The following is a 54,069-nucleotide window of genomic DNA, read 5'->3' as shown; positions in this document are numbered from 1 at the left end:
AAGTACACCCCCGGCGCCTCGGGCGACATCCAGCTCGACACCTCCGCCCTCACCGGCGGCCCGTACACCGCGTACCTGCTCGCCAAGGACGGCTACGGCATCCTCGCCCAGACCGCGCCGTTCTCCTTCCGCCCCAAGCCCGCTCCCGTCCGCCCGCACCTGGCCGTGGACGCGCTCACCGCGACCGCCGTGGCGCCCGGCGGTGCCGTCTCCGTCAAGCTCGGCGGCCTCTGGTGCCGCCCGGCCGGCACCCCGACGTTCCGCAAGATCAGCGGGCCCTCCTGGCTCGCGGTGGCCGCCGACGGCACGGTGACCGGCACCGCTCCCTCGACCACCGGTGAGGTGCAGGCCGTCATCGGCGTCAAGGACACCGCCGGTGTCACCGACACCCTCACCCTCACCGTCCCGGTCGCCGACCCGGCAGCCGCGCCGCGCCTGAAGGCGGCCAGCTGGAACCTCGCCAACGCCGGCGCCGCCTTCACCGACGCGCCGGAGAAGCAGCTGCGCGCCGTCCTCACCCAGGGCCTGGACGTGCTCGCCCTCCAGGAGACCGCCGGGACGGCCGCCCAGAGCCTGGCCACCGCCCTCGGCTGGTTCGCCTACCAGAGCGCCGGCAGCGTCGGCATCCTCAGCCGGTACCCGCTCGCCTCCGTCACGGCCGTGACCGCCTCGCTGCCCGCCGCCGGGGCCACCCTCCAACTGCCCGGGGGCCGCAGCGTCCGCTTCTGGGCCGCGCACCTGGACGAGACGAACTACGGCCCGTACGCCGTCCAGGACGGCCAGAGCGCCGCACAGGTGGAGGCCGCCGAGACCGCCTCCACCCGCGGCCAGCAGGCCCGGGCGCTGGCCGCGGCCGTGCAGGCCGACATCACCGCCGGCCGCGCCGTCGTCCTCGGCGCCGACCTCGCCTCACCCTCCCACCTGGACTGGACGGCGGCCGCCGCGCCCGCGCACAGCGGCGTCGGCCCGCTCAACTGGCCCGTCACGGTGGCCCTCCAGGGCGCCGGCCTGGCCGACTCCTACCGTCGCGCCCACTCCGACCCGGTGGCTGCACCGGGCGCCACCTGGTCGCCGACCCGCAAGCAGCGCGCCGCCGGAAAGGCCGAGCCGCAGGACCGCATCGCCGCCGTCCACTTCGCCGGCCCGCTCACCCCGGTCGAGGCCCACACCCTCACCACCGGCTGGCCGCAGCCGGACCCGAACGCCGCCGGCAACGGCTGGCCCTCGGACTGCGCCGCCGCCGTCGCCACCTTCCAGCTCTGAGAGGCCTGTTCGCGATGTCCGAACTTTCCCGTCGTACCTTCGTCGGCGCCACCGCAGCCGCCGGCGCCGTCGCGCTCACCGGCCTCCCCGCCACCGCCGCCCGAGCCGCCACCCCGAACGGCAGCATCGCCGACGTCAGGCACGTCGTCGTGCTGATGCAGGAGAACCGCAGCTTCGACCACTACTTCGGCACCCTCAACGGCGTCCGTGGCTTCGGTGACAAGCAGGCACTCCAATTCCCGGACGGCACCGACGTGTTCCGCCAGCCCGACGCCGGGCGCAGCGACGGTGGCGCCATGCTGCCGTACCGGATGGACACCTCCAAGTACAACGCGCAGAACGCGGGCGGCCTCGCCCACGACTGGGCCACCGGCCACCAGGCGATCAACAACGGCGCGATGAACAAGTGGATCGCCGCCAAGGGCGAGCGCGCGATGGGGTACTTCACCCGTGCCGACATCCCCTACCAGTACGCGCTGGCCGACGCGTTCACGATCTGCGACGCGTATTTCACCTCCCTGGCGGGCCCGACCGACCCCAACCGCCTCTACCTGTGGACGGGAACGGCGGGCCCGGGCCGGGACGGCACCACCGGCCCGTGGATCGACAACACGCCCGTCACCGACAACCCCGTTGCCGACTGGACGACGTACGCCGAGCGCCTCCAGGCGGCCGGCGTCTCCTGGCGCGTCTACCACAACCCCAGCAAGGACGACCGGACGGGCGACTACGACGACAACGCCCTCTCCTACTTCAAGCAGTTCCACAACTTCCCCACCACGGACCCGCGTTACATCAACGCGATGACCAAGTTCGACCCGGCCGCCTTCGACGCCCACTGCAAGGACGGCACCCTGCCGACCATCTCCTGGCTCGTCGCGCCCTACCTGTTCAGCGAACACCCCAGCGCCAGCCCGGACTACGGCGCGCACTGGGTCAACACGGCGCTGCAGTCACTGATGTCCAACCCGGCGGTCTGGCAGCACACCGTCTTCCTCGTCATGTACGACGAGAACGACGGCTACTTCGACCACATGGTCCCGCCCACCCCCGAGCCCGGTACGCCCGAGGAGTTCACCCAGGGCCGGGCGATCGGCCTCGGCAATCGGGTGCCTCTCTGGGTCGCCTCTCCCTGGTCACGTGGCGGGTACGTCAACTCCCAGGTGTTTGACCACACTTCGGTGCTGCGGTTCATGGAGCAGGTCACCGGTGTCGCCGAACCCAACATCTCCGCGTGGCGGCGGGCCGTCTGCGGCGACCTCACCAGCTGCTTCGACTTCACCGCGCCCGACTACTCGATACCGCAACTCCCGGACACCGTCGCCCTGATGGCCAAGGCCGACGCGGGGGCGAAGCTGCCGGGCGTCGCGCTGCCCGCCGTCGGCGCCCAGTCCATGCCCGTCCAGGAGTCCGGTTCGCGCCCGCACCGGCGACTGCCCTACCGGCCGTGGGCGGACATCACCATCGACCGGGCGACCGGCCTGATCACCTGCACCCTGGCCAACTCCGGTTCCGTCTCCTTCCCCTACACCGTCTACCCCAACATCGTGTACGCCTTCGCCGGCACCCCGTTCACCGTCGCCCCCGGCGCCTCGCGGACGTACACCTGGGACGCCTCGACCACGGACGGCCGCTACGACTTCACCGTCCACGGCCCGGACGGCTTCGTCCGCCGCTTCGCCGGCACCGTCGTCCGCGCCGACCAGGACGACATCGCCGTCCCCGTCGTCACCGCCACCCCCGGCACCTCGGCCCTCACCTTCACCCTGACCAACGCCGGCCAGACCGCCCTGACCTTCACCCTCACCCCCAACGACTACGCCGGCACCCCCCAGACCGTCCGCGTCGGCCCCTCGTCCACCACCACCGTCACCTACCCCCTCGACCAGTCCCGCTACGACGTCACCGTCACCGCCCCCACCGGCACCCGCTTCACCCAGCGCTACGCGGGCTCCCTGCACTGAGCCCGTGAGCCCCGGGGGGGGGGGGGGGGGGGGCGGACCCCCCCCCCCCCCCCCCCCCTCTCGCAGCCTGCAGCACCCTCCGTCTGCTTCTCTTTTCGTGTAGGGGTGGACGCCACCACCCCCCCACCCACCGGCCCCCTCTCAACCCAGCACGACGTGGTCTCCCTCCACGGACCCCGTGAGCCCGGGGGGGGGAAGTCGCCCCCCCCGCCTCCCCACTCCGGATCACTGCGCGCGAGTAGCGACGAGTGCATCGTCTGCGCGTCTGTGACTGGGAGGTCGACTCCACCGACTTCCCATTCACGCCACCAGCGAGCGCTTCGGATCCAGCACGCAGAACTCGTTCCCCTCCGGGTCCGCCAGGACAGTCCACGGCGCGTCGGCCGGCTGGCCGACGTCCACCCGCACGGCGCCCAGCGCGAGGAGTCGGGACACCTCGGCCGCGCGATCGTCCGGGGCGAGGTCGAGGTGGAGCCGGTTCTTCCCGGCCTTCTCCTCGGGGACGGGGACGAACACCAACCCGGGGTAGGCGGACTCGTCCGCGCCGACCACCACCTCGTCCGGTTCCTCCAGCAGCACCCGCCAGCCGAGCGCCTCGGCCCAGAAGCGGGCGAGCGCGGCAGGTTCGTGGGCATCGACGACGATCTGGTACAGACGGACGGTCATGGCGCGAACCCTAAAGGCTCCTGTAACGCGCGGCAGGTGCCATCGCGTGCATACGGGTGACATCCGTTCGAGAAGGGACCATTCGGTGGGGGACACACCCGCGGACTTCCTGGAGTTCGCCCATGCCCGCAGCGACCAGCTCTTCCGCACGGCGTGCCTGCTCACCGGGGACCGGCACCTGGCCGAGGACCTCGTCCAGGAGACGCTCGCCAAGATGTACCGGTCCTGGTGGCGGATCGACCGCACACAGGCGCCGGTCGCGTACGCCCACACCGTGCTGGTGCGGACCTTCACCTCGTACCGGCGCCGGCTAAGCTCCCAGGAGCGGCCGGTCGACCGGTTTCCGGAGGGCGCAGCGGCCGGCGGTGGCGACCCGGACCTGCGGCTGACGCTGCTGGACGGGCTCGCGCGGCTCGCGCCCAAGGAGCGGGCTGTGCTGGTGCTGCGGTACTGGGAGGACCGCCCGGTCGAGGAAACCGCGCGGATGATGCAGCTGACCCCGGGCACCGTCCGCACCCGCAGCCTGCGGGCCCTGCAGAAGCTCCGGGCCGTACTCGGTGACGACCTGCTCGCCGACCTCGAACACATCTGATCGGGCTGTCGCCCCGGCATCCCCGCCCCTCGAAAGGAGAGCACTGTGAGCCCCGATCAGCAGTCCGGCCGTCGCCTGCACGACGCGATGCAGCACACCTCCGACCGGTTCGGCCCGCACCGCACCGATCTCGTCCTCCGCGCGGCCGCCCGTGGCCGCCGGCTCCGCCTCGTCCGCCGGGTGCAGATCGGCACGGTGGCCGCCGCGGTCGCCGGGGCCGCCGTGCTGGGGGTCACGCAGCTCCCGCTCCGGGCCGCGCCCGCCCCGCCCACGGCCGTCACCCCGACGCCGACCCCGACGGCCGCGCCGACGGCCACGGCCACGCCCACCCGGATCCCGACACGCTCCCCGTCCACCGCCCCGCCCGCTGGGGGGCCACGCTCGGGCCCGGTCTCGGAGCAGCTGGCGGCGTTCATGCCCCCGGGCACGACCACCCGGGTCTCCAGCAGCGGGGCTTTCGAGGACGGACGGACCACGCTCAGTCAGGCCGGGACAACCTCGGGATACCTCTACTACGACGACGGGCGCGGCCGGGCCTCCGTCGGCGTGCGTCTCGATGACATCGTCCCGCGCGCCCCCGCTTGCGACGGAGGTCCCTGGCTCTTCTGCGACGCCCTCCCGGACGGCACGGTTGTCAAAGCTTCGAAAACCAGGCTGACGAGCGGCTACCTGCTCTGGTTCGTGGTCGTCCTCCACCCGGACGGTCGGCACGTCGAGGTGAGCGAGTTCAACACCGACAAGATCCCGGAAAACGCGACGACCGCCAATCCCACCCGGACCGAACCCCCGCTCACCATCGACCAGTTGCAGGACATCGCGCTCAGCCCGCACTGGAACCGCTGAGCGCGGGGCGGCCGGCGCAGAGTGGGAAGTCGGCCCGTCCGACTTCCCACTCCGGACGGGCTACCGCCCCAACACCCGGTCGGTGTCCGCGAGGAGGAACTCGACGTACTCCCGGGCCGTCCGCGGCCGAGTGAGGGCGGCCGCCTGGCCGGCCCAGAGGTTGACCAGGTCACCGTCGCCCCGCTCGGCCGCCGCGCGCCGGATCGGGAGCATCAGGGCGTTCTGCAGCGGGTACGGCGGCACTTCGTCCTCGTACGCGGCCAGCTCGCGCACCAGCCGGTTGGGGATGCCGCGGGCCGGGCGGCCGGAGAAGAGCCTGGTCAGGACGGTGACGGCGGCGTCCGGTCCGTCCAGCGCGGCCTTGTGGACGTCGCTTGCGCCGGACTCCTCGGTGGCGAGGAAGCCGGTGCCGATCTGCACGCCGTCCGCGCCCAGGGTCAGCGCCGCCGCGACACCGCGCCCGTCCGCGATGCCGCCGGCCGCGATCACCGGAACCGACACCGCGTCCGCCACCTGCGGGACCAGCGCGAAGGTGCCGACCAGCGATTCCCGGACCGGCCGCAGCCAGGAGCCGCGGTGTCCGCCCGCGTCGGCGCCGGAGGCGACCACCGCGTCCAGCCCGGCCTCCTCCAGGGCGACCGCCTCGGCGGCCGTGGTGGCGGTGCCGATGGTCACGATGCCCGCCCGGCGGGCCTGTTCGAGCACCCAGCGCGGCGGGACGCCCATCACGAAGCTGACGACGGGCGGACGCGCCTCCAGCAGAGTTTCGGCCTGCTGCCCGAAGTCCGGTGCGGGCGAGGGCTCTTCGTCCACCGTCACGCCGAGTTCGGCCAGCAGCGGGCGCATCCGCTCGGCGTGCCGGGTGAGTTGGCCGGCGTCCGCCTGGAGATCGGACTCGCCCGGCTGCGGCACCCAGAGGTTCACCGCGAAGGGCCGGCCGGTGGCTGCCTTCAACTCGGCGACCAGGGCGGCTATTTCGTCCGGCCGCAGGATGTGCGCACCGTACGAGCCCAGCCCGCCGGCCCGCACCACCTCGGCGGCCAGCCGGGCGGTGGACAGACCGCCGCCGAACGGGCCCTGAACGATGGGGTGTTCGATCCCCAGCAGATCCTTCAACCGCCCGTTGACCCAAGGCCGTGTCACGTTGCTCATCACAGGAACAGAGCTCCCTTTCGCCGTCAGGCCGCGACGGCGGCGCCCGTTCGCCGGCCTGCGGCGAACTGAACGGCCGTCGCGGCGACCCTACGCCCGAGGTGTTCGGCCGTACGGAGGTCGGCAGTGCCGGGGTGCTCCTCCGGGCCGAGGTCGGAGGGGGCCTGGGCCATGGCGCCGAGGAAGCCGCCGAGCCGGTTGAGGTCGTCCGGGCTGCCGGTCGAGGTGAACAGCCAGGCCGGCGGCAGGCCGAGGCTGACCCAGTTCATGCCGTGCTGGGCGGCGAACACGGCCATCGAGGTGAGCGTGTTGAGCTTGTCGCCGTTGACGCCGGCGGAGGTGGTGAAGCCCGCGGCGAGCTTGCCCGTCCAGCCCTGCTCGGCCCAGATCTTGCTGCTGGCCTCGGCGAAGGCCTGGAAGACCGCGGACGGGCCGCCCATGTAGGTGGGCGAGCCGAAGACGATCGCGTCGGCGGCGGCCAGCGCGTCCCACAGCGGATCGCCGAGCTCCGCGACGTCGAGCAGCCGGGCCCGCGCACCCGGCACGGCCTCGGCCCCTGCCGCGACGGCCCGCGCCTGGCGGGCGGTGTGCCCGTAACCGCTGTGGAAGGCGATGGCGACGGTGATGGTTTCGGACATGGCTGGTGGTCCCCTCCCGACTGGCTTCGGCCACCGGGGCCCGGTGCCGACATCCAGGACACTAGACGACCGGTCAACTATCTGGCAATCGGTAGTTGACCGCCCGTATACTCACCGTCATGGGACGCACGAGCACCGCCCGGGACCGCCTGCTGGACGCCGCCTGCGACCTGCTGCGCACCCGCGGCTACGCCGGCGTGGGCGTTGCCGAGATCTGCGCGCGCGCCGACGTCAAGAAGGGCAGCTTCTACCACTTCTTCGAGTCGAAGCAGGCCCTCACCCTGGAGGTCGTCGACACCCACTGGCGCGGCCAGCGCACCGACTGGCTCGCCACCCTGCGCGCACCCGACCGACCCGCCCTGGCCCGGCTCGGAACGCTCTTCAGCAGCCTGACCGGCATCCAGCGCGCGACCCAGGAGGCGTACGGCGCGGTCAGCGGCTGCCTGCTGGCCAACCTCGCCCTGGAGCTCTCCACCCAGGAGCAGCCCGTCCGCGACCGCCTCGCCGCGATCTTCGAGGAGGAGGTGGACCTCGTCCACGGCGCACTGAAGGAGGCCGCCGCCGAGGGCTCGATCCCCGCCGGGGCCGCCGACCGCGGCACCGCCCGCGCCGCCGTCGCCCAGATGGAGGGCATGATCCTCTTCGCCAAGGTCACCGACGACCCGGCCGTGCTCGACGACCTCTGGCCACAGGTCGCCCGCCTGCTCGGCGTGCGCGAGGCCTGAGCGGCGGCTACGGCTGCTTGGTCCAGACGATCAGCCGCCCGCTGATCGCCGGCTTCTCTCCCGTTCCCGGTTCATCGATCAACGCCATCGCGACGGCGCCCTTGTCGGTGCGGGCACAGATCGCGGCGCCCTTGACGACACCCCGGGACTGCCGGTTCAGGTTGTCCCGCATCGACAGCGGCCCGAGCCCGGTGTTCGCGGCCGCGGTGCAGTTCTCGTACGTCTGAGCCTGGCCCGCGCGCAGCACCCCCACCTGGCTGCCGGTGGGCGACTGCAACTGCATGATGTACGGACCGGTGCTGTCGCAGGGCTCCCCAAGGGCGGGCAGGTACTCCAGCTCGGCGCTGAGTGCCTTCGCCTCGGACGCGGTCTGCGCCCCTTCCTTGATCGTCACCGTCGTGGACGTTCCAAGGGCGAGGTCCACGAGCCGGCTCTCGTCGCTGCGCGTGGGCGACACCCCCCCCACATCCCCTGGAACACTACGAGAGCTCCTTGCGCATCAGGACGCACATCGTCTCGTACCGGCGCAGCGAGCCGTCCGGCGCCCGCTCGTCCCACGCGTCGGGCTGCCTGTCGTAGGCGACGTATCCCAGCCGCTCGTACAGGGCGCGGGCCCGCGGATTGTCCTCCTCCACGCCGAGTTCGGCGTGGCGCAGGCCCCGGCTCGTGATCCGTTGCTCCGCGGCCCCGACCAGCAGCGTCCCGATCCCGCAGGACTGAAGGGCGGGGTGGACGGCCAGCTGCCAGATGGTGCCGGCCCCCTCCTTGGCCCGGTAGTCGACCCCGGCCTTCGCCACCGGCACGCCTGTCGGCGTGCAGACGGCGAGATAGTCGACCTCGCCGCGTCGGGCGCGCACCAACTGCTCGGCCACGTTGGCGAGATGGAGGTCGGACCCCGACCACCCGCACGACTCCAGGTCGGCGTGCACCAGATCGCGCACCGACAACCGCAACACCACATCGACCATCTTCACCACCTCCGGCCGGCCAGCTTCCTCCGCGGTCCGCCCCGGGCGCAACGACATTTCGCGCGACACCGCGACACCGCGACACCGCACCCCCGGGCACCCGGGGCACCCGGGGCACCCCGCGCCCCCGGCACCGCTGCGGCCGAGCCACCGGCCGAGCCACCGGCCGCGGCGCCCCCACCCTCACCGGCAGCGGGGCCGGGGCCGGGGCCGGGGCCGGCCGACGTTCAGCCCCGGGCCAGCAGCCCCGGCAGCTCGGCGACGGACTTGAGCACGTGCGTCGCCCCGTCCGCCCGCAGCCGGGCCTCGTCGTGGGCGCCGGTGAGGACGCCGGCCACCACCGAGGCGCCGGCCCGGGAGCCGGTCAGCATGTCGTAGCCGGTGTCCCCGGCGACGGCGATCTGCCGGACGGAGTCGGTCCCGGTGCGCAGCAGCGCGGTGAGGGCCAGGTCGGGGTAGGGGCGGCCGCGGCCGGCCTCGGCGGGGCAGAGGGTGAGGTCGGCGATGGACTCCCAGCCGAGCGCGCGCAGGATCCGGTCCTGGGTGGCCCGGGAGAAGCCGGTGGTGAGGACCACCTTCCTGCTCTGGCCGCGGAGTTCGGCGATCGCCTCGGCGGCGCCGGGCAGGGCGGCGCAGTGACCGGCGTCGACCAGGTCGTGGTAGGCGGCCTCGAAGGCGGCGTTGGCGGCCTGGGCCTTCTCCTCCGCCCCGAACAGGTGCCGGAAGACGGAGATCTTGGACTCGCCCATGGTGGCCCGGACGTGGTCCAGCATGCGGGCGTGCTCGGGGCTGCCGGCCTCGACGCCGAGGGAGCCGGCGGCGGCCTGGAAGGCCTGCTCGACCAGGCCGTCGTCGGCGACGGTGGTGCCGGCCATGTCGAGGACGACCAGACGGATGTCGGAAGACATGTTCAACTTTCCTTACAGGTTGGCGAGTTCGGCGGTCTTCTCGGCGATGGCCGGCGAGCAGGTCATGCCGCGGCCGCCGGGGCCGGTGACCAGCCAGACGGCGTCGCGGACCTTCTCGCGGTGGACGACACGGGTGGTGTCGACGCACTGCGCGTACACGCCGGCCCAGCGGCGGCGGATCCTGGGCAGCGGGCGGCCGAGCAACTCCTCGGCCACGCCGACCAGGTGGTCGTACGGGTCCTCGACGACATCGAAGCCGAACGGCTGGTCGTACTCGTGGGTGTCGCCGATGGTGAGGCCGCCGTCGCGGCGCTGGACCATCAGCAGCTGCATCTTGTGCTCGGCGGCGACGGGCGGCTGCGGCTGCGCGGCCTTGAGCCGCTCCAGTGCGCTGCCGGCGAAGGCGGGGTAGTAGCGGAAGCTGTCGCCGTCGGCGACGGAGGTGGTCAGCGTCTCGCCCAGCGGGTCGGTCTGCATCATCTGCAACCGGACGCGGCGGACGGGGAGTCGGGGTGCCAGCTCGCGCACCAGACCGCCCAGCCAGGCGCCGGTGCAGAGGACGACGAGGTCGCCGGCGTGGACGTCGCCGTGGTCGTCGCGGACGGCGTTCTCGCCGATCACCTCGCGGACCTCGCGCCCGGGCAGGAAGGTGTACCGGCCGCTGGCCAGCAGGGCGGCGCGCAGGGCGGGCTGGGCGGTTCGGGGCTCGACGGCGGCGTCCCGCTCGCACCACAGGGCGCCGAGCAGCTTGCCGCGCAGGGCGGGGTTGGCGGCCCGGGTCTCGTCCTCGCCGAGCATCCGGTAGCCGCGCGCGGCGGCGTCGGACAGGGTCAACGCCTGCTCGGCGACGGCGAGTTCGGCCTCGGTGCGGATCGCGGTGAGCGAGCCGTTGGCCCGGAAGCCGAGGTCGGGCACCTGTGCGCCGATCCGCTCCCACAGTTCGCGGGCGCGCAGCGCGGTGTCCAGTTCCTCGCCGCCCGCCCGGCCGCTGACCCAGACCAGCCCGAAGTTGCGCACGGAGGCGCCGCGCGCCTCGGCCTCGCGCTCCAGGTGGACGACCTCGTGGCCGCGTTCGACGGCCTGCCAGGCGTGCATGGTGCCGAGCACGCCTGCTCCTACGACGATGACTCTCATGCGGCCAGGCTGGTGCCGCGAGGTGGCCGGGAGGAGTCCGGATCCGGTCCCACAGGTGAACCGACCGAAAAGTTGTACAGACAACCGGGCCGCGCCAGACAGGACGGCACCCCGCGACCCCGCCTGGCGCGACCGAAGCGGTCACGCGGTCACCCCGGTCGCGCGGCACCCGGCCACCCGGTCACTCGGTCACCCCGGTCACGCGGCCCGGACTGGATCGGTGCCGAGCCACCAAGCCGGGGCGGCGGTGCCGTCCGTCGTCCGGCCGTCGGCGTGCACGTAGTGCCGCACATCGCGCCCGGGCTCGCGCAGCTCGCCGTCGAGGGCCCGCTCCAGCCACTCGGCGCCGAAGCGGAAGACCTCGGCCGCGGTGCCGCCCAGCGGGTGGAACTCGTTCTCGTAGACCCGCAGGTCCTTCGGGGCGCGGATCCGCTCGTACGTCGCCATCGCCTGCTCCAGCTGCGTGAGTTCGTCGAACTCGCCGATCCCCACGAGGACCGGGCAGGCGATGTCCGCCACGAGGTCGCCGAGCGGCATGCGGGCGGCGAGCTCGCGGTCGAAGGCCTCCTCGTCGGTGTAGCCGGCCATGAACATGTAGTTGTTCTTGAAGCTGGGCTGCGCCCGGTCGAAGATCGTGTGGAAGTCGCCGCTGACCCCCTCGAAACTGGCGAGCGCCGCGAGCCGCGGGTCGGTGGCCGCGGCCCGCATCCCCCAGTAGCCGCTCATGCTGATGCCGAACATGCCGATCCGGCCGGGGTCGACCTCGGGCAGGCCGACCAGGTGGTCGAGGTAGCGGCTGATCGCGCGCTCGTAGTTGGCGAGGTCGACGGTGAGCCCGCCGGCCCGGGACTCGCCCTGGCCGGGCCCCTCGATCGAGAGGGCGACCACGCCGCGCGAGGTGTAGTAGCGCTCGGCGGCGTAGATGTAGTCCTCCTTGATCATGTCCATCCCCGGGCCGAGGATGACCGCCGGCGCCCCCTCGACCACCCCGGCCGGCAGATGCAGCAGGGCGTGGATGTGCCGGCCCTCGAAGTCCAGGACGACCCGGCGCACCCGGCGGCCGCGCAGCTCTCCGAGCCTGGCGACGCAGTGGTTGGCCCGTTCCCGGAAGGCGTGCTTGCGCGGGTCCGCCGCGTCGAAGAGGGAGTACTGCGCCCGGCCCCACATGACGGCGGCCCGCAGGTAGAGGTCGGCGGCGGTGCGGGGGTACCCACCCCGCTCGTGGTGGGCAGCCCGCTCCTCGGCCTGGCCGGCGACGGTCGCCCACGCCTTGGGCAGCATGGCGCCACTGCGGACCAGGGCGAAGACCTTGTCGAAGTCGGTGTGGTCGTGGCCGAGCTGCTCCATCGTGCCCTTGGCCTGGGGGTGCAGCGCGTCGAAGCCGCCCTGGGCGAGGGCGAGGTCGAGGGCCCAGCTCTGCCCGGTCGATCGCATGGTCATGACGGGTACGCTCCGTTCGGCGGAATGAGTAAGTACTTAATCATTAAGTCCTTATGCTTATCCTGTTTGTCAACCGCCACCGGAGACCCCACCACCGAAGAACCCCGACCACCGGAGAAGGAGAAGCCACCATGCCGGAGCAGACCGCCGACGACGCCACCCGCGCCCGCGCCCTGGACGGGCTGGCCCGCGCCGCCTACAGCCTCAGCGCGGCCGACGCCCGCCTGCGCGGGCGGGCCACCCGCACCCGCGGCGCCCTCTCACTCACCCACGCCCGGGCCCTGCGGGTGCTCGCCGACGAGGGCCCGCTGCCGGTCGGCCGGCTGGCGGCGGGCACCGAAACGACCCCCGCCGCCACCACCCAACTGGTCAACGGGCTGGAGGAGGCCGGCTACGTCACCCGCGAGCGGCCGGAGCACGACCGCCGTTCCACCCTGGTCGCCCTCACCCCGGCCGGACGCGAGCGGCACCGACTGCGCACCGAGTCACTGGTGGAGTCGCTGGAACGGCTGACCACGGACCTCGACACCGCCGAGGTGGAGACCGTCACGACCGTCCTCCGCGGCCTGGCCGAGGTCTACGACGAACTCTGAGCGGGACCACCGCTCCACCTGCGCCCGCACCCGATCCGTCCACCCGCCACCGACGCCCCGACCCGCCCACCGCGCCACCACCGGCGCCCCGGTCACCCCATCCGCCCCCGCTACCGCACCACTGCCGCCCGCAGGTAGTTGCGCCGGCCGAAGTGCGGCTCGTCCACCGCCGTCAGCTCCTCCACCTGGAACCGGTACAGCGCCGCGGCCCCGCCGCCGGTCAGGAACTGCCGCCGCACCTCGTCGTCCTGCCCGAAGGACGGGAACCGGCCCTGGTACGCCGCGAACGCGGCCTCCGCCTGGCGCCCCCACGCCTCCCCCGCACTGCCGGTCAGCTGGATGCCGCGCAGCTGCTCGCCGAAGACCGGCGGCGGCAGGAAGACGGTGGCCGCGGCCCGGGCCTCCTCGGCGAGGTGGTGGCTGTGCCGGGTGGCGCGCTCGCTGACGAAGTACAGGACGAGGTCGTCGTCGTACGCGAAGAAGGCCAGGTTGGCGTGCGGGCCGTGCTCGTGGCCGGCGGTGGCGAGGGTGAGCACCATGGCCTCGCCGAGCAGCCCCTCCACGCCCTTGCGGAGCTCCTCCGCGGGCCAGTCCCCCTGGGTGACGTCGAGTCGGTACGGCATGGGCAGCACTTCCCTCCACGGGCACGGCCGGGCACCGCGGCGCCCCGGCACGACTGAGCCGGGCGGGCGCCCCTGTCACAGGGGCCCCTCGCCCGGCTCACATGCTCCTCCCGCCGCCCCGGCCGGACAAGGGCCGCGGCGGCGGTACCGGTCTCAGCGCCGCTGCGCCTCCAGCGGTGTCGGGCCGCCCGCCGCGGCGACGACGCCGGCGCCGAGCAGCGGACGCAGCCCGCCGGCGCGGGCCCGGTCGACCAGCGGCGCGGCGCGGCCGGCGGCCAGCGCCAGCGGGATCGCCACCAGGATTCCGACCGCCGCGCCGACCAGCACGTCGTGCGGGTAATGGACGCCGACCCAGACCCGGGAGGCGCCCATCAGCACGGCGGCGATCCCGGCGATCCAGCCGAGCCGCCGGTCGGCGAACCAGAGCGCGGTCGCGGCGGCGAAGGCGATCACCGTGTGGTTGCTCGGGAAGGACCAGTCACCGGCGCCCGGGCAGGTCTCCAGGGTGCCGCGCACGCCCAGCTGCGCGCAGGGCCGGAGCTCCTCCACCACCCCCTTGAAGGCGGAGTTCACCATGTAGGCGACGATCACGATCAGCGGCGAGGCCAGCACCCGGGCCATCACGCCCGGGCCGGCGCCGCGCGCCCGCCACCACGCGAGGATCATCAGGACGGCGAACAGGCCGAGACCGATCGCGGACCAGACCTTGATCAGTTGGTCGAGCCAGTACGGCGCGGCGTCGGCCCATCCGACCACCCGGCTGTAGAGGCCGCCGTCGATACCGCTGCCGTCGTACACGGCGAGCGCGCGGGGAGACGTCGAGGGCATCATCGGCCGTCACCGCCGTCACGCCGGGCCTTCCGGGCGCGGAACAATTCGAGAACAATCGGGATCACGGAGACAACTACTACCAGACCGATGATGGGAAGCAGGTACTGGTCGATACTGGGCACCGACGAGCCGAGCACGTAGCCAGCCATCACGACGCCGACCGTCCAGAGCACACCGCCCGCGACCTGCCAGAAGGTGAACGTGCGGACCGGCACCTCCAGGGCGCCACAGAGCGGGTTGAGCACCGTCCGGACGACCGGGATGAAGCGCGCCAGCACGATCGCCTTGCCGTGCCCGTACTTGGCGAGCAGTTCGTCGGCGCGGCCGATGCCCTGCTGGAGGCTCTTGCGTTCCGTGCGGGCCAGCAGCGCCCGCCCGCCGCGCCTGCCGATCAGGTAGCCGACCTGGGCGCCGGCCAGCGCGCCGACCAGCGCGGCGGGCAGCACCTGGTACAGCTCCAGCTGCGGGCCCTTGGTGGCGCCGGGGACGCAGAGCAGGCCGGCGGTGAACAGCAGCGAGTCGCCGGGCAGGAAGAACCCGACGAGCAGGCCGGTCTCGGCGAAGAGCACGGCGGCGATGCCGAGCGCGCCGAAGGACGCGAGCAGCGACGAGGCGTCCAGCACGTTCACCGCGAGTGCGTGAACGGCCGGATCGGCGGGCGACTGGAGCAAGGCTGGCGGACCTCCCGTACGTTGGAGGGCGGCAGCAGCGGAGCACACCCTCGACCGTCTACAGTAACGTAGACGGTCTACATGACTGTAGACGAATCCTGGAGGAACCGCCGCCATGTCCGACGTACCGTCCGCCCGCCGGCCCGCCGGGGAGCTGGAGGCCGAGGTGCTGGCCACCCTCTGGTCCGCGCACCGGCCGCTGACGCCGCAGGACGTCCAGGCGGCCCTCGGCGCCGGCCTCGCCCGGACCACCGTCGCCACGATCCTCGCCCGGCTCCACGAGAAGGGCACGGTGGAGCGCGCCCGGGCGGGGCGCGCGTACGCGTACACCCCGACCGTGCAGGACCCGGCCGGCCTCGCCGCCCGCCGGATGCACACCGAGCTCGGGCGCGAGGCGGACCGCTCCACCGTCCTGGCCCGGTTCGTCTCCGACCTCTCCGCCGAGGACGAGCGGCTGCTGCGCGAACTCCTCGGCGACGGCGCGTCCGACGGCCCCGCGGACACCACCGGGCCGGCGGCCCCGTGATCGTCGCCGTCTGGGCACCCCTGCTGCTGCCCTTCCTCGCCGCCCCGCTGGCCCGCCGCCTCGCCGAGGGACTCACCCCCCGGGCCGCCGCCTGGACGCTGGCCGGCACCGCGGCCGTCCTGGCCGGCGGCACGCTCTGCTCGCTCGGCCTGCTCGCCGCCGCCGGCCTGCTCCAGCTCCCGCCGGTCGCCGCGCTCGGCCACCTCTCGCTGCCCTGGCTGAGCGCCGCCGCTCCGCGGGCCGCGCTGCCGGCCGCCCTGGCCGGGTCGGCGCTCGCCGCGCTGGCCGTCCTGGGCGTCCGGACGGCGCACCTCCGCCGCCTCGAACTGCACGCCGCCCGCGCCGCCCTCGGCCCCTGCGACGAGCTGCGGCACCCCGACGACCACCCCGTCGATGAGCACCCCTCCGACGAGCACCCCGCCGACGACCGGCATCCGGACATGCGCCCCCTGCCCGCCTCCGTGCGCCAGGCGCGCGCCCAGGGCCCGCGGCGCCCCCCACTCGGCGTGCGCGCCCGCACGCTCCTCCGCCCCGCCGGACCCCACCCGCTCGCCGTCCTGGACGACGAGCGCGCCGACGCCTTCGCCCTTCCCGGCCGCCTCCCCCGCCCCGGCCGGCCGGCCGAACCGGGGCGGATCGTGGTCACCACCGGCATGCTGCGCGCCCTCACCGCACCCGAGCGGGCCGCCCTGCTCGCCCACGAACGCGCCCACCTCGCCGCCCGCCACCACCTCTTCCTCGCCCTCGCCGAGCACGCCGCCGCCGTCCACCCGGCATTGCGCCCGCTGCGCGCGCCGCTCGGCTACCACCTGGAGCGATGGGCCGACGAGGCCGCCGCCGAGCGGGTCGGCGACCGCGTCGTGACCGCCCGCGCGGTCGGCCGCGCCGCCCTGGCCGCGAGCCGCTCCCCCCGGCCGCCCCGGCCCCGGCTGGCCCCGGCCGCCCACTCCGGGCCGGTCCCGCGCCGGGTCGCGGCCCTGCTCCAGCCCCGCCCCGCCGCACGCCGCACCGGCCGCCGTGCCGCCGCCCTCGCGCTCGCCGCCTGCCTGGCGCTGACCGCCGCCACCACACTGGACGCCACCGCCGACCTGCACCACACCGTCGAGGCCGCCCAACAGGGCACCGATCCACGGCACCAGGGCATGCCCCAAAGGGCAACGACCGCCGATTTGCCGAGGTCAGCACTGCCATAGCCGCTTGGCATGCGCATTCTCATGCTGCGCATGGTGCCGACTTGGCAGACCCCGTCCCCAGGAGCGGGCCACCCCCGTACGCTTTCGTCAGCGCGTCGGCCCCGACGCGTCCTCGATCGGCGGCGAGGAGCAACCCGAGTGCGGCAGACCGGACGGCAGACCCGACGGCCCGAGCGCCGAACTGCGCAGACCGCGGCGGAGCTGGCCAACGTCCACGACCGCACGCTCACCGAAGCCACCCGCGACCTCACCCGGGAGGCCGCCCCCGCCCCTGACGGACCGTCGGGCCTCGGGCCCCGCCCCGAGATCGGCGACTCCTGGGCCCGCCTGCGCCGCCTCGGCCTCGACCCGGACGCCGGCGCCGCCGCCGTCCACCTCGGCCCCGCCGAGGTCGAGCACCGCCGCCGGGCCAGCGGCCTCGACGCCCTGCTGCCCGTCCTGCGCGACACCCTGCTCGAACCGGTCGGCCAGACCCCGCTGATCCTCGCCATCGCCGACGCCGAGGGCCACGTCCTCTGGCAGGAGGGCGAACGCGGCCTGCGCCGCAGCGCCGACCGGATCGGCTTCCTCACCGGCGCCCGCTGGATCGAGGAGAGCGTCGGCACCAACGGCATCGCCGCCGCACTGCGCGCCCAGCGCCCGATGCAGGTCCACTCCGCCGAGCACTACCTGCGCAGCCACCACTCCTGGACCTGCGTCGCCGCACCCGTGCACGACCCGGGCACCGGCCGGCTGGTCGGCGCGATCAACCTCAGCGGCCCGGCCCACTCCGTCCGCCCGTACCTGCTGCAACTCACCGCCACCGCCGCCCGGCTCGCCGAGACCGAGCTGCGCGCCCGCCGCCTGGAGTCGCTGCACCAGCTGCGCACCCTGGCCGCCCCGCTGCTGGCCAGGGTCAACGGCCCGGCCCTGGTGGTCGACGCCGCGGGCTGGACGGCCGCCGCGGCCGGCCTGCCGCCGCCCGCCCGGCTGCGGCTGCCCACCGAGGGGTGGGGCTCGGCCGCCGTGCACTGGCTGCCCGGCCTCGGCGAGTGCGCGATAGAACCGCTGGCCGACGGCTGGCTGGTCCGGCTGGTCCGCACCCAGGACGAGGACGCGGCGGACGGCCGCGCGGTCACCGCCGAGCAGGCGGAGGGCGCCCGGCTCCAGCTCGACCTGCGCCGGCCCGACCGGCCGGAGCTGTCGGTGCACGGCGCGGCCGGCAGCTGGTCGCACGCGCTCAGCCCGCGCCACGCCGAGCTGCTGCTCCTGCTCGCCGTCGAACGCGACGGCCACAGCGCGGCGCGGCTCGCCGACGCGCTCTTCGGCGACCCGGGCCGGACGGTCACCGTGCGCGCGGAACTGTCCCGGCTGCGCCGCTACCTCGGCGGGCTGCTGGCCCACCGTCCGTACCGGTTCGCCGAGTCGGTGCTGGTCAGCGTCCTCGGCCCGGACGACCCGTACGACCTGCTGCCGGCCTCCTCGGCACCGGCCGTTCGCCGGCTGCGGGCGGGCCTGGCCAGTGGCGTGGTCCGGCTGCCGGGCACACCGCCGCTACCGGGGCCGCGCAGTCCGGGGGACGACGCCGTACCCCCGCCGAGGCGACGTCAGCCGCCGGCCAGCAGCGCGGAGAGCTGGGCGTCGGTCGGCCCGTAGGCCCGCTCGGCCTGCTCCGAGACGAGCGCGTACGTGCGGTCCAGCCACGCCTGCACCCGGGGCTTGGAGACCTCCAGCAGTGCGCTTCCGTGGGGTGATTCGAGCGCCAGGTGCAACGTCGAGCCGTGGCACGGACAGTACGCCGGCCACAACTTGACGTCGCCCTGGCCGCTCAGAGAGCGCAGGCCGTCGCGCAGCAGATCACGCGAGAACACCCAATCGGCCTCGTCCGGCCGACCGAGGTGGAACGTCAGCAGCACCTCGTAAGGGCGTTCGGTGTCGAACCGGAACCGCGTACGGACCTCGCCGACCACCTCCTCGCCCAACGAGATCCGCAGCATGAACACCTCCTCCACCGCCGCCGGAGCGGCGGTGGAGCCTGCCTCATCGCCGCCCGTGGGGGTGGCGGCGAGAGGGGCACTGGAGGGTGCGGGCAGCGGGTCGGGCGGCATGACGGTCTCTCCGGTACGGCGTGGGATGCCACCAGCCTGCGGCACCCCGGCCGGACCGGCAAGGGTTGCAAGGAGGTTGCAATAATCCCCGCCCGATACCGCCACTCCTTACCGGTCTTGCCAGACGGACCGTCAACTTCCGTTCCCCGAACGGATTTCCGCGAAGTGGATCGATTCCGACCCGGAACCGACCGGCCGACCGGTCCCCGCTGGTACGCTCATGCCCCTGCCGGCGCGGGCCCGCGCGCGTCCACCGGCGGCCCCCGCACGGGCGGCCGCGGACGGACGGATCCGGACGGCCGCGGACCTGCTCCACCGGACAGACCCCGACGGCGGTCCGCCCGTGACGGCGCTTCGGCCCGTAGGTGGCGCATGGAAGAATGCCGCGACCGCAACGGCGACTTCGGGGAGGGAGGGGTCCGGTGGCTCTGCGCGAGGACACCGAGCTAGGCGTGCACCACGAGCGCGACCGGCAGCGCGAACAGCACGAGCGCCACGGCCGGCACGGCCGGCCGAAGCCCTTCGGCGGCCGGCTCCGGCTGCCCACCCTGCGGTTCTCCGGCGCCGCGATGGCGATGTCCACCGTGGTCGGCATCAGCATCGCCACCACCTGCCTGCTCAGCGAGCAGCAGGGCATCGGCCGCCGCGCCGGGGTGGCCCGGGTCGGCTCCACCCCGCCGCCGAGCCCGGACGCCACCGACCGGGCCGACGCCGCCGCCGACGCTCAGCCCGGCCCGGCCGCACCCCGCCCGGCCGACCGCTCCGCCGGCCGCCCCACCGGATCGGCCTCGGCCCGCGCCACCGCCTCGTACCCCCCGGCCCCCGGCGTTCGCGCGCCCCGCGCGGCCTCGCCGGACACCTCCGCGCCGCCCCCCGGATCCGAGCTCACCGCCTCCTCCTCCTTCTCCGACGCCCCGTCGACCGAGGCGCTCGGCGGCCCGTCGCGGGCCGGCAACCAGGCCGTGACCGTGGCCCCCGCCACCGCGCAGCCGACCACCACCGGGCCGACCGGCACCGCTCCGGCCGGCACCGCTCCGACCGCCGACCAGCCGACCGGCCAACAGCCCGCGGACCAGCGTCCGTTCGCCCCGGCGGCCCCCGGAGCACCCGACGCGCCGACCGGCCCCACCGGCCCGCCCACCCCCACCGGCCCCACCGGCGACGGGACCGACCCGACCGGCGACGAGGCCGCGGACCACGCCCTCACCGGCACCGCCATGGTCCAGCCGCTCGGCCGCGACGGCACCCACCACCTGCTCACCCTCACCGTCACCGAGCCGCTCACCGCGCTCCAGGCCGAGTTCCGCCTCGCCCCCGGCGAGGCGGCCCCGGGCGTCGGCACTGCCTGGACCGACCTCTCCGGCGCCGTCGTCACCACCCTCCAGGAGCGCGGCACCCTGGTGTACCGGTTCACCACCCCGGCCGGCACCGACGTCCGCCCCGGCCGGTACACCTTCGGCGTCCGCGCCACCCGGCCCGCGCCCACCCCGCCCGGCGCCACCGCCCCCGGACCCACCGGACCCACCTCCGGCCCCGGAACCGTCCCCGCTACCGGGCCGACCGATGTGCCGCGGAAGGCCGCCCCGGCCGAGAGCTGGACCGCCTCCGCCTTCGGTATCGACCGCCCCCGGGCCGTCGCCGCCCTCGGCACCTTCACGGCCTCCTCCCCCGGCTCCGGCAGCGGCCCCGGCGCTGACTCCGGAGCCACCTCCGGCACCGTCACCGGCTCCCGCACCACCTCCGGCACCGGCATCGGCACCGCGACGCGCTGACCGACCATCCGACAACCCGACAGGTCACCGGCCTGCTCGGGCTCTTCTCGACAACCCCGTTCGTTACTGTGGGTACCACTCGGCACGGCACCCCAGAGCGGGTCCCCAAGGCCGTGCCACCGCATCCGAGGAGGAGTTCGTGTCCACGGTCCTGACCCAAGGCGGCAACGCCCCGCTGACCGCCGCGCGGGTGACCGTCGAGGTCACCGCACCCAAGGCGCTGGACGTCTCCGGCCTGCTGCTGACCGACGCCGGAAAGGTCCGCTCGGACGCCGACTTCGTGTTCTTCAACGCCCCCGACGGCCCCGGTGTCACCCACCGGCCGGCCTCCGGCGGCACCCCGGACGCCATCACCATCGACACCACCGCCGTCCCGGCCGGCATCACCAAGATCGTGGTGACCGCCAGCCCCGACGAGGCGGGCGCCACCTTCGCCGGCATCGAGCCGACCGCGACCGTCCGCGACACCGCCACCGGCGAGGTGCTGGTCACCTTCACCCCGCCGCAGCTCGGCCGGGAGACTGCGCTGATCGTGGTCGAGGTCTACCAGCGCAACGGCGCCTGGAAGGTCCGCGCCGTCGGCCAGGGCTACGCCAACGGCCTGGCCGGCATCGCCACCGACTTCGGCGTCGCCGTCGACGAGGAGCCCGCCCCGGCGGCGGCCGCCCCCGTCGCTCCGGTCGCGCCTCCCGTGCCGGCTGCACCTGCCGCCCCCGTCGCACCGCCCGCGCCCCCGGCAGCCCCGCCGGCCCCGCCCGCACCCGCACCCGCCCCGGCCGGCCCGGTCGACCCGCGGGTGGCCCTCGCCGGCAACCTGCCGCCGGCCGCTGCCACCCCGGCCGCACCGCCCGCCTCACTCACCAAGGTCACCCTGGACAAGGGCCGGGTCAGCCTCACCAAGGGCGGCTCCGTCTCACTGGAGAAGAACGGCAAGCCCTTCCTCTCCTCCGTCCGGATGGGCCTCGGCTGGGAGCCGGCCGGCCGCGGCCGCAACATCGACCTCGACGCCTCCTGCATCGCCTTCGACGCCAAGCGGGAGAAGCTCGACACCGCCTGGTTCATGAAGCTGGGCATCTTCAACGGCGCGGTCGCCCACTCCGGCGACAACCTCACCGGCGAGGGCGGCGGTGACGACGAGTCGATCACCGTCCACCTCGACGGCCTGCCGCCCGAGGTCTGCGGCCTGGTCTTCGTGGTGAACTCCTTCTCCGGCCAGAAGTTCACCGACGTCAAGAACGCCTACTGCCGTCTGCTGGACGCCGGTTCGGGCCAGGAGCTGGTCCGCTTCGACCTCACCCAGTCCGAGCCGCACACCGGCGTGGTGATGTGCAAGCTGGTCCGCCAGTACTCCGGCGAGTGGGTGATGACCGCGATCGGCGAGTACGTCGACGCCAAGACCGCCCGCGCCATGGTCAAGCCGGCCGCCTCGATGCTCTGACCGGCCGTCCGACGACCGCCCGGGCCCGGGCGGCGGGAAACCACTGGCGCTCCCGCCGTTCGGGCCCGATCATGTCCACATGTTGATCAGGGAAGCCACCACCGAGGACTGGCCCGCCGTCTGGCCGTTCTTCCACACCATCGTCGCCGCCGGCGAGACCTTCACCTACCCGCTGGACCTGACCTCCGAGCAGGGCCGCGACTGGTGGCTGCTCCCCTCCCCGAACCGCACCGTCGTCGCGGTGGACGAGGGCGGCACCGTGCTCGGCACCGCCAAGATGAACCGCAACCACATGGGCAACGGCTCGCACATCGCCAGCGCCAGCTACATGGTCGACCCGGCCCACTCCGGCCGCGGCGTCGGCCGGGCCCTCGCCGAGTACACCATCGCGTGGGCGCGTGAAGCCGGCTACCGGGCCATGCAGTTCAACGCCGTGGTCGCCTCCAACGAGCACGCGGTGAAGCTCTACCGGTCGCTCGGCTTCGACATCCTGGGCACCCTCCCGGAGGGCTTCCGCCACCCCTCCCAGGGCTACGTCGGCCTGCACATCATGCACCGAGCCCTCTGATGCGCCGAGCGCTCTGAACTCCCGTACCGCTACTCCTCGATCGCGCCGCCGACCCGCCGCAGGTGCTGCCGGAAGCTGTACTCCGGGTCGGCGGCGCGGCGCGTCAGGTAGTCGTCGAAGGCGGTCTGCCGGCGCAGCGTGTCGCCCAAGCGGATCCGCTCGGCCTGCTCGCGTTCGGTCCGCGCGATCCCGGCCGCGGTCTCCAGCACCCTCTCCACCCGGTCGGCCCGCAGGAACAGCACGCCGTCGGCGTCCCCGAACACCACGTCCTGCGCGCTCACCAGGTGCGGTCCGAACCGCGCCGTGAGCAGCGCCTCCGGCTCCCGGCCGTCCAGCCGCATCGGGCCCAGCGGCAGGCTGCCGTAGCTGAACACCGGCAGCCCGATCTCCACCAGCTCCGGGGTGTCCCGGTGCAGCCCCCACACCACCAGGGCGGCCACCCCGGCGGCCCGCGCCTCCAGCACCGCGAGGTCCCCGATACAGGCCTCGTCCGTCCGCCCGCCGTTGTCGATCACCAGCACGTCCCCCGGCCCGGCCGCGCCGTACGCCTCCAGGAACACGTCCACGCTCCCGTAGTGCCGCACGGGCAGCGCCCGCCCGGCGATCCGGCTCCCCGGGACGAGCGCCCCGATCCCGGCCGGCGCCGACCGCGGCGCCAGCCCCAGCCGCACGCACGCATCCGCCAGCAAGGGCGTCGACAACTCCGCGAAGGCCTTCAGCACGCCAACTCCTCTCACCTACAGCCAAGTTCACCACCACCGCGATCCTAGGCCGCCCACCCTCCTCATACCTCGCGGATGTGAAACGGCCCGCACCCCCCTTCCACAAGGGGTGCGGGCCGTCAGTACAGCAGGGCCTCAGCTACGCGTCGCCATGGCGCGCAGGAAGAAGGCCAGGTTGGCCGGGCGCTCGGCGAGACGGCGCATGAAGTAGCCGTACCACTCCTGGCCGTAGGGCAGGTACACGCGCATGGTGTTGCCTTCGCCGGCGAGGCGGAGCTGCTCCTCGGGGCGGATGCCGTAGAGCATCTGGTACTCGAAGGAGTCGCGCTTGCGGCCGTTCCACTGGGCGAGCTGGCCGGCGATCTTGATCATGTTCGGGTCGTGCGAGGCGATCATCGGGTAGCCCTCGCCGCCCATCAGCACCTTGAGGGCGCGGACGTAGGCGAGGTCGACCTCGCGCTTGCCCTGGAAGGCGACCGACTCGGGCTCCTTGTAGGCGCCCTTGCAGAGGCGCACCCGGGAGCCGGCGCCGGCGAACTCGCGGCAGTCGGCCTCGGTGCGGCGCAGGTAGGCCTGGAGGACGACGCCCAGCCAGGGGAAGTCGGCCCGCAGCTCGCGCGCGATGGCGAGGGTGGAGTCGGTGGTGGTGTGGTCCTCCATGTCGAGGGTCACCGTGGTGCCGGCGTCGGCTGCGGCCTCGCAGATCCGGCGGGCGTTCTCCAGGGCGATCTTCTCGCCGTCCACCGGCAGGAACTGGCCGACGGCCGACAGCTTGACCGAGACCTCGGCGCCGGCGGCGAGGCCGGTGTCCTTGAGGGCGGCGAGCAGGTGCTCGTACGCCTCGGCGGTGCCGGCGGCCTGGGTGGCGTCCTGGGTGTCCTCGCCGAGGTGGTCCAGCGTGACCGTGCGGCCGGTGGCGACGAGGTCGTCGCAGGCGGTGACCGCGTCGTCGAGGGCCTCGCCGGCGACGAAGCGCTCGACTATGGCGTGGGTCGGCGGGAACTTCTCGACCACGGTGCGGACCTGCGGGGAGCGGGAGGCCGCGAGGAGGGCGGAACGGAGCATCGTGACTCCTGGGCTGGTGCTTCTAAGGGTGGCAGAAGAGGGGGCCGGGGCGGCGGGCCAGGGGGGTGGGGCCGCCGCCCCGGCGGACGACGCCCGGCTGCGGGACCGGGCGTCGTCCGGGGGGGCGGGAACTCAGCCCATGTGCGGGTAGCGGTAGTCCGTCGGCGGGACGAAGGTCTCCTTGACCGAACGGGTCGAGGTCCAGCGCGCCAGGTTCTGCTTGGCGCCGGCCTTGTCGTTGGTCCCGGAGGCCCGGCCGCCGCCGAACGGCTGCTGGCCGACGACCGCGCCGGTCGGCTTGTCGTTGATGTAGAAGTTGCCAGCCGCGAAGCGCAGCTTGTGCATGGCGTCCTGGGCGGCGGCACGGTCCTGGGCGATGATCGCGCCGGTCAGGCCGTAGGCCGACACCGACTCCATCTGCGCCAGCATCTCGTCGTACTTCTCGTCCTCGTAGACGTGCACGGCGAGGATCGGGCCGAAGTACTCGTCCTTGAAGTACTCGCTCGCCGGGTCCTGGCAGACCAGGACGGTCGGGCGGACGAAGTAGCCGACCGAGTCGTCGTAGGTGCCGCCGGCCAGCACCTCGACGGACGGGTCCGCCTGGGCCCGGTCGATGGCGGCCTTGTTCTTGGCGAAGGAGCGCTCGTCGATGACGGCCGACATGAAGTTCGTCAGGTCGCTGACGTCGCCCATGGTGAGACCGTCGACCTCGGCGGCGAACTCGTCCTTGAGGCCGGCCCAGATCGAGGCCGGGACGTAGGCGCGCGACAGGGCGGAACACTTCTGGCCCTGGAACTCGAAGGCGCCGCGGGTCATGGCGGTCTTCAGCACGGCCGGGTCGGCGGACGGGTGGGCGACGAGGAAGTCCTTGCCGCCGGTCTCGCCGACGATCCGCGGGTAGGTGCGGTAGCCGGCGATGTTGTTGCCGACCTCGCGCCACAGGTGCTGGAAGGTGGCGGTGGAGCCGGTGAAGTGGATGCCGGCCAGCGCCGGGTGCTTCAGCGCGACGGCCGAGACGTCCAGGCCGTCACCGGTGACCATGTTGATGACGCCCTTGGGCAGCCCGGCCTCCTCCAGCAGCTGCATCAGCAGGTGCGCGGAGAACTGCTGGGTCGGGGAGGGCTTCCAGAGCACCACGTTGCCCATCAGCGCCGGCGCGGTCGGCAGGTTGCCGGCGATGGCGGTGAAGTTGAACGGGGTGATCGCGTAGACGAAGCCCTCCAGCGGGCGGTGGTCGCTGCGGTTCCAGACGCCGTCCGAGGAGATCGGCTGCTCGGCCATGATCTGGCGGGCGAAGTGCACGTTGAAGCGCAGGAAGTCGACCAGCTCGCAGGGGGTGTCGATCTCGGCCTGCTGGGCGGTCTTGGACTGGCCGAGCATGGTGGCGGCGGCCAGGGTCTCGCGCCAGGGGCCGGCCAGCAGGTCGGCGGCCTTGAGGAAGATCGCGGCCCGCGAGTCGAAGGAGAGCGCCTGCCAGGCCGGGGCTGCGGCCAGGGCAGTGTCGATGGCGTCCTGCGCGTCGGCCTGGGTGGCGTTGCGCAGCGTACCGAGCCTCGCCGCGTGGTTGTGCGGCTGGACGACGTGGATCTCGGTGCCGCCGCCGAGGCGGCGCTCACCGTTGATCGTCATGGTCAGCTGGACCGGCTCCTGGCCGCCCAGCTCCTTCAGCTTGGCCTCCAGGCGGGCCCGTTCCGGGCTGCCGGGGGCGTAGCTGTGGACCGGCTCGTTCACCGGCGCGGGGACCTGGGTCACAGCATCCATGAGCGCACGCTCTCCTTCGGTTCATGGGGGATGCCGACGCGGGTCGCACGTCGGTCACAGCACGAACGCTATTCCTGCACCGGGCCCCACTTGATTGGCCGGGCGGCTAAAGTCCCCCGTACGGCGTTGTCCAGCAGGACGAAGGGATCACGGGGCGGTCACGGCGGGGCCGTTCACCGGTCGGTGCGCGCCTTCGCGCTGTTGATCTGCGCCGCCTCGGCCGCGACCTTCTCCACCACCGGCCGGCGCGACCGCTCGTACGCGGCGAACGCGCCCGCCAGGCCGGGCTGCTCCCGCAGGCAGCGGCCCAGTTCGACGGCGCTCTCGGCGGCCAGCGAGACACCTTGGCCGGAGCTGTTGGACGGGGCGTGCACCGAGTCGCCGACCAGGACCATCCGGCCCCGGTACCAGTGCGGCACGGACGGCATGATCTCCAGCCGCGGGAAGACCTCGATCCGCTCGGTCGTCGCGTCCCGGAGGATGTCGTGGGCGGGCACGTCCGCGGCGTGCAGCTCGCGGACCTTCTCCAGCCACTCGGCCTGCGTGACCGCCCGGGCCCGGTCCTGGGTCAGCTGCTCGGGCTGCGGGATGTTGCTGAACCAGACGGTGCCGCCGCCGTCCGGCAGCGCCCAGTAGCCGAGGAAGGCCTGCGCGCCGTTGGCGAAGTGCATGGAGTCGCCGTTCCCGCGCGGGCCGGGCAGGCGGTGGGTGCTGTACCCGCCGACGCCGAGCAGGCCGGTGTACTGCGGTCCGGGCGCGACCGGGTCGATCAGGGTGCGGACGACGGAGCGGGTGCCGTCGGTGCCGATCAGCAGGTCGCCGCGGGCGGTGGTGCCGTCGGCGAAGTGCGCGGTGACGCCGTCGGCGTCCTCGTCCGCGCCGGTCAGCCGCTTGCCGTACTCCACGGGGATGCCAAGCTCGCGCAGCCGCTGCTGGAGCACCCGGTAGAGCTCGGCGCGCCGCATCACCCGGCCGGGCGGCAGGCCGGGCGCGCCGCCGAACTCGCTGAGGACGCCGCCCTTGCCGTCCTCGATCACCATCCGCCCGATCGGCTGGCCGATCGCCCCGACCTGCTCCGCCAGGCCGACGGCGGCCAGCGCCGCCAGCCCGTTGGGCGCGATCATGAAGGTGCCGCCGATGCCGTCGGCCGAGGCCGCGTACGCCTCGTACACCGTCGCCTCGACGCCGGCCTCGCGCAGGGCCAGCGCCGTCACCGGTCCGGCGATCCCGCCGCCGATCACCAGTGCCTTCCGTGCCGTACCGACGTCCGTGCCGGTGTCCCTACCGACGTCCGTGCCGGTGTCCGTACCGATGTCCGTGCTCATGTCCGACTCCCGAAGTGTTCGTGCCAGGCCCGGACGTGCTCCGGGTCCTCCAGCGACGCGATGAGATCCGTGACGAAGCGCAGTTCGGCCTCCAGCGTGCCGAGCCGGTAGTCCTCCTCGATCAGGAAGAGCCACTCGACGCCCTGGTCCCGGGCTTCGCGGACCGCGGCGCGGATCCCCGCGGTCTGCCCGGCCAGCGCCACCCGGCGGCGGCCGAGCAGGCCGACCGCCTCCTCCGGGGAGAGCACCGCCAGCAGCGACAGCGCGACGCCGAACAGCGGGTACTCGTGCTGCGGTTCGGCGACCAGCTCGTGCATCCAGTCGTGCAGCTCGGCCCGGCCCTCCGCGGTGAGGGCGTAGACGGTGCGCTCGGGCCGCTGGGTGTCCCGGACGGTCTCCTGCTCGGCGACGAAGCCGGCCTTCCGCAGCTGCTCGACCACCATGTAGAGCGAGCTGCGGGTGTACTTGATGTCCCGGTCCTTGCCGTGCTCCTTGAGCCGGCGGCCCATCTCGTACGGGTGCATGGCCTCGGCCGAGAGCTCTGCCAGCACGGCCAGGGCCAGCGGGTTCGCCACCTTGCGTCGCTTTGCCACGGGGACAACTCCCTACGCTTAGTCGATATCGACTATCCATCGTCGATTAGTCAGTGTCAACCATATCGAAACAGGAGCCAAAACCCTGTCCGCCCGGCTAAAATCACCCGTACGCCGTTGTTCGATCCCATGAAGGAACCGCCGGTGTCCCAGCCCGCCGGACTCCCACTCCGTCAACTGCTGATGTCCCTCGGCGAACCGCTGGTCGAACTCCAGGCCGCCCCCCAGGGCCTGGACGTCCCGGTCCGCGACGTCGCGATCCTCGACCCCGAGGACCCGCCCGTCGCCGCGCCCGGCGAACTCGTCCTCGCCATCGGCGCCCGCGGCCGGGCCGCCCTCCCGGCGCTGCGCGCGGCCGGCCGGGCCGGTGCGGCCGCCGTCGCGGTGAAGCTGGACGCGCCCGGCCAGGCCGACGCCCTGCGCGAGGCGGCCACCGAGGCCGGCGTCGCCCTGCTCTCGGTCCGCCGGGAGACCCGCTGGGAGCACCTCGACTCGCTGGCCCGCGCGATCATCGCCGGGCCGGACGCCCCGGACGCGACCGGCACGCCCGAGCACAACGCGGGCGACCTCTTCTCGCTGGCCCAGACCGTCGCCGTGCTCACCAACGGCATCGTCTCGATCGAGGACACCTCCAGCCGGGTGCTGGCCTACTCCCGCTCCTCCGACTCCGACGAGGTCGACGACCTCCGACGGCTCTCCATCCTCGGCTGGCAGGGCCCCGAGCCGTACCTCTCCAAGCTCCGCGAGTGGGGCATCTTCCAGCACCTGCGCAGCTCGGACACGCCGATCGCGGTCGATCCGCACCCCGAGCTGGGCCTGCGCCGCCGCCTGGCGATCGGCATCCGGACCGGCGCGCAGCCGCTCGGCACCATCTGGGTCCAGGAGGGCGCCCAGCCGCTGGCCCCGCTGGCCGAGCAGGCGCTGGTCGGCGCGGCCCGGGTGGCGGCGGCCCAACTGGTGCGCCGGCGCCGGGAGCTGTCGGCGGACGTCCGGCTGACCCAGACCCTGCTCACCGGCCTGCTGGAGGGCTCGACCGGCCCGCAGTCGCTCGCCACCCACCTGGGCCTGGACCTGCGCCGCCCCGCCACCGTCCTCGCGTACAGCGCGCGGACCACCGAGGCGCTCACCCGCTCCGAGGTGACCGGCCTGATCTCGGTGCACACCGCCGCCCGGCACCGGGCCGCCCTGCTCGCCCCGATCGAGTCGCGGGTGTACGTGCTGCTGCCCGAACTGCCGCCCGGACTGCCGATGACGACCGTCCGCGACTGGGCGCGGGAGGTGGTCGAGGCCGCCCGGGACCACCTGGGCGTCCCGCTGCGGGCGGCGATCGGCTCGACGGTGGACGGCCTGGCCCAGGTGCCCGACTCCCGGGCGCAGGCGGACCGGATCCTGGACGCGATGGGCCGCGGCGGGGTGGACCTGGAGGTCGCCGCGCTGATCGACGTCCAGGCGGAGGTGCTGGTCAGCGAGATGCTGGCGCTGCTGCAGGAGCGGAGCGGCCTGCGCGACCCACGGCTGACCGCGCTGGCCGTGTACGACCGCCGGCACGGCACCCGGCTCGCCGAGTCGGTCCTGGCCTGGCTGGACGCGCTCGGCGAGGTCCGGGTCGCCGCGGACGCCCTGCACATCCACCCCAACACCCTGCGCTACCGGGTGCGCCGGGCCGAGCAGTTGACCGGCATCGACCTGGCTCAGCCGCAGCAGCGGCTGCTAGCCATGCTCCAGCTGCGGCTGCCCGCGGAAAGCTGAAAGGGGCCCGCGCGAGGCGGGCCCCTTCGGTCACGGCATCAGGCTCAGGCGCCGTAGCCCTGGCCGCGCTTGTGCTCGTTCAGCCGGTGCCACGGGCCGGTGATGGCCAGCTGGATGCCCGGGGTCTGGATGTTGGCGAACAGCGTCTTGCCGTCGTCCGAGAAGGTCACGCCGGTGAACTCGCTGAACTCCGGCTTCTCGGCGCTGCCGATGTTCAGCTCGTTGCGGGCGATCGGGTAGGTCAGCCCGTCCTCGGTTGCGCCGAACAGGTGCGAGACGCCCTCGCCGTCCTCGGCGATCACGATGCCGCCGTACGGCGAGACGGTGATGTTGTCCGGGCCGTCGAAGTTGTCGTGGTCGCCCCAGACGTCGGTGTTGACACCGAGCAGCACCTTCAGGGTGATGGTGCGGCGGACGGGGTTGAAGAACCAGACCTGGCCGTCGTGCTGGAGCGGGCTCTCCGAGCGGGCGAAGCTGGAGACGAAGTAGAAGCCGCCGTCACCCCACCACATGCCCTCCAGCTTGCGGGCGCGGGTGACCTCGCCGTCCTTGAACTGCTTGCGGATCGAGACGGTCTGCGCGTCGCGCTCCTGGACCTTGACCCAGTCCACGCCGTAGGTGGTGCCGACCTTGGTGGCGCGCGAGAGGTCGTCGACCAGCTTGCCCTGCGCGTCGAAGACCTTGAAGGCCTCCAGCACGCCGGCGTCGGCGGCGAGCTTGCGGAGCTGGTAGCGGCCGTGCTTGAAGCCGGCCGGCGGGGTCCAGCGGAAGAGCAGGCCGTTGGGGTTCGAGGCGTCCTCGGTCAGGTAGACGTGGCCGCGCTTCGGGTCCACCACGACGGCCTCGTGCGCGAACCGGCCGAAGGCCTTCACCGGCTGCGGGTTCTCGTTGTACTCGTCGTCGAACGGGTCGACCTCGAAGATGTAGCCGTGGTCCTTGGTGAAGCCGTTCTTGCCGGCCTTGTCCTCGGTCTCCTCGCCGGACAGCCAGGTGCCCCACGGGCTCACGCCACCGGCGCAGTTGGTGGCGGTGCCGGCGATGCCGACCCACTGCTCGACCGTGCCGTTGGCCTTGGCGTGCACGATGGTGCAGCCGCCGGCCGCGCCCGGGTCGTAGACGTGGCCCTCGGTCAGCGGCACCGGGTACGGCCAGTTGGCGCGGGCGCCGCTCAGCTCGTGGTTGACGACCATCAGGTTGCCACCGCGCTCGTCCTCGAACGCCGAGGTGCCGTCGTGGTTGCTGGGGGTGAACTCACCGGTGCGCAGCTTGGTGACGCCGGCCCGGTTCACGACCTTGTACGTGAAGCCCTTGGGCAGCGAGAGCAGGTTCTCCGGGTCCTTGACCAGCGCGCCGTAGCCGACGGCGGCACGCTCGGCGTCGGCGGTCGCGGCGTCCTTCACCTCGCCGCCGACCGGGGCCGCGATCGCGCCCGGGGCGCTCGCCAGCGCCTCGGCGCTGCCGGCGATCAGGACGCCGGCCCCGACGAGGGTGGAACGGTTGACGAAGTCCCGGCGGGACAGCGACATGTGAGTCACTCCTGAGAGGTGGGCCGCCGACCGGGCGGGCCCGGTGCGTGGCGTGCGAGGTGTCGAGGCAGGTCGCCGACGCCCAGCAGACTCCGCCGGTTCGGTGAACGCACGGTGAATCGGACGCCTCGTCAGCGTGGTCATTTGCCGACCGTATTCGAACCCATGACTCGTTCTTTGCCGTGTGCACCGCAGGACACGGCCCGCTCACCAGGGTCTACCGCGGTGACCGCCCCACCCGCGCCGCCCGCCACTGCTCCCAGGCCGAGAGCCAGAGCTGCTCCCCGAGCCGCTCCTCCCAGCTGTCGCCCTGGCCCGCCGGCCGGTCCAGCCAGAGCTGCTCCCAGGCGCGCTGCGCCGGCAGGCTCGCCACCTCGCTGGCGAACACCGTGTAGCGGATCACCTCCTCGACGGCGGCCTCCCCCTCCGGTGTGCCGACCACCCACTGGGTCTGCCGGGAGAGCCGGTTGAGGTGGTTGACCATCAGCGTCACCGCCGCGACCGCCTCCTCCCGGCTCTCCGAGGCGAGTCGCATCTGCTGGCGCACCGCGGCCTCCCAGCGCAGCGCGCCGGCCTCGCCGCGCAGCCCGCGCGGCAGCCGGGGCGTCCGCCCGGCCCGGACCTGCGCCTCGATCGCCGCGGACTCGGCGATGCCGTGCTCGATCACCGCCCGGTGCGCCTCCAGCCCGACGGCCGGGGCGAGTTCGCGCTCCTCGACCGGAACGTACCGGCCGCGCCGGGAGGCGAGCGAGCGCAGCAGCGCCGTGCGGCCGCGCAGGTACCGCTCGACGTCCTCGACCGGGGCCAGTTCGAGGCCGCCGGGCGTCACCCCGCGCCCGCAGACGGTGACGGTCAGCCCGCCCACCCGGAGCCGGACGGCCCAGACCGGCCCGGCGCCGGGCTTGGGGCAGACGCCGGGGACGGAGACGTCCGGGCGGTCCCAGAGCTCGCGCCGGTCCTCGTGCACCTCCACCGCCCGCGGCTCGCCGTCCACGGTGATCCACTCACGCAGCGCCCGGACCCGTCCGGGGCAGTCGCCCTCGTCCACGCCGAGCTGCTCGTAGACCCGGTCGCGCTCGTCCTCGACCACGTCCTCCAGCTCGGGCAGCGCACCGGGCCGGTCGGCGCCGGGCCGGTGGGTGCGCACGGTGACGTAGGGGCCGTCGGCGGAGGTCCAGTCACCGGAGCGGACCTCGACCCAGGAGAGCAGGCCGTCCGAGGTCTCGAAGGCGGCCAGTGCGTCCTCCTCCGGGCTCACCCCGAAGGCGACCCCGTACACGGGGAAGTCCGCCGCGGCGAGGGTGCGGCGGGCGAACTCCTCCTGGTCGGCGAAGCGGTCCTCGCGCGCCCGCGGGTCCACCCGCCTCGGCCCGTCTCCCCGGAGACCGTCCTGCCTGCCACCGCTCTCCCGCGTCATCCCGCGCCGCACCCCCGAATTCTCACCGCTCCCGCGCGTCTGCCGGACACGATACGTGGCCCGACCTGCCGGGTCATCAGCTCCTTTGCCCCGCCGGGCGAATCGGTACGCCTGGCACCGTGTCCGGGCCGGGGTTTGTCAGTCCGGCTTCCTACGCTGTCGGGCATGACAGCTTCCAAGGACTTCCCCGCCCGCATCAGCATCGTCACCCTCGGCGTGGCCGACCTCGACGCCAGCGCCCGCTTCTACGAGGCGCTGGGGTGGCGGCGCTCCTCCGCCTCCAGCCCCGAGATCGTCTGGTTCCGCACCGCCGACTCGGTGCTCGGGCTCTTCCCGCACGACGAGCTGGCCGCCGACGCGGGCGTGCCCGCCACCGGCGAGCCCTCGTTCCGGGGCGTCACCCTCGCGGTGAACCTGGAGTCGCCCGAGCTGGTGGACGCCGCCCTGGAGACGGCCGTCGCGGCCGGGGCGACGGTGGTCAAGCCCCCGACCGCGACCAGCTGGGGCGGCTACTCCGGCTACTTCGAGGACTTGGACGGCCACCTCTGGGAGCTGGCCCACAACCCGTTCTTCCCCTTCACCGAGGACGGCTCGCTGGACCTGCCGTGACCTACTGCCCCTTCGACCGTGCCTTGAAGGCCGCCTTGCGGGCCTCCTTGGCCACCGCCCGGTCGAGGTGCAGCTCGCCGACCACCTCCAGCACGTCCGCCGTGTACGGGTGGTCGACCCGCCAGAGCTCGCCGAAGTAGCTCGCCGGGTTGTCGGTCACGGGCAGGTCGGCGATCAGCTCGCGCAGCAGCTCGGCGTCACCGCCGGTGTCGAGCAGCTGGGCGGCGAAGGTGTCGACCACCGTCCAGAGCGCCATCCCGCGCTCCGGCGCGGGCACGTCGGTGGCGCCGAGGCCGGCCAGCCAGGCCCGCGCGCCCCCGCCCAGCTCCGGGTCGTCCAGCACCTCCCGGACGGCGGGCTCGGCGGGCGCGCCCAGCATGCCCAGCGCCAGCTGGCAGAGCATCCGGCGCATCGGCGCGTACGCGTCGTTGCCGCGGGCCGCGGAGAGCAGCTCGCGGGCCGCCGCCAGCGGCTCCCGGCCGGTGATCCAGACCCGCAGCTCCTCGTCGGGCAGCACATTGGCCGACTCGCAGACGGCGCGGAGCAGCTCGGCGGCGTCGCCCTGGGCCAGCTCGCCGACCAGCGGGGCGTCGTAGCCGTCCTCCAGCAGCCACTGCCGGATGCCGTACTGGCCGAGCGGGGTCAGCCGGACGAGGCCGAAGCGGGCCGACTCCTCCTCGTCCAGCGGCTCCTCGCCGACGGCGGGGCCGGCCGGCGGGGCGTCCTCCTCGCCCTCCTCCTCGTCGAACAGCTCCGGGTCGATCGGGCGGTAGTCCAGCAGGCCCAGTTCGGCGAGGTCGCCCAGCATCGGGTCCAGCGTGACCATCACATCGGTGATGTCGCCGAGCAGCTCCTCGCTCGGCTCCTCACCCTCCGGGACGACCAGCAGGGCGGCCAGCACGCCGAGCGGCACGGTCTCGGTGCCGGGCTCGGCGAAGGCGGTCGTCTCGTACAGCACCTGGAGCGCCTCGTCGAGCAGCTCGGCGGCCTCGTCCCGGGCGTCCTCGACCTGCGAGAGCCGCTCCTCGTCCTCCTCCGTCGGCTCCGCGCCCTCGTCGGCGCCCTCCTCCGGCAGCGAGTCCGCCTCCACCGCCAGCTCCCGGACGATCCCGGCGGCGGTCAGCCAGAGCTCCAGGACGGTCTCCGGATCCCCCTGCTCGGCCGGCTCCAGGTCCGGCCCGGGGACGGCCACGTGCTCACCGGCGGCGGTGGTGCCGATCTCGACCAGGTCCAGGTCGCAGGCCAGCGACCAGGCCCGCATCGCCTCGACCACGGCCTCCTCCGGGGCGTCCCCCTCCTCGGGGGCCAGACCCAGCAGCCGGGCGGCCGGCGCCCGGTCCGGGCCGGTGAGGTCGCCGAACTCGTCCACCGGCCGGTGCGGAGCGGCCCAGCGGGCCAGCTTCAGCGCGTACCCGAACATCGGCACGGCCTTCGCCTGCTCGGCCAGCTCCGTCTCGGCGGGCAGCTTCACCGGCGGCACCAGCACGGCCGCGTCGTCGAGGTCCTCGTCGTCCAGCCCGTGCGCGGCGAACGCCCCGTAGAGGTCCTGCAGCTCCAGGTCGGCCGGCAGCACCGCACCGCCCACCCCTTCCTCGCCCGGCGCAGCCGCCGACGAGGCCCCAGCGTTCTTCCGACGTCGTCCGGCCATCGTTGCGCGTTCTCCCTACAGCCAGCGGTCAGCCGATCAGCTCCGCGTACAGGTCTACTGCCTCAGCGTATAGGTCCGGCACCCCCGACGCCCGGCCTCCCGGGGGCGCGCGCCGCAAGCGTGCGCCCACCCCTTATCCTTCGGAACGGTGCCGTGCACACCCCGCGCGGGCCACCGGGCAACGACGCCCTCCCCCTTTCAAGCTCACCCGCTCCACCAGAGGTACCCGTACCAGGCCACCACCCCGGGCCATGTCGGCCCGAGGTGGTGCCCGGCCACAGGAGACCCCTGTCATGGCGGACCTCTCCCCTGCCGGCCCCGGCCTGCGCACCGCGCAGCTCGACGGACGCCGACTGTCGGAGGCCCTGCTTCCCCTGGAGCTCGCGCCGCGCGCGCAGCTCCAGCTCGCGGCGATCAGCCGTTGGAACGCGCTGCGCGGTGTGCGTGTCGGCCTCGTCGCCGCCGCCCTCCTCTTCATGCTGATCGGTGCCAACCTGGCGACCCCGATCTACCCGCTGCTCCAGACCCGCCTCGCCCTGACCGCGCTCGACACCAGCGTGCTGTTCACGGTGTACGTGTTCGCGCTGGTCCCGGTGCTGGCCGTGGTCGGCCACTGGTCGGACCACCTCGGCCGGCGCGCGCTGATCCTTCCCGCGGTCGGCCTGGCCGCCGCCGGCGACGTGGTCTTCGCCACCTCCGGCAGCTTCTGGCAGCTGGCCGTCGGCCGGGCCGTCCAGGGCATCGCGGTGGGTCTGTCCACGGGTGCCGCCGGGGCCGCCCTCGGCGACCTGCTGCCCGATCACCCGACCCTGGCCGCCAAGCTCACCCTGGCCTGTTCCGCGGGCGGCGTGGCGCTCGGCCCGGTGGTCGGCGCCCTGCTGGCCGGCGGCTCCGACCCGCTGCTGACGCCCTTCCTGCTGCACGCCGTCGCCCTGCTGGCGCTCTGCGTGCCGCTCGCCCTCGTCCACCCCCGGATGCCCGGCCGCAGCCGCCCGCCGGCCTCCCCGCCGCGCATCACCACCCCGGCCCACCTGCGCCCGCAGCGCCTCGCCCTGCCGGTCACCGGCCGTCGCGAGTTCCTGCTGGCCTCCGCCGCCGGCTTCATCTCGTACGCGGTGTTCGGCGTCTACCTCAGCCTGGCCCCGGCCTTCGCCGCCAAGCTGCTGCACACCGACTCCCACCTGGTCGGCGCCGTGGTGGCCGCCCTGCTGCTCGGCTCCTCGGCCGCCGCCCAGCTGCTCGTCCCGCCGACCTCCGACCGTCTGGTCATCGCCCTCGGCATGACCGGTCTCGCGAGCGGCCTGGCCCTGGTGGTCACGGCCGGCTACACCGGTACCCCCGCGCTGCTCTTCATCGGCAGCGTCCTCGGCGGCTCCTGCCAGGGCATCGCCTTCCGCTCCCTCTTCACCTCCGCCGTGGCCGCGATGAACCCGGAACGCCGGGGCTCGGAGCTCAGCGCCCTCTGGGTCATCGTCTACCTCGGCTCCTCCCTCCCCATCGTCGGGGTCGGCGCCCTCGTCCAGCGCTACGGCCTGCTCCCTGCCGTCAGCGGCTTCGCCCTCCTCGCCGCCGCCCTCTGCGTCGGCCTGGCCCTCGCCGTGGCCCGCAAGCCCGGGCGGGCCTGAGAAGGGCCGAGAACAGCGGAAACGCCGCCGCCCGGTACGGATTCCGTACCGGGCGGCGGCGTTTCGGCGGGCGGCCTACGCGGTCCAGGGCTTCCAGGTATCTGTGGTGATCTCGACATCGAAGGGCTTCGGCAGCCGGACGGACTCACCGAATTTCCATTCGCCGAGCACCTCGTAGCTCCCCTCGCCACAGTCCGGCGCACCGAACAGGCTGACGCCGAGCTGGCGCGGATCGCGGTCCACCAGCAGGTAGTACGGAACCCCGGTCCGCGCATACCCGCTCCACTTGGTGAGCTTGAGCCGCTTGCCGAACACCGGACGGCGGTCGTGGTGCGCGTTGGACGAGGAGGTCACCTCGACCACGAGCTCAAGGTCGCGCGGGTGGAGGTACAAAGCGTCTTCTGCGCGCTTCTCGGCATCGATGTCCTTGTGCAGGACCACCATGTCCGGGATGTAACCGTCCCCGATCTCGACCAGATCCAGGTTGACGGTCTGCACGGCTCGCCACGGAAAGGAGGCATCCGTGAACCAGGCACGCTCAAAGCCTCGCTGGATGTCGGAGAGAATGCCCCCGTGGGCGTAGACCGGCGCCGGTGACACGACGAACTCCCCTCCGATCACCTCGACCCGCGTGCCGTCGTCCGGGATCCGCAGGTACTCGTCGAGCTCGCCCCGGACCCACATGGCGTACGCCGAGTCGGGCAGCGTCCAGTGCCCGACAGCTTCCACAGCCATCACGTCGCTCCCTCCGTGGTCGCGGCGGCAGTCTCGCCACCCATCGGCAGATATACCACTGCCGCGCGAATACTTCCCCCGAAGGAGAGATTCGCGCGGCAGCGGGTTGACGGTCGACAGGCTTCAGACGTCGACAGGTCTCAGACGTTGAAGCCGAGCGCGCGGAGCTGCTCGCGGCCGTCGTCGGTGATCTTGTCGGGGCCCCACGGCGGCATCCAGACCCAGTTGATGCGCAGGTCCTGGACGAGGCCGTCGGTGGCCGTCTTGGCCTGGTCCTCGATGACGTCGGTCAGCGGGCAGGCCGCCGAGGTGAGCGTCATGTCGATGGTGGCCACGTCGGACTCGTCGATGTGGATGCCGTAGATCAGGCCGAGGTTGACGACGTCGATCCCCAGCTCGGGGTCGACGACGTCCATCAGGGCCTCGGTCAGGTCCTCGACGGAGACGGTTCCGGCCGTGGTGCCGACGATGACGGTCGGACCCTCCTCAGCGGAAGGGGCGGGCGTCGCGGTGTCACTCATGGTTCTGTCCTCCTCTTCTGCGTCAGTTGGTGGTGTCGTCGACGGCGGGCTGCTCGGCCAGCGCCTTGGCGGTGGCGTCCTTCCAGGCCATCCAGCTCAGCAGCGCGCACTTGACCCGGGCCGGGTACTTGGAGACGCCGGCGAACGCGACCGCGTCCTCCAGCACCTCCTCGTCGCCCTCGCCCTGGCCCTTGCTCTGCATGAGCTCCAGGAAGGCCTCCTGGACGACCTGCGCCTCGCCGACGGTCTTGCCGACCACCAGGTCGTTCAGCACCGAGGCGCTGGCCTGGCTGATGGAACAGCCCTGCGACTCGTACGAGACGTCGGCGACCGTGGCGCCTTCGAGCCTCACCCGCAGGGTGATCTCGTCCCCGCAGGTGGGGTTGACGTGGTGCACCTCGGCGTCGCCGTCCCGCAGCCCCTTGCCGTGCGGGTTGCGGTAGTGGTCCAGGATGATGTCCTGGTACATCGAGTCGAGCTTCATGTCGTGGGCCGTCCCGTCAGCCGAAGAAGTTCCGGACGTGGTGCAGGCCGTCGATGAGGGCGTCGACCTCGCCCGGCGTCGAGTACAGATAGAACGACGCCCGCGTGGTCGCCGGAATTCCGTACCGCAGGCAGACCGGCCGCGCGCAGTGGTGGCCGACGCGCACGGCGATGCCCTGCTCGTCCAGCACCTGGCCCACGTCGTGCGGGTGGATGTCGCCCAGCGTGAACGAGATCGCCGCGCCGCGGTCCACGGCCGTGCGCGGGCCGATGATCCGAAGGTCCGGGACCTCCAGCAGGCGCTCGACGGCGTACTCGGTGATCGCGTGCTCGTGCGCGGCGATCTTCTCCATGCCGATGGCCGACAGGTAGTCGATGGCCGCGCCCAGCCCGACCGCCTGGGCGATCGGCGGGGTGCCGGCCTCGAACTTGTGCGGCGCCGGGGCGTAGGTGGACGAGCCCATGGTGACGGTCTCGATCATCTCGCCGCCACCGAGGAACGGCGGGAGGTCCTCCAGCAGCTCCTGGCGGCCCCAGAGCACGCCGATGCCGGTCGGGGCCAGCATCTTGTGGCCGGTGAAGGCGACGAAGTCGGCCTCCAGCGCCTGCACGTCCAGCACCATGTGCGGCGCGGCCTGCGAGGCGTCGATCACCACGAGGGCGCCGACGGCCTGGGCCTTGCGCACGATGGTCTCGACCGGGTTGACGGTGCCGAGCAGGTTGGAGACCAGGGTGAACGAGACCACCTTGGTCTTCTCGGTGATCAGCTCGTCGATGTTGGACAGGTCGAGCCGGCCCTCGTCGGTCAGCCCGAACCACTTCAGCTTCGCGCCGGTGCGCTGCGAGAGCAGCTGCCACGGGACGATGTTGGAGTGGTGCTCCATCTCCGTGATGACGATCTCGGACTCGGCGTCCACCCGGTAGGGCTCGTCCGCCCAGGTCAGCATGTTGGCGACCAGGTTGAGCGACTCCGAGGCGTTCTTGGTGAAGACCACCTCGTTGCGGCTCGGCGCGTTGACGAACGCCGCGACCTTGTCACGGGCGCCCTCGTACAGCGCCGTGGCCTCCTCGGCGAGCACGTGCACGCCGCGGTGGACGTTGGCGTTGTGCCGCTCGTAGTAGGCGTTGAGCGCCTCCAGCACCTGGCGCGGCTTCTGCGAGGTGGCCGCGTTGTCCAGGTAGACCAGCGGCTTGTCCTCGTGCAGCAGCCGCTGGAGGACCGGGAAGTCCTTGCGGATCGCATCGGTGTCGAGCAGGCCCGACAGAGCCGCCGACTGGTGAGTATGGGTCACTCGGAAGCGCCGCCCTTCACGTAGGACTCGTAGCCCTCGTTCTCCAGCTTGTCGGCCAGCTCGGCACCGCCGGACTCGACGATGCGGCCGGCCGAGAACACGTGGACGTAGTCGGGCTTGATGTACCGCAGGATGCGGGTGTAGTGGGTCACCAGCAGGGTGCCGACCTCGCCGGTGGAACGGACCCGGTTGATGCCCTCGGAGACCTGACGGAGCGCGTCGACGTCCAGGCCGGAGTCGGTCTCGTCGAGGATCGCGATCTTCGGCTTGAGCAGCTCCAGCTGGAGGATCTCGTGGCGCTTCTTCTCGCCGCCGGAGAAGCCCTCGTTGACGTTGCGCTCGGCGAAGGCCGGGTCCATCTGGAGGGCCGCCATGGCCTCCTTGACCTCCTTCACCCACAGCCGGAGCTTGGGGGCCTCGCCGCGGACGGCGGTGGCGGCGGTGCGCAGGAAGTTGGAGACCGAGACACCGGGGACCTCGACCGGGTACTGCATGGCGAGGAAGACACCGGCGCGGGCACGCTCGTCGACGGTCATCGCCAGCACGTCCTCGCCGTCCAGCAGCACCTGGCCGCTGGTGACGGTGTACTTCGGGTGGCCGGCCAGCGTGTAGGCCAGGGTGGACTTGCCGGAGCCGTTCGGACCCATGATCGCGTGGGTCTCGCCCTGCTTCACGGTCAGGTCGACGCCCTTCAGGATCTCCCGGGGGCCGTTCTCCGCCTCGACGGAGACGTGCAGGTCGCGGATTTCAAGGGTTGCCATATGTACTCAGGACTCCTGGTTGACGGAGACGAGCACATCGTCCCCTTCGATCTTTACGGGGTAGACAGCGACCGACTTGGTGGCGGGCAGGCCGGAGGGCTTGCCGGTGCGCAGATCGAAGCTGGAGCCGTGCAGCCAGCACTCGATCATGCAGTCCTCGACCTCGCCCTCGGAGAGCGAGACGTTCGCGTGCGAGCAGATGTCGTTGATCGCGAACACCCCCTCGTCGGTGCGGACGATGGAGACCGGCACGCCGTTGAGGTCGACGCGCTTGGGCACGTCCTCGGCGAGCTCGCTGAGCGCGCAGGCGCGGAGAAAGCTCATCGGCCTCAGACCGCCGCTTCCAGCTCGGCCTCGATCTTCTCCATCAGCTGGTCCTGGATCTCGGCGACGCCGATCTGCTGGACCAGCTCGGCGAAGAAGCCGCGCACCACCAGGCGGCGGGCCTCGTCGGCCGGGATGCCGCGGGCCTGCAGGTAGAACAGCTGCTCGTCGTCGAAGCGGCCGGTCGCGGAGGCGTGGCCGGCGCCGACGATCTCGCCGGTCTCGATCTCCAGGTTCGGGATCGAGTCGACCCGGGCACCGTCGGTGAGCACCAGGTTGCGGTTGTGCTCGTAGGTGTCGGTGCCCTCGGCGGCGGCGCGGATCAGCACGTCGCCGACCCAGACGGCGTGCGCGTCCTGGCCCTGCAGCGCGCCCTTGTAGACCACGTTGGAGCGGCAGTGCGGGGTGTCGTGGTCGATGACCAGACGGTGCTCCAGGTGCTGCCCGGCGTCGGCGAAGTAGAGGCCGAACAGCTCGGCCTCGCCACCGGGGGCCGCGTAGGAGACCCGCGGGTGGATGCGGACCAGGTCACCGCCGAAGGTGACGACCACGGACTTCAGCGTGGCGTCCCGGCCGACCAGGGCGGTCTGCTGGGCGACGTGCACCGCGTCGCGGTCCCAGTCCTGGACGGAGACGAAGGTGAGCTTCGCACCGTCGCCGACCAGGAGCTCGACGTTGGCGGCACGGGTGCCGGTACCGGTGTGGTTGATCACCACGACGGCCTCGGCGAACGGCTTGACGTCGACCACGACGTGGGCGAAGCGGGTGCCGCCCTCGCCGTGCACGTCGATCTTGACCGGCTCGGTGAGCACCGTCTCCTTGGGGACGGTGACCACGAGCGCCTGCTCGAAGGCGCTGAACGCCTGAGCGGCGACCCGGTCGACCGGCTTGCCGGCCTTGCCCAGGCGGGCGTCGTCGCGGCCGACGGTCTCGGCGGTGACGCCGTCCGGCAGGCTCAGCTCGACCTTGTCCGTGCCTTCGCCGGCCTTCTCAGCGCTGTCGGCAGCGGTGCCGTCGTGCAGGCCGTTCAGGCGGTGGAGCGGGGTGAAGCGCCAGTCCTCCTCACGGCCGGTCGGCACCGGGAAGTCGCCGACCTCGAAGGAGGGCTTGACCGCGACGCGGGCGTCGATCGGCTGCTGGACGGAGGCGCGGCCGGTGCCGGGGCCGGCGAGCTGCGCGCCCGCCCCGGCGGTGCCGACCTCGATCGAACCGGCGGTGGTGGAGCCGGTGGGGGTGTTGACGTCAGCCATGGCTGTCGTGGTGCTCTCTTCCTAACGATGCGGACTGGACTGCGTACGGCTGCTCGTCAGCCGACGGAGCCTTCCATCTGCAGCTCGATCAGCCGGTTCAGCTCCAGCGCGTACTCCATCGGCAGCTCGCGCGCGATCGGCTCGACGAAGCCACGGACGATCATCGCCATCGCCTCGAACTCGGTCATGCCCCGGCTCATCAGGTAGAAGAGCTGGTCCTCGCTGACCTTGGAGACGGTCGCCTCGTGGCCCATGGACACGTCGTCCTCGCGGACGTCCACGTACGGGTACGTGTCCGAGCGGGAGATGGTGTCGACCAGCAGCGCGTCGCAGAGCACGTTGGACTTGGCGCCCTTGGAGCCCTCGCCGATCTCGATCAGACCGCGGTAGGAGGTGCGGCCGCCGCCTCGCGCCACCGACTTGGAGACGATGTTGGAGGAGGTGTTCGGCGCCATGTGGACCATCTTGGCGCCGGCGTCCTGGTGCTGGCCCTCACCGGCGAAGGCGATCGACAGGGTCTCGCCCTTGGCGTGCTCGCCCATCAGGTAGACGGCCGGGTACTTCATGGTGACCTTGGAGCCGATGTTGCCGTCGATCCACTCCATGGTCGCGCCCTCGTACGCCACGGCGCGCTTGGTGACCAGGTTGTAGACGTTGTTCGACCAGTTCTGGATGGTCGTGTAGCGGCAGCGGCCGCCCTTCTTGACGATGATCTCCACGACCGCGGAGTGCAGCGAGTCCGAGGAGTAGATCGGCGCGGTGCAGCCCTCGACGTAGTGGACGTAGGCGTCCTCGTCGACGATGATCAGCGTCCGCTCGAACTGGCCCATGTTCTCGGTGTTGATCCGGAAGTAGGCCTGGAGCGGGATGTCGACGTGGACACCCTTCGGCACGTAGATGAAGGAGCCGCCGGACCAGACGGCCGTGTTCAGCGCGGCGAACTTGTTGTCACCGGCCGGGATGACGGTGCCGAAGTACTCCTTGAAGATCTCCGGGTGCTCCTTCAGAGCGGTGTCGGTGTCCAGGAAGAGGACACCCTGCTCCTCCAGGTCCTCGCGGATCTGGTGGTAGACCACCTCGGACTCGTACTGCGCGGCGACACCGGCGACCAGGCGCTGCTTCTCCGCCTCCGGGATGCCCAGCCTGTCGTACGTCGCCTTGATGTCCGCGGGCAGGTCCTCCCAGGACTCGGCCTGCTTCTCGGTCGAGCGGACGAAGTACTTGATGTTGTCGAAGTCGATGCCGGTGAGGTCGGAGCCCCAGGTCGGCATGGGCTTCTTGCCGAACAGCTTGAGGCCCTTGAGCCGCAGGTTCAGCATCCACTCGGACTCGTTCTTCTTCGCCGAGATGTCGCGGACGACGTCCTCGCTGAGCCCGCGCTTGGCGGCGGCGCCGGCGGCGTCCGGGTCCGCCCAGCCGTACTCGTAGGTGCCCAGGCCTTCGAGCTCCGGGTGCGAAACGGTGTCAGTCATGCGAGCTTCCTAACGCGCGGACGCTGAGTCTTCGGTGGACGTACCGGCAGTCGGCACTGCATCGGTACCCGGGCCTGCGGCACGCAGGGCGGGCGACGATGCGGCACCGGGTGCCGGCACATAGGTGGTGCAGACCCCGTCGCCGTGGGCGATGGTGGCCAGCCGTTGCACATGGGTGCCCAGCAGTTGGGAGAAGACCTCGGTCTCCGCCTCGCAGAGCTGCGGGAACTGCTCGGCGATGTGCGCGACCGGGCAGTGGTGCTGGCAGAGCTGGGCGCCCGCCGGGGCTTTCGCCGCGGCCGACGGAACACGCCGCACGGTGGCAGCGTACCCGTCCGCACTCAGCGCCTGGGCGAGCGCTTCGGTGCGCTCCCCGGCCTCGGCCTGGCGCAGCGCGGCGAGGTAACGCTCGCCCTGCTTGCCGAACCGGGCCCGGGCGAAGGCGGCGACCGCCTCCTCGCCCGCCTTGCCGCCGCCCACCGAGTCGGAGATCCAGCGCAGGGCGTCGGCCGCGAGCTGGTCGTACGCCTGGTAGAAGGCGTCCCGGCCTCCGTCGGTGAGGGCGAAGACCTTGGCGGGGCGGCCCCGGCCGCGACTGCCGTACACCCGCTGTTCGCGGGCGTCGACCAGGCCGGCGGCGGCCAGTCCGTCCAGGTGACGGCGGACGGCCGCGGTGGTCAGACCGAGCCGGTTCGCCAGGTCGGCGGCGGAGGAGGGGCCGTGGTCGAGGATCGAACGGGCGACCCTGTCCCGGGTCGCCCGGTGGCCCTCCAGCAGCACCTCGGCCGCCGTCGCGGGCACGGCACAGCCGGGGGCCGACTCGGCCTCCTGCTGCGTGGTGTGCTCGCGCATGTTTTTCACAACACCAGTGTTGCGTAATTACTTCCGACAGGACAAGCCGTGATCCAGGCCTCACTCGTGTCATCTGTCACGCAGGTAAGGCTTACCTGACCTGCGTGAACGATCACCCGGACCGCCCGTTTCCCGGCTGCCCCGGGGTCCCGCTCCGGGCCCCGCGTTCACGCCTTCTACACTCGCCGGTATGCATTCCGAACCCGCGGTCCAGATCACCGGGCTGGTCAAGCGCTACGGCGAGAAGACCGCGGTGGACGGTCTCGACCTCACCCTCGCACGCGGCGCGATCACCGCCGTACTCGGCCCCAACGGCGCCGGCAAGACCACCACGATCGAGACCTGCGAGGGCTACCGCCGCCCCGACGCCGGCACCGTCCGCGTCCTCGGCCTCGACCCCGTCGCCCAGAACGCCGAGCTGCGCCCCCGGATCGGCGTGATGCTGCAGTCCGGCGGCGTCTACGCGGGCGCGCGCGCCGTCGAGATGCTCCGGCACACCGCGAAGCTGCACGCCCACCCGCTGGACGTCGACGCCCTGGTCGAACGGCTCGGCCTCGGCTCCTGCGGCCGCACCACCTACCGCCGGCTCTCCGGCGGGCAGCAGCAGCGGCTCGCCCTGGCCATGGCCGTGGTCGGCCGCCCCGAGCTGGTCTTCCTCGACGAGCCCACCGCCGGCCTCGACCCGCAGGCCCGCCGCGCCACCTGGGACCTCGTCCGCGACCTGCGCCGCGACGGCGTCACCGTGGTCGTCACCACCCACCACATGGACGAAGCCGAGCAGCTCGCCGACCGGGTCGCCATCGTCGACCGCGGCAAGGTCATCGCCGAGGGCACCCCGGAGGAGCTCTGCCGCGGCGGCGCCGAGTCCTCACTGCGCTTCGACGGCCCGCCCGGGCTGGACCTCGGCCCCCTGCTCAAGGAGCTGCCCGAGGGCGCCGCCGCCACCGAGCCCACCCCCGGCAGCTACCGCATCGAGGCGCCCGTCGACCCGCAGCTGCTGGCCACCGTCACCGGCTGGTGCGCGGCCTCCGGCATCCTCCCCGAGCGGCTCGCCGTGCAGCGCCGCAGCCTCGAAGACGTCTTCCTCGACCTGACCGGACGGGACCTCCGCTCGTGACGACCACCGATTACTCCCCGCAGCCGGGCGCCGCCCCCGTCGGCCGGATGCTGCTCGCGCAGACCGCCTTCGAGACGAAGATGCTGCTGCGCAACGGCGAGCAGCTGCTGCTGACCGTGATCATCCCGACGGTCCTGCTGGTGCTCTTCTCCGCCGTCGACATCGTCGCCGTCGAGGGCCCCGGCAAGCGGGTCGACTTCCTGGCGCCCGGCCTGCTCGCACTGGCCGTGATGTCCACCGCCTTCACCGGGCAGGCCATCGCCACCGGCTTCGAGCGCCGCTACGGCGTGCTCAAGCGGCTCGGCGCCAGCCCGCTGCCGCGCTGGGCCCTGCTCACCGCGAAGACGGGGTGCGTGCTGGTCACCGAGGCGTTGCAGGTGGCGCTGCTGAGCGTGATCGCCCTCGCGCTCGGCTGGTCCCCGCAGGGCGACCCGTTCAGCGTTTTTGCCCTCCTCGTCCTCGGCACCGCCGCGTTCTCCGGGCTCGGCCTGCTGATGGCCGGCACGCTCAAGGCGGAGGCCACGCTGGCCGCCGCCAACCTGGTCTTCATCCTGCTGCTGCTGGCCGGCGGCGTGATCGTGCCACTGAGCAAGTTCCCGTCGGCCGTCCAGTCGGTGCTGGAGCTGCTGCCGATCGCCGCCCTCTCGGACGGCCTGCGCTCGGTGCTCCAGACCGGCGCCGGCGTGCCCTGGGCGGACCTCGGAATCCTGGGCGGCTGGGCCGTCCTCGGGCTGGCCGCGGCCGCCCGGTTCTTCCGCTGGGAATGATCCTGGTGGTCGCCCGGAGCGACCACCAGGACACGCCGCCGGGCTACCTGGACGAGTGGATCCGACGTTCCGCCCCGCCCAGGCCGACGTCCACGCCCCGGTACGTGCCCGGGCGGTGGATCACCCGGCCGCGATCGGTCCGAGGTAGGTGCCGCCGGAGACGTCGATGATCTGGCCGGTCACCCAGCGACCCTGCGGACCCGCCAGGAAGCCCACCACGTCCGCGATGTCCTCCGGCTCGCCGAGCCGTCCGAGCGCGGTGAGCGACGCGAGTCCGGCCACCGCCTCGGGAACGGTGGTCCAGCCGGCGGTCATGTCGGTCCGGACCACTCCGGGGTTGACCGTGTTCACGGTGATCCCGCGCCGGCCGAGCTCGTTGGCGAGCGGTGCGCCGAGGGCAGCCAGCGCCGCCTTGGTGACGGTGTAGCCGATCTGGACGGAGGCCGCGATCCGGGTGGCCGCCGAGGCCATGTTGACGATCCGCCCGCCGTCCCGCAGCAGTGGCAGCACCCGCTGGATCACGAAGATCGGCGTGCGCACGTTGACCGCCAGCAACCGTTCGAACTCCTCCTCGGTGAGTTGCCCGATCGAACCGACCGAGTGGATGCCCGCGTTGTTGACCAGGATGTCCAGGCCGTCCGCGCCGCGGTCCGCCAGCCCGGCGGTGAGCCCTTCGAACAACCGGTCCACCGCACCGTTCTCGCCGAACCGGGCCTGCACCGCGAACGCCCGGCCGCCGGCCTTGGCGATCAGTGCCACGGTCTCCGCGGCGGCCGCCTCGTTGCCGCCGTAGTGGACCCCGACCAGCGCCCCCTCGGCGGCGAGCCGCAGGGCGACCGCGCGCCCGATCCCCCGCGAGCCGCCCGTCACCAGTGCGGTCCTGCCGTCCAGTTCCCCCACGATCGCCTCTCCCCTCATGTTGCCCCGGTCGAATCCGGGACCGATCTCCGGTCGTCACACCCCGATGCCGGACACCCTTCCTGTATGCCCGGAGCCGAACTGCTGAAGCCGCCCGACTTCGGAACCACTCGTCCAGGGCTCAGCCAGCCATGGACCTGCCCGGTCGTTGCGCCAGGAAGAGGGTCGGCTCGGTCCGCTCCTCGTCGGTGAACCCCCATGGCGGAAGGGACTCGTTCCCGAAGTGAGTCGTGCACCCCACGACTCCCTCGGTGTCATGCACGCCCGCCAACGACCCTGCCGGGCAGGGGAGATCAACTCCCGGAGCCCGGTGGATGCTGTCGCGCCGGGGAGGACACGGCTGGACCCCGAGCGATCACGAGCAGCCTCGTGGGCGTTTCAACCGCGCACACGGCGCGGAAGGACGTCGAGGTGCGGCGAGGCCCTCGCCCGGGTCGGCGAGGGCCTTCGTGGTCGCGCTCAGCTGGGTATGCGGTGACGCCCGGGTTTGGTGGACGGTTGACGGATCTCGGGGCCGAAGTGGCCGGCCTGGCGGGCGATCCAGGCGTATTCGTGGGTGCCGTCGGGGAGTCGGCGCAGCTCCCAGCGGCCTTGTCGGGTGATCGGCGGCGGGGGCGGGGCCTCGTTCTGGGGATGCCGCATCTTGAGCGTGGCGATCACGCCGAGGGCCACGGTGACGAGGGCCAGCGCGAGCAGGGTGATGAGCGCGGCGCCGACGAGAAAGCCGGCGGCGCCGGATCTCATCGGCGGATCCCGAGGACGCGGTGGCCGACGTGGGCGGCGAGGCCGTGGAGGAGGTCGTGGGCCTGGTCCCGGGTGAGGGGGAAGGCGAGCTGCTCGCCGGGGCCGACGTGGATGTCGAGGTCGACGGCGAGGCGGAGCTGGAGGGCGGCGTCGGGGACGTGCTCGACCGCGAGGTAGTGGACGGTGGTGCGCTCGGTGTGGATCGCCTCGGTGTGGACCATCGGGATCAGGACTCCCACGGCTGGTCCCTTTCGGTGTCGCGGAGCAGGTGGAGGAGGTTGAGGAGGGTGCTGATCGGGGCGTGGCCGAAGTCGATCAGGAGGCGGCCGTCGACGGCGCTGTGGTGGGTGGTGGCGGAGCCCCACCGGATGCCGAACTCGGCCCCTCGCGCGTGGAGTTCGCGGAGCAAGGAAGCACATTCCGGGTTCACCTCTGAATGCGCCGCTACGACCCACAACTGATGGCAATCGGTGGCGGTGCGCACCAGCCCATACGACGCGCCGGAAGATCAAAGATTCCTAGTGGCCAGCTCGAGAGTACGGCCGGGCAAGGAGCCCGACCGCCTCGTACTGCGGATCGGCTGGTCCAGGCCCTCTTGTCCCGCCCTCTGAGCCCTGCACCTGCCCCAACTCTGCTCTACGGAAGGATGGATGGATGAATGACTGGGAGTTCGTGAAGAACAGAACCGCCACCGAAGGTTCGGTGTGGCGGTCGGCCGACGGCCTGCTCTACAAGCGGACCGGTGGCGAGGATCTGCGGGCGGAGACCGAGTTCCAGCAGCTGGTTGCGGGCCTCGGCTACCCGGTGCCGGAGATCGTCGACAGCGGCTCGGAGGACGGGCGCTATTTCGTTGTCGAGCGTGCGATCGGTGACAGCTCGCTGCACGAGGAGGCGCTGGCCGACGCCGGGCAGGACGGTCAGGTCAGCTACCAGGTGATCAGCACGGCGGCGGCCGTCGCGTCGAAGCTCCTGCAGGCCCAGGCGAGGCACCCCCTTCCCGCCACGCCGTGGTTCGAGAAGGCGGCTTTCGCGGCAGAGGTCTTCGAGGAGAACCCGGACTTCGACACCCCGCGCGTCCACGAAGTGGTCAAGCACGCCCTCGACCGGCTGGCCCGGCTCCCGATGGTGCACGGGCACCTGGACTACGGCCTGCCCAACGTCCTTCAGGCCGGGGTCATCGACTGGCAGCACCACGGACCGGTCCCGCTGGGCTACGACGTCTACCCCGCGCTCGACATCGTCGCATTCAAGGGCGGGGGCAAGGGCTACAGCATCACCCCGGAACAGCGCGCGGCCTACACCGCCGCCCTCGAGGAGACCACCGCCTCCCTGATCGGGCAGCGGGTGAGCGAGCACCTGGGCGACTTCCTGCTCGTCAAGTGCTTCTTCTTCCTCGCCCTCATGCGGCCCACCGATCCCGCACGGCACGACAAGCACATCAAGTGGCAGTACCGCCGCGCCCTCTTCACGATGGGACTTGATCAGTATGAATCGGGCAACACGATCGACACCGGCACCTTCCCCACTCTGGAACGGTTCACCGCTGAACACCGGTAGGCCGGTCCCCACCGTCCGCGATCGCGACTACCTGATGGACCACCACGGAGTCATCTTCAAGGTCATCGGCGACAGCCACCCCGGCAGCCACTACCTCGGCTACGTCAAGTACCACCCCGACGAGAAGGGCGACCGGCGGCTGTTCGGCCGGACCTACCGACAGAACAGCGTCGTGTCGAAGTCCTTCGGCATCCTGGCCGGCAGGCCGGAGTGCTACGTCTACTCCGACACCCTCGGTTGCGTGATCACCGGCATCCTGCGCGAGGACGTGGCCGTCCACTACTCCTGCCGGCAGGCCCTCGCCGCCATCCACGAGGACCCCGGCGCGGTCGCCGACAACCCGGCCGGCAAGGACCTCCTGGCGATCACCGAGTGGATCATCGCGAACGACGCCCAGGACCTGATCGGCGTCACCGGCTCCTTCCTCGTCGGCTGCTTCAACGAGCGCTCCGACATCGACCTCGTCTGCTACGGACCGGAGGGCTACCAGGCTGCACAGGAACTGTTCCAGCAGACCGACCTGATCCGGCCGTACGACGGAGACGACCTCACCCGGCTGTACATCCGCAGGGCCAAGTACATGGAGGGCAGCTCCTTCGACGCCCTCATCAAGCAGGAACGCCGCAAGCTCCAAGGACTCACCGCCAACGCCGGCGCGCACATCAACTGCGAACCCGTCCGCTCCGACCGCGACAAGACCTTCGCCCGGATCACCTCCAAGGAGATCGGCGAGATCTCTCTCCTCGCCGAGATCACCGACCATGCCGAGGGCCTCACCACCCCGGCCGTCTACGGGATCAAGGTCAAGAACATCCTCAGCTCGACCATCGACGAGGCCGACTCCTTCGCCCGCCGGATCACCCACATGCGCTCGTACCTCGGCGCCTACACCGGAGCGTTCCGGTCCGGCGACGCCGTGCATCTGTCCGGCAAGCTCGTCCACACCCAGGACGGCGACCACAGCGGCTTCGGCATCGAACTCACCCCCTGGACCGTCAGCGGCTCCTACGTCGCGAACCTCGCCGGATAGGACCCGCACGTGACCCTGCTCGTCATCCGGCACGCCGAGTCCATCGAGAACGCCGACAAGTACAACGGCTTCTACCAGGACCCCCGCCCCTACAGCGGAGCCGCCGCGCACACCATCTCCCGCACCATCGTCGGCCTGACCCCGCGAGGCTTCCGGCAGGCCCAGTGGCTCGCGGAGATCCTGCCGCAGCTCGCGGGCCCCGAGCCGCACGTGTACACCTCGACCTACCGCAGGGCGATCGACACCGCGACGATCGCCCTGCCCGCCCTCCCCGACGGCTGGCCCCAGCGGACCAGGCTCCTCGACGAGCAGCACTACGGCGACGCCACCTACATGACCAAGCGCGAGCTGTACGACAGCTACCCCGCACTCGCCGAGGACCGCCGCCTGCGCAAGCACGTCTGGACCGCGCCGGGCGGCGGTGAGTCGCTCGCCGAGGGCGTGCTCAACCGGGCCGCCGAGTTCACCGCCCTCGCCCAGGCCGAACTCCATGAGGCTCGCACCGTTCTGGCCTTCACCCACCAGACCGCCGCGGTGGCGCTCCGCTCCCTGCTCGAACTCCGTGGCCTGCCCGAGATCCTTGCCGAGGAGCGGAAGGGCAAGATGCCCAACGCCGCGATCCTCCACTACGAGCTGCACGACGGCCGGTTCACCCGGACAGGAACCACCACCCCGCCGGTCTAGGAGGAGCCCGTGCGACACCTGTTCCTCAACGGGCCCGTCCAGAACGGACCCTTCACCTTCGCCACCCGCCCCGGCAAGGCCGTCGGCATCCGCCTTGCCGCCGCCCTCAACGCCATCCTCGGCTTATCGCCCCCACCCCACCTCTGGAACACCGTCACCCTCGCCGGAGACCTCCGCCACCGCCAGGTCGACGGCCCGACGATCCCCCGCCAGCGGTTCGAGGCCGACCTGATAGCCGCCAAGTACCCGCCCGGACAGTCCCCGGTGGGCGGCATCATGACCGACACCGACGCCGAGGTCGCCGGCCTCGCGCTGGAGATGATCGAGAACAACCTCCGCGCCGGCACCCTCACCATCAGCCGCCAGCCCGTCCCCACCTGCCGGGCCTGCGGCCACATGACCGGCACCGGCGGCCACCCCTGCAACGCCTACGGCAGCACGGACACCGAAGACCGCACGGGCCTCCACCTCGTCGCCGAACTCGCGCAGGACCGCCCCGTCCTCGACCGCTCGGACATCCACGCCAGCCACCGCCAGCATCCCAAGCACCTCCAGCACACCGCCGCCAACGTCGCCGAGCGGCTGATCCTCTCCCGAACCCGTGACCACGGCATCGACCTCTCGCCCCTCGGCCTCAACGGCCTCGTCCTCGACCCGCGCGTCGGCATCCACGCTACTGTCCTTGCCGCAGCCAGACGGCGCGAAGCGGACACGGCCGTCATGACCATCACCGAGAACGCGGCCAACCACATCGCCGCCCATGGCCAGCACTTCCGCGAGCACGGCGGCATCCGGCTTCAGTACGCCCTGCACGGCCACCTTCCGTACGACCACACGGCAAGCCTGCAACCACTGTATGAGGCGTACCAAGCCACTGAGGTAGTCAAGGAGGGCTTCGAAGCGTGGTTCCTCCCGATCTTCTCCCTGATGGCTAAGGCCACGACTCGGCCGGACCAACTTCCTGCCCTCTTCAAGCACTACATGCGAGCACATCTTGCTCAGCCAACCGCAGCCGACGAGGCCGCCCTCGAGGCTGTACGGCGCGCAGTTGGTGCAGGTGGTACCGAATGGATTGCGAACAAGCAGGCACTGGCCAATGTGATGGCTGCCCGTTGGACATCCGCGCCTGTCGGCCGCTGACCAGCACGCACCCAAGGAACCTTCTCGACGGATGGCGTTCCCACCCAACGGAAGTAACGGCCACCCGGACCGCTACGCAGCACCTCGGATCGCCTCGCCGCACTCAACCGCTACGACACCGGCTCGGACCTGCTGCTCGTGAGCAGCAGGACCCTCTACACCGACCCCCAGACCCTGCTTCCAGGGGCCCAGCCATGTCGAGCCGACACGGCTGCCCGCCACCCTACGGATGCGGGTGGGCGATGCTCGGGAGGCGAAGCTGCCCACGATCGGGACGACGCGCTCGCCGTCCCGCCCGAGCCCGGAGACGCCCAGGGTCTCGGTGTACTTGCGGCCGAGCCGGGCCGAGGAAGGCCCCCTCGCCCACCGCCTCCAAGCGGCCGCTGCGCTGCCGGATCTCCGCCGACCGGACGGGGCCGGGAGACGCGGAGTTCGGCAGGGGTCCGCGGGCGATCAGTGGCCGTCCCGGATCTGCCCTTCGGCCCACTCGGCCCACTCGCGGCGCATCGCGTTGAACCGCAGGCCGTACTCGAGCGCGATCCTGCTGTGGACGGCGAGGCCTCCGTCGCCCCGGCCGATCTCCTCTTCGGCCGCCTGCAGTCGTTCCTGGTGGCGTTCGGAGATCCGGGCCAGCCACCGCAGGTAGTCGCGCCCCTGGGCGGGGGTGAGCACGCCGAGGAAGAAGACCCGCAGCAGGAGGTCGCTGCGCGCATGCTGGGTGGGTGTCGTCTCGATGAGCCAGTGCTGCAGTTCGGCCAGGCCCGCGTCGGTCAGGGCGTATTCCTTGCGGCCTCGCGGTCCGTGGGCGCTGACGGTGATCAGACCGCTGTCGTCCAGCCTGGTCAGTTCCGTGTAGACCTGGCTCTGGGTGGCCGGCCAGGCGAGGGCGAGCGAGCTCTCGAACTCTTTCAACAGGTCGTAGCCGCTGGCAGGTCGGTCCACCAGCAACCCCAACAAGGCGTGTCGAAGACTCATGCCCGTAGCCTACCTTCCATAATTGACATGTCGTCAGAGGAGGTTCTACGTTGGGCCGTCGCCATGCCGATCCAGGGGGAGACTCACCATGACCTACGTCCTCACATTCCTGCCGTGGATCGTCTACGCCGTCCTGCCGTCCGACCGCTGGCAGTGGGCCGCGCTGGCCGGCCTGGTCGTGGCCGTGGGAGTGATCGTCAAGCGGCGTTCGACGGGAAGCGGCTTTGACGCTCTGATCATCGAGACCGGGTCGGCGGGCTTCTTCGCCGTGCTGGCCGCCGTGGCCTTCGCCAACCCGGACTCGGCCGTTCACGCGTACTCGGCCGCGCTGTCCTCCGGTGTTCTCGCCCTGATCGCCGGCGCCTCGCTGGCGATCGGCCAGCCGTTCACCCTCGGCATCGCCAAGCAGTCCACTCCGCGCGAGGTTTGGCATCAGCCGCTCTTCGTGCGCACCAACCGCGTCCTCACCGGCGTCTGGACCATCGCCTTCGCCGCGACCGCCGCCGTGCTGGCCGCCCTCGCCCACGCCGACCAGGGCCACTCGACCACCGCCACCCTGGTCCAGGTCGCCGGCTTCGTGATCCCGATGGTGTTCACCAACCGCTACGTCGCCACCGTCCAGGAGCGGGCACGACCGCAGGGCTAGACGATCACGATCGCCGCACAGGGCAGGCCGGCGACTTCGCCACCTCACCTCACACACCACGGCGGGGGGGGGGGGGGGGGGGGGGGGGGGGGGGGGGGGGGGGGGGGGTGGGGGGGGGGGGTGGGGTGTGGTGGGGGGGCCTTGGGGGGCAAAGAAAAAGACGACG

At 72.5% G+C, this 54,069-nt stretch carries 56 protein-coding genes (1 of these 56 only partly in view); 22 read left to right on the top strand and 34 right to left on the bottom strand.

From position 1 onward, the window contains the following. Positions 1-1,263, top strand: partial view of an endonuclease/exonuclease/phosphatase family protein gene (locus ACZ6NC_RS14100; RefSeq protein WP_465732330.1) — the 3' portion only. The gene continues 159 nt to the left of window position 1, outside the view; 1,263 of the gene's 1,422 nt are visible here — the last part of the coding sequence; its start codon lies beyond the left edge, outside the window; it ends in the stop codon at positions 1,261-1,263. Positions 1,264-1,277: 14 nt separating this feature from the next. Continuing rightward, the gene (locus ACZ6NC_RS14095; protein WP_465732328.1) at positions 1,278-3,227 is read left to right on the top strand and encodes a phosphocholine-specific phospholipase C; all 1,950 of its coding nucleotides are present in this window, start codon (positions 1,278-1,280) and stop codon (positions 3,225-3,227) included. Positions 3,228-3,527: 300 nt separating this feature from the next. Here ACZ6NC_RS14095 and ACZ6NC_RS14090 read toward each other — a convergent pair whose 3' ends face one another. After that, a complete protein-coding gene (locus ACZ6NC_RS14090) occupies positions 3,528-3,893 on the bottom strand; it encodes a VOC family protein (RefSeq protein WP_465732326.1) in 366 nt (121 codons plus the stop codon). Between the two features lie 85 nt (positions 3,894-3,978). Here ACZ6NC_RS14090 and ACZ6NC_RS14085 point away from each other — a divergent pair, with 85 nt between their 5' ends. Together ACZ6NC_RS14085 and ACZ6NC_RS14080 are read left to right on the top strand one after the other, a co-directional pair. Beyond that, positions 3,979-4,485, top strand: a complete 507-nt coding sequence (locus ACZ6NC_RS14085; protein ID WP_465732324.1) for a SigE family RNA polymerase sigma factor — start codon at positions 3,979-3,981, stop codon at positions 4,483-4,485. Between the two features lie 45 nt (positions 4,486-4,530). Then, on the top strand, positions 4,531-5,328 hold the full coding sequence (locus ACZ6NC_RS14080; protein ID WP_465732322.1) for a hypothetical protein: 798 nt from the start codon (positions 4,531-4,533) through the stop codon (positions 5,326-5,328). Positions 5,329-5,388: 60 nt separating this feature from the next. On the opposite strand, the gene ACZ6NC_RS14075 is transcribed toward ACZ6NC_RS14080, so the two are convergent. Together ACZ6NC_RS14075 and ACZ6NC_RS14070 are read right to left on the bottom strand one after the other, a co-directional pair. Next, positions 5,389-6,480 carry an NAD(P)H-dependent flavin oxidoreductase gene (locus ACZ6NC_RS14075; protein WP_465732320.1) on the bottom strand — a complete coding sequence of 364 codons (1,092 nt, stop codon included), beginning with the start codon at positions 6,478-6,480 and terminating at the stop codon, positions 5,389-5,391. A 26-nt stretch (positions 6,481-6,506) separates the two neighbouring features. Further along, entirely contained in the window at positions 6,507-7,118 is a 612-nt protein-coding gene (locus ACZ6NC_RS14070; protein WP_465732318.1) for a flavodoxin family protein, read from the bottom strand. A 119-nt stretch (positions 7,119-7,237) separates the two neighbouring features. Between ACZ6NC_RS14070 and ACZ6NC_RS14065 the strand changes: the two genes are divergently transcribed. Beyond that, positions 7,238-7,843 carry a TetR/AcrR family transcriptional regulator gene (locus tag ACZ6NC_RS14065; protein ID WP_465732316.1) on the top strand — a complete coding sequence of 202 codons (606 nt, stop codon included), beginning with the start codon at positions 7,238-7,240 and terminating at the stop codon, positions 7,841-7,843. 7 nt (positions 7,844-7,850) lie between these two features. On the opposite strand, the gene ACZ6NC_RS14060 is transcribed toward ACZ6NC_RS14065, so the two are convergent. From ACZ6NC_RS14060 to ACZ6NC_RS14040, 5 genes are all read right to left on the bottom strand, one after another. After that, complete coding sequence (locus tag ACZ6NC_RS14060; RefSeq protein WP_465732314.1) at positions 7,851-8,300, bottom strand: hypothetical protein; 450 nt, start codon at positions 8,298-8,300, stop codon at positions 7,851-7,853. A gap of 22 nt (positions 8,301-8,322) precedes the next feature. Beyond that, positions 8,323-8,811, bottom strand: coding sequence for a GNAT family N-acetyltransferase (locus ACZ6NC_RS14055; protein ID WP_465732312.1), 489 nt, complete (start codon positions 8,809-8,811; stop codon positions 8,323-8,325). A gap of 227 nt (positions 8,812-9,038) precedes the next feature. Further along, on the bottom strand, positions 9,039-9,719 hold the full coding sequence (locus ACZ6NC_RS14050; protein ID WP_465732310.1) for a phosphonatase-like hydrolase: 681 nt from the start codon (positions 9,717-9,719) through the stop codon (positions 9,039-9,041). Positions 9,720-9,731: 12 nt separating this feature from the next. Next, positions 9,732-10,853, bottom strand: a complete 1,122-nt coding sequence (locus ACZ6NC_RS14045; RefSeq protein ID WP_465732308.1) for a TIGR03364 family FAD-dependent oxidoreductase — start codon at positions 10,851-10,853, stop codon at positions 9,732-9,734. Positions 10,854-11,051: 198 nt separating this feature from the next. Further along, a complete protein-coding gene (locus tag ACZ6NC_RS14040) occupies positions 11,052-12,293 on the bottom strand; it encodes an alpha/beta hydrolase (protein ID WP_465732306.1) in 1,242 nt (413 codons plus the stop codon). Positions 12,294-12,424: 131 nt separating this feature from the next. Here ACZ6NC_RS14040 and ACZ6NC_RS14035 point away from each other — a divergent pair, with 131 nt between their 5' ends. Continuing rightward, positions 12,425-12,886, top strand: a complete 462-nt coding sequence (locus tag ACZ6NC_RS14035; protein WP_465732304.1) for a MarR family winged helix-turn-helix transcriptional regulator — start codon at positions 12,425-12,427, stop codon at positions 12,884-12,886. Between the two features lie 110 nt (positions 12,887-12,996). Here ACZ6NC_RS14035 and ACZ6NC_RS14030 read toward each other — a convergent pair whose 3' ends face one another. The 3 genes from ACZ6NC_RS14030 to ACZ6NC_RS14020 form a co-directional block, all read right to left on the bottom strand. Further along, a complete protein-coding gene (locus ACZ6NC_RS14030; RefSeq protein WP_465732302.1) occupies positions 12,997-13,509 on the bottom strand; it encodes a pyridoxamine 5'-phosphate oxidase family protein in 513 nt (170 codons plus the stop codon). A 153-nt stretch (positions 13,510-13,662) separates the two neighbouring features. Continuing rightward, a complete protein-coding gene (locus tag ACZ6NC_RS14025) occupies positions 13,663-14,337 on the bottom strand; it encodes a phosphatase PAP2 family protein (protein WP_465732497.1) in 675 nt (224 codons plus the stop codon). Further along, entirely contained in the window at positions 14,337-15,011 is a 675-nt protein-coding gene (locus ACZ6NC_RS14020) for a DedA family protein (RefSeq protein WP_465732300.1), read from the bottom strand. Before ACZ6NC_RS14020 ends, ACZ6NC_RS14025 begins: the two co-directional genes overlap by 1 nt. Before the next feature lie 115 nt (positions 15,012-15,126). On the opposite strand from ACZ6NC_RS14020, the gene ACZ6NC_RS14015 reads away from it, so the two are divergent. The 3 genes from ACZ6NC_RS14015 to ACZ6NC_RS14005 all read left to right on the top strand — a co-directional run bounded on the left by ACZ6NC_RS14015 (position 15,127) and on the right by ACZ6NC_RS14005 (position 18,365). Beyond that, positions 15,127-15,537, top strand: a complete 411-nt coding sequence (locus tag ACZ6NC_RS14015; RefSeq protein WP_465732299.1) for a BlaI/MecI/CopY family transcriptional regulator — start codon at positions 15,127-15,129, stop codon at positions 15,535-15,537. Then, positions 15,534-16,730 (top strand): M56 family metallopeptidase, encoded by a 1,197-nt coding sequence (locus ACZ6NC_RS14010; RefSeq protein WP_465732297.1) that lies wholly within the window; start codon positions 15,534-15,536, stop codon positions 16,728-16,730. Before ACZ6NC_RS14015 ends, ACZ6NC_RS14010 begins: the two co-directional genes overlap by 4 nt. 138 nt (positions 16,731-16,868) lie before the next feature. Further along, the gene (locus ACZ6NC_RS14005; RefSeq protein ID WP_465732295.1) at positions 16,869-18,365 is read left to right on the top strand and encodes a GAF domain-containing protein; all 1,497 of its coding nucleotides are present in this window, start codon (positions 16,869-16,871) and stop codon (positions 18,363-18,365) included. On the opposite strand, the gene ACZ6NC_RS14000 is transcribed toward ACZ6NC_RS14005, so the two are convergent. Next, positions 18,317-18,817: an SsgA family sporulation/cell division regulator gene (locus ACZ6NC_RS14000; protein ID WP_465732293.1), complete on the bottom strand. Its 501-nt coding sequence runs from the start codon at positions 18,815-18,817 to the stop codon at positions 18,317-18,319. The genes ACZ6NC_RS14005 and ACZ6NC_RS14000 overlap by 49 nt on opposite strands. Before the next feature lie 422 nt (positions 18,818-19,239). On the opposite strand from ACZ6NC_RS14000, the gene ACZ6NC_RS13995 reads away from it, so the two are divergent. The 3 genes from ACZ6NC_RS13995 (at position 19,240) to ACZ6NC_RS13985 (ending at position 22,595) form a co-directional block, all read left to right on the top strand. Continuing rightward, the gene (locus ACZ6NC_RS13995) at positions 19,240-20,589 is read left to right on the top strand and encodes a hypothetical protein (protein ID WP_465732291.1); all 1,350 of its coding nucleotides are present in this window, start codon (positions 19,240-19,242) and stop codon (positions 20,587-20,589) included. A 139-nt stretch (positions 20,590-20,728) separates the two neighbouring features. Then, a complete protein-coding gene (locus tag ACZ6NC_RS13990; RefSeq protein WP_465732289.1) occupies positions 20,729-22,027 on the top strand; it encodes a TerD family protein in 1,299 nt (432 codons plus the stop codon). Positions 22,028-22,106: 79 nt separating this feature from the next. Continuing rightward, the gene (locus ACZ6NC_RS13985; protein ID WP_465732287.1) at positions 22,107-22,595 is read left to right on the top strand and encodes a GNAT family N-acetyltransferase; all 489 of its coding nucleotides are present in this window, start codon (positions 22,107-22,109) and stop codon (positions 22,593-22,595) included. A gap of 29 nt (positions 22,596-22,624) precedes the next feature. Here ACZ6NC_RS13985 and ACZ6NC_RS13980 read toward each other — a convergent pair whose 3' ends face one another. The 5 genes from ACZ6NC_RS13980 to ACZ6NC_RS13960 all read right to left on the bottom strand — a co-directional run bounded on the left by ACZ6NC_RS13980 (position 22,625) and on the right by ACZ6NC_RS13960 (position 28,061). Next, positions 22,625-23,317, bottom strand: a complete 693-nt coding sequence (locus ACZ6NC_RS13980; RefSeq protein ID WP_465732285.1) for an RraA family protein — start codon at positions 23,315-23,317, stop codon at positions 22,625-22,627. 135 nt (positions 23,318-23,452) lie between these two features. Continuing rightward, a complete protein-coding gene (locus ACZ6NC_RS13975; RefSeq protein ID WP_465732283.1) occupies positions 23,453-24,382 on the bottom strand; it encodes a proline dehydrogenase family protein in 930 nt (309 codons plus the stop codon). 132 nt (positions 24,383-24,514) lie between these two features. Next, entirely contained in the window at positions 24,515-26,143 is a 1,629-nt protein-coding gene (gene pruA / locus ACZ6NC_RS13970; RefSeq protein WP_465732281.1) for an L-glutamate gamma-semialdehyde dehydrogenase, read from the bottom strand. A 173-nt stretch (positions 26,144-26,316) separates the two neighbouring features. Beyond that, positions 26,317-27,468: an FAD-dependent oxidoreductase gene (locus ACZ6NC_RS13965; protein WP_465732279.1), complete on the bottom strand. Its 1,152-nt coding sequence runs from the start codon at positions 27,466-27,468 to the stop codon at positions 26,317-26,319. Then, positions 27,465-28,061 carry a PadR family transcriptional regulator gene (locus ACZ6NC_RS13960; RefSeq protein ID WP_465732277.1) on the bottom strand — a complete coding sequence of 199 codons (597 nt, stop codon included), beginning with the start codon at positions 28,059-28,061 and terminating at the stop codon, positions 27,465-27,467. Before ACZ6NC_RS13960 ends, ACZ6NC_RS13965 begins: the two co-directional genes overlap by 4 nt. 144 nt (positions 28,062-28,205) lie before the next feature. Here ACZ6NC_RS13960 and ACZ6NC_RS13955 point away from each other — a divergent pair, with 144 nt between their 5' ends. Beyond that, positions 28,206-29,810: a PucR family transcriptional regulator gene (locus ACZ6NC_RS13955; protein ID WP_465732275.1), complete on the top strand. Its 1,605-nt coding sequence runs from the start codon at positions 28,206-28,208 to the stop codon at positions 29,808-29,810. Between the two features lie 44 nt (positions 29,811-29,854). On the opposite strand, the gene ACZ6NC_RS13950 is transcribed toward ACZ6NC_RS13955, so the two are convergent. Both ACZ6NC_RS13950 and ACZ6NC_RS13945 read right to left on the bottom strand, forming a co-directional pair. Beyond that, a complete protein-coding gene (locus ACZ6NC_RS13950; RefSeq protein WP_465732273.1) occupies positions 29,855-31,336 on the bottom strand; it encodes an alkaline phosphatase PhoX in 1,482 nt (493 codons plus the stop codon). 217 nt (positions 31,337-31,553) lie between these two features. Further along, a complete protein-coding gene (locus ACZ6NC_RS13945; protein WP_465732271.1) occupies positions 31,554-32,696 on the bottom strand; it encodes a hypothetical protein in 1,143 nt (380 codons plus the stop codon). A 222-nt stretch (positions 32,697-32,918) separates the two neighbouring features. On the opposite strand from ACZ6NC_RS13945, the gene ACZ6NC_RS13940 reads away from it, so the two are divergent. Further along, on the top strand, positions 32,919-33,362 hold the full coding sequence (locus tag ACZ6NC_RS13940; RefSeq protein WP_465732269.1) for a VOC family protein: 444 nt from the start codon (positions 32,919-32,921) through the stop codon (positions 33,360-33,362). 1 nt (position 33,363) lies between these two features. Here the strand turns inward: ACZ6NC_RS13940 and ACZ6NC_RS13935 are convergent, their stop codons facing one another. Beyond that, positions 33,364-35,010: a hypothetical protein gene (locus tag ACZ6NC_RS13935; RefSeq protein WP_465732267.1), complete on the bottom strand. Its 1,647-nt coding sequence runs from the start codon at positions 35,008-35,010 to the stop codon at positions 33,364-33,366. A 293-nt stretch (positions 35,011-35,303) separates the two neighbouring features. Here ACZ6NC_RS13935 and ACZ6NC_RS13930 point away from each other — a divergent pair, with 293 nt between their 5' ends. After that, positions 35,304-36,635, top strand: a complete 1,332-nt coding sequence (locus ACZ6NC_RS13930; RefSeq protein WP_465732265.1) for an MFS transporter — start codon at positions 35,304-35,306, stop codon at positions 36,633-36,635. 75 nt (positions 36,636-36,710) lie between these two features. Here ACZ6NC_RS13930 and ACZ6NC_RS13925 read toward each other — a convergent pair whose 3' ends face one another. The 9 genes from ACZ6NC_RS13925 to ACZ6NC_RS13885 form a co-directional block, all read right to left on the bottom strand. Next, the gene (locus ACZ6NC_RS13925; protein ID WP_465732263.1) at positions 36,711-37,370 is read right to left on the bottom strand and encodes a Uma2 family endonuclease; all 660 of its coding nucleotides are present in this window, start codon (positions 37,368-37,370) and stop codon (positions 36,711-36,713) included. 140 nt (positions 37,371-37,510) lie between these two features. Further along, positions 37,511-37,891, bottom strand: a complete 381-nt coding sequence (locus ACZ6NC_RS13920; protein ID WP_387892344.1) for a metal-sulfur cluster assembly factor — start codon at positions 37,889-37,891, stop codon at positions 37,511-37,513. Between the two features lie 22 nt (positions 37,892-37,913). Then, positions 37,914-38,375: a Fe-S cluster assembly sulfur transfer protein SufU gene (gene sufU, locus ACZ6NC_RS13915; RefSeq protein WP_465732261.1), complete on the bottom strand. Its 462-nt coding sequence runs from the start codon at positions 38,373-38,375 to the stop codon at positions 37,914-37,916. A gap of 16 nt (positions 38,376-38,391) precedes the next feature. Continuing rightward, positions 38,392-39,666 (bottom strand): cysteine desulfurase, encoded by a 1,275-nt coding sequence (locus tag ACZ6NC_RS13910; protein WP_465732259.1) that lies wholly within the window; start codon positions 39,664-39,666, stop codon positions 38,392-38,394. Continuing rightward, complete coding sequence (gene sufC, locus ACZ6NC_RS13905; protein ID WP_465732257.1) at positions 39,663-40,427, bottom strand: Fe-S cluster assembly ATPase SufC; 765 nt, start codon at positions 40,425-40,427, stop codon at positions 39,663-39,665. The genes ACZ6NC_RS13910 and sufC overlap by 4 nt, the downstream gene beginning before the upstream one ends. A 6-nt stretch (positions 40,428-40,433) precedes the next feature. Then, on the bottom strand, positions 40,434-40,751 hold the full coding sequence (locus ACZ6NC_RS13900; protein ID WP_465732255.1) for a non-heme iron oxygenase ferredoxin subunit: 318 nt from the start codon (positions 40,749-40,751) through the stop codon (positions 40,434-40,436). Positions 40,752-40,756: 5 nt separating this feature from the next. Further along, positions 40,757-42,001 (bottom strand): Fe-S cluster assembly protein SufD, encoded by a 1,245-nt coding sequence (gene sufD, locus ACZ6NC_RS13895; protein WP_465732253.1) that lies wholly within the window; start codon positions 41,999-42,001, stop codon positions 40,757-40,759. A gap of 56 nt (positions 42,002-42,057) precedes the next feature. Further along, positions 42,058-43,473, bottom strand: a complete 1,416-nt coding sequence (gene sufB, locus ACZ6NC_RS13890) for a Fe-S cluster assembly protein SufB (protein WP_465732251.1) — start codon at positions 43,471-43,473, stop codon at positions 42,058-42,060. A gap of 9 nt (positions 43,474-43,482) precedes the next feature. Then, complete coding sequence (locus tag ACZ6NC_RS13885; RefSeq protein ID WP_465732249.1) at positions 43,483-44,325, bottom strand: helix-turn-helix transcriptional regulator; 843 nt, start codon at positions 44,323-44,325, stop codon at positions 43,483-43,485. Between the two features lie 190 nt (positions 44,326-44,515). Here ACZ6NC_RS13885 and ACZ6NC_RS13880 point away from each other — a divergent pair, with 190 nt between their 5' ends. Beyond that, positions 44,516-45,442, top strand: a complete 927-nt coding sequence (locus ACZ6NC_RS13880) for an ABC transporter ATP-binding protein (protein ID WP_465732247.1) — start codon at positions 44,516-44,518, stop codon at positions 45,440-45,442. A 47-nt stretch (positions 45,443-45,489) separates the two neighbouring features. Then, positions 45,490-46,209 (top strand): ABC transporter permease, encoded by a 720-nt coding sequence (locus ACZ6NC_RS13875; RefSeq protein WP_465574330.1) that lies wholly within the window; start codon positions 45,490-45,492, stop codon positions 46,207-46,209. 120 nt (positions 46,210-46,329) lie between these two features. Here the strand turns inward: ACZ6NC_RS13875 and ACZ6NC_RS13870 are convergent, their stop codons facing one another. The 4 genes from ACZ6NC_RS13870 to ACZ6NC_RS13855 all read right to left on the bottom strand — a co-directional run bounded on the left by ACZ6NC_RS13870 (position 46,330) and on the right by ACZ6NC_RS13855 (position 48,280). Further along, the gene (locus ACZ6NC_RS13870) at positions 46,330-47,109 is read right to left on the bottom strand and encodes an SDR family oxidoreductase (RefSeq protein ID WP_465732246.1); all 780 of its coding nucleotides are present in this window, start codon (positions 47,107-47,109) and stop codon (positions 46,330-46,332) included. Between the two features lie 477 nt (positions 47,110-47,586). After that, complete coding sequence (locus ACZ6NC_RS13865; RefSeq protein WP_465732244.1) at positions 47,587-47,871, bottom strand: hypothetical protein; 285 nt, start codon at positions 47,869-47,871, stop codon at positions 47,587-47,589. Beyond that, positions 47,868-48,110, bottom strand: a complete 243-nt coding sequence (locus tag ACZ6NC_RS13860; RefSeq protein WP_465732242.1) for a hypothetical protein — start codon at positions 48,108-48,110, stop codon at positions 47,868-47,870. Before ACZ6NC_RS13860 ends, ACZ6NC_RS13865 begins: the two co-directional genes overlap by 4 nt. Next, positions 48,098-48,280, bottom strand: a complete 183-nt coding sequence (locus tag ACZ6NC_RS13855; protein ID WP_465732240.1) for a hypothetical protein — start codon at positions 48,278-48,280, stop codon at positions 48,098-48,100. The genes ACZ6NC_RS13860 and ACZ6NC_RS13855 overlap by 13 nt, the downstream gene beginning before the upstream one ends. A gap of 245 nt (positions 48,281-48,525) precedes the next feature. Here ACZ6NC_RS13855 and ACZ6NC_RS13850 point away from each other — a divergent pair, with 245 nt between their 5' ends. The 4 genes from ACZ6NC_RS13850 to ACZ6NC_RS13835 are packed head-to-tail and all read left to right on the top strand — an operon-like array spanning position 48,526 to position 52,282. Further along, positions 48,526-49,428 carry a phosphotransferase gene (locus ACZ6NC_RS13850; protein WP_465732238.1) on the top strand — a complete coding sequence of 301 codons (903 nt, stop codon included), beginning with the start codon at positions 48,526-48,528 and terminating at the stop codon, positions 49,426-49,428. 34 nt (positions 49,429-49,462) lie between these two features. Next, on the top strand, positions 49,463-50,458 hold the full coding sequence (locus tag ACZ6NC_RS13845; RefSeq protein WP_465732236.1) for a nucleotidyltransferase domain-containing protein: 996 nt from the start codon (positions 49,463-49,465) through the stop codon (positions 50,456-50,458). 9 nt (positions 50,459-50,467) lie between these two features. Further along, the gene (locus tag ACZ6NC_RS13840) at positions 50,468-51,142 is read left to right on the top strand and encodes a histidine phosphatase family protein (RefSeq protein WP_465732234.1); all 675 of its coding nucleotides are present in this window, start codon (positions 50,468-50,470) and stop codon (positions 51,140-51,142) included. A 9-nt stretch (positions 51,143-51,151) separates the two neighbouring features. Further along, entirely contained in the window at positions 51,152-52,282 is a 1,131-nt protein-coding gene (locus tag ACZ6NC_RS13835; RefSeq protein WP_465732232.1) for a hypothetical protein, read from the top strand. 453 nt (positions 52,283-52,735) lie between these two features. Here ACZ6NC_RS13835 and ACZ6NC_RS13830 read toward each other — a convergent pair whose 3' ends face one another. Further along, positions 52,736-53,257, bottom strand: a complete 522-nt coding sequence (locus ACZ6NC_RS13830) for a PadR family transcriptional regulator (RefSeq protein WP_465732231.1) — start codon at positions 53,255-53,257, stop codon at positions 52,736-52,738. Between the two features lie 88 nt (positions 53,258-53,345). Between ACZ6NC_RS13830 and ACZ6NC_RS13825 the strand changes: the two genes are divergently transcribed. Next, entirely contained in the window at positions 53,346-53,903 is a 558-nt protein-coding gene (locus ACZ6NC_RS13825; RefSeq protein ID WP_465732229.1) for a hypothetical protein, read from the top strand. The last annotated feature ends 166 nt before the right edge of the window (positions 53,904-54,069 follow it).

It is taken from the genome of Kitasatospora sp. NPDC041988 (assembly GCF_055588525.1).
The sequence above is the reverse complement of the archived record's forward strand: the minus strand, read 5'-3'. Positions and strand labels throughout refer to the sequence as shown.

What these genes read in the sequence shown, in the direction of transcription:
- ACZ6NC_RS14095 (WP_465732328.1), top strand. Translation starts at nt 1,278, where the DNA reads ATGTCCGAACTTTCCCGTCGTACCTTCGTCGGCGCCACCGCAGCCGCC.
- ACZ6NC_RS14090 (WP_465732326.1), bottom strand. Translation starts at nt 3,893, where the DNA reads ATGACCGTCCGTCTGTACCAGATCGTCGTCGATGCCCACGAACCTGCC.
- ACZ6NC_RS14075 (WP_465732320.1), bottom strand. Translation starts at nt 6,480, where the DNA reads ATGAGCAACGTGACACGGCCTTGGGTCAACGGGCGGTTGAAGGATCTG.
- ACZ6NC_RS14070 (WP_465732318.1), bottom strand. Translation starts at nt 7,118, where the DNA reads ATGTCCGAAACCATCACCGTCGCCATCGCCTTCCACAGCGGTTACGGG.
- ACZ6NC_RS14065 (WP_465732316.1), top strand. Translation starts at nt 7,238, where the DNA reads ATGGGACGCACGAGCACCGCCCGGGACCGCCTGCTGGACGCCGCCTGC.
- ACZ6NC_RS14055 (WP_465732312.1), bottom strand. Translation starts at nt 8,811, where the DNA reads ATGGTCGATGTGGTGTTGCGGTTGTCGGTGCGCGATCTGGTGCACGCC.
- ACZ6NC_RS14050 (WP_465732310.1), bottom strand. Translation starts at nt 9,719, where the DNA reads ATGTCTTCCGACATCCGTCTGGTCGTCCTCGACATGGCCGGCACCACC.
- ACZ6NC_RS14045 (WP_465732308.1), bottom strand. Translation starts at nt 10,853, where the DNA reads ATGAGAGTCATCGTCGTAGGAGCAGGCGTGCTCGGCACCATGCACGCC.
- ACZ6NC_RS14040 (WP_465732306.1), bottom strand. Translation starts at nt 12,293, where the DNA reads ATGACCATGCGATCGACCGGGCAGAGCTGGGCCCTCGACCTCGCCCTC.
- ACZ6NC_RS14035 (WP_465732304.1), top strand. Translation starts at nt 12,425, where the DNA reads ATGCCGGAGCAGACCGCCGACGACGCCACCCGCGCCCGCGCCCTGGAC.
- ACZ6NC_RS14030 (WP_465732302.1), bottom strand. Translation starts at nt 13,509, where the DNA reads ATGCCGTACCGACTCGACGTCACCCAGGGGGACTGGCCCGCGGAGGAG.
- ACZ6NC_RS14025 (WP_465732497.1), bottom strand. Translation starts at nt 14,337, where the DNA reads ATGCCCTCGACGTCTCCCCGCGCGCTCGCCGTGTACGACGGCAGCGGT.
- ACZ6NC_RS14015 (WP_465732299.1), top strand. Translation starts at nt 15,127, where the DNA reads ATGTCCGACGTACCGTCCGCCCGCCGGCCCGCCGGGGAGCTGGAGGCC.
- ACZ6NC_RS14000 (WP_465732293.1), bottom strand. Translation starts at nt 18,817, where the DNA reads ATGCCGCCCGACCCGCTGCCCGCACCCTCCAGTGCCCCTCTCGCCGCC.
- ACZ6NC_RS13985 (WP_465732287.1), top strand. Translation starts at nt 22,107, where the DNA reads ATGTTGATCAGGGAAGCCACCACCGAGGACTGGCCCGCCGTCTGGCCG.
- ACZ6NC_RS13975 (WP_465732283.1), bottom strand. Translation starts at nt 24,382, where the DNA reads ATGCTCCGTTCCGCCCTCCTCGCGGCCTCCCGCTCCCCGCAGGTCCGC.
- pruA (WP_465732281.1), bottom strand. Translation starts at nt 26,143, where the DNA reads ATGGATGCTGTGACCCAGGTCCCCGCGCCGGTGAACGAGCCGGTCCAC.
- ACZ6NC_RS13965 (WP_465732279.1), bottom strand. Translation starts at nt 27,468, where the DNA reads ATGAGCACGGACATCGGTACGGACACCGGCACGGACGTCGGTAGGGAC.
- ACZ6NC_RS13950 (WP_465732273.1), bottom strand. Translation starts at nt 31,336, where the DNA reads ATGTCGCTGTCCCGCCGGGACTTCGTCAACCGTTCCACCCTCGTCGGG.
- ACZ6NC_RS13940 (WP_465732269.1), top strand. Translation starts at nt 32,919, where the DNA reads ATGACAGCTTCCAAGGACTTCCCCGCCCGCATCAGCATCGTCACCCTC.
- ACZ6NC_RS13935 (WP_465732267.1), bottom strand. Translation starts at nt 35,010, where the DNA reads ATGGCCGGACGACGTCGGAAGAACGCTGGGGCCTCGTCGGCGGCTGCG.
- ACZ6NC_RS13930 (WP_465732265.1), top strand. Translation starts at nt 35,304, where the DNA reads ATGGCGGACCTCTCCCCTGCCGGCCCCGGCCTGCGCACCGCGCAGCTC.
- ACZ6NC_RS13925 (WP_465732263.1), bottom strand. Translation starts at nt 37,370, where the DNA reads ATGGCTGTGGAAGCTGTCGGGCACTGGACGCTGCCCGACTCGGCGTAC.
- ACZ6NC_RS13920 (WP_387892344.1), bottom strand. Translation starts at nt 37,891, where the DNA reads ATGAGTGACACCGCGACGCCCGCCCCTTCCGCTGAGGAGGGTCCGACC.
- sufU (WP_465732261.1), bottom strand. Translation starts at nt 38,375, where the DNA reads ATGAAGCTCGACTCGATGTACCAGGACATCATCCTGGACCACTACCGC.
- sufC (WP_465732257.1), bottom strand. Translation starts at nt 40,427, where the DNA reads ATGGCAACCCTTGAAATCCGCGACCTGCACGTCTCCGTCGAGGCGGAG.
- ACZ6NC_RS13900 (WP_465732255.1), bottom strand. Translation starts at nt 40,751, where the DNA reads ATGAGCTTTCTCCGCGCCTGCGCGCTCAGCGAGCTCGCCGAGGACGTG.
- sufD (WP_465732253.1), bottom strand. Translation starts at nt 42,001, where the DNA reads ATGGCTGACGTCAACACCCCCACCGGCTCCACCACCGCCGGTTCGATC.
- sufB (WP_465732251.1), bottom strand. Translation starts at nt 43,473, where the DNA reads ATGACTGACACCGTTTCGCACCCGGAGCTCGAAGGCCTGGGCACCTAC.
- ACZ6NC_RS13885 (WP_465732249.1), bottom strand. Translation starts at nt 44,325, where the DNA reads ATGCGCGAGCACACCACGCAGCAGGAGGCCGAGTCGGCCCCCGGCTGT.
- ACZ6NC_RS13880 (WP_465732247.1), top strand. Translation starts at nt 44,516, where the DNA reads ATGCATTCCGAACCCGCGGTCCAGATCACCGGGCTGGTCAAGCGCTAC.
- ACZ6NC_RS13875 (WP_465574330.1), top strand. Translation starts at nt 45,490, where the DNA reads ATGCTGCTCGCGCAGACCGCCTTCGAGACGAAGATGCTGCTGCGCAAC.
- ACZ6NC_RS13865 (WP_465732244.1), bottom strand. Translation starts at nt 47,871, where the DNA reads ATGAGATCCGGCGCCGCCGGCTTTCTCGTCGGCGCCGCGCTCATCACC.
- ACZ6NC_RS13850 (WP_465732238.1), top strand. Translation starts at nt 48,526, where the DNA reads ATGAATGACTGGGAGTTCGTGAAGAACAGAACCGCCACCGAAGGTTCG.
- ACZ6NC_RS13845 (WP_465732236.1), top strand. Translation starts at nt 49,463, where the DNA reads ATGGACCACCACGGAGTCATCTTCAAGGTCATCGGCGACAGCCACCCC.
- ACZ6NC_RS13830 (WP_465732231.1), bottom strand. Translation starts at nt 53,257, where the DNA reads ATGAGTCTTCGACACGCCTTGTTGGGGTTGCTGGTGGACCGACCTGCC.
- ACZ6NC_RS13825 (WP_465732229.1), top strand. Translation starts at nt 53,346, where the DNA reads ATGACCTACGTCCTCACATTCCTGCCGTGGATCGTCTACGCCGTCCTG.